At 39.5% G+C, this 57,671-nt stretch carries 56 protein-coding genes and 1 riboswitch (1 of these 57 running past the window's edge); of the genes, 35 read left to right on the plus strand and 21 right to left on the minus strand.

Features of this window, described 5'->3' with window-relative positions; all coding sequences use genetic code 11:
• Positions 1-170 precede the first annotated feature (170 nt).
• From ruvX to I6F10_RS08270, 6 genes are all read right to left on the minus strand, one after another.
• Positions 171-620, minus strand: coding sequence for a Holliday junction resolvase RuvX (ruvX, locus tag I6F10_RS08245; protein WP_002961947.1), 450 nt, complete (start codon positions 618-620; stop codon positions 171-173).
• A gap of 37 nt (positions 621-657) precedes the next feature.
• Positions 658-1,215 (minus strand): YqgE/AlgH family protein, encoded by a 558-nt coding sequence (locus I6F10_RS08250; RefSeq protein ID WP_149593913.1) that lies wholly within the window; start codon positions 1,213-1,215, stop codon positions 658-660.
• Between the two features lie 115 nt (positions 1,216-1,330).
• Positions 1,331-2,281, minus strand: a complete 951-nt coding sequence (gene gshB, locus I6F10_RS08255) for a glutathione synthase (protein WP_154903711.1) — start codon at positions 2,279-2,281, stop codon at positions 1,331-1,333.
• Positions 2,282-2,335: 54 nt separating this feature from the next.
• Complete coding sequence (gene rsmE / locus I6F10_RS08260) at positions 2,336-3,070, minus strand: 16S rRNA (uracil(1498)-N(3))-methyltransferase (RefSeq protein WP_002961950.1); 735 nt, start codon at positions 3,068-3,070, stop codon at positions 2,336-2,338.
• Positions 3,071-3,138: 68 nt separating this feature from the next.
• Entirely contained in the window at positions 3,139-3,639 is a 501-nt protein-coding gene (locus tag I6F10_RS08265; protein WP_002961951.1) for a hypothetical protein, read from the minus strand.
• A gap of 65 nt (positions 3,640-3,704) precedes the next feature.
• A complete protein-coding gene (locus tag I6F10_RS08270) occupies positions 3,705-4,598 on the minus strand; it encodes a DUF350 domain-containing protein (protein ID WP_002961952.1) in 894 nt (297 codons plus the stop codon).
• A gap of 77 nt (positions 4,599-4,675) precedes the next feature.
• On the opposite strand from I6F10_RS08270, the gene glnE reads away from it, so the two are divergent.
• Positions 4,676-7,471, plus strand: a complete 2,796-nt coding sequence (gene glnE / locus I6F10_RS08275) for a bifunctional [glutamate--ammonia ligase]-adenylyl-L-tyrosine phosphorylase/[glutamate--ammonia-ligase] adenylyltransferase (RefSeq protein WP_197098719.1) — start codon at positions 4,676-4,678, stop codon at positions 7,469-7,471.
• 86 nt (positions 7,472-7,557) lie between these two features.
• Here the strand turns inward: glnE and I6F10_RS08280 are convergent, their stop codons facing one another.
• The 3 genes from I6F10_RS08280 to tolC form a co-directional block, all read right to left on the minus strand.
• On the minus strand, positions 7,558-8,130 hold the full coding sequence (locus I6F10_RS08280) for a toxin co-regulated pilus biosynthesis Q family protein (RefSeq protein WP_024596226.1): 573 nt from the start codon (positions 8,128-8,130) through the stop codon (positions 7,558-7,560).
• Positions 8,131-8,171: 41 nt separating this feature from the next.
• Positions 8,172-9,101, minus strand: coding sequence for an LpxL/LpxP family Kdo(2)-lipid IV(A) lauroyl/palmitoleoyl acyltransferase (lpxL, locus tag I6F10_RS08285; protein WP_149593920.1), 930 nt, complete (start codon positions 9,099-9,101; stop codon positions 8,172-8,174).
• 111 nt (positions 9,102-9,212) lie between these two features.
• Positions 9,213-10,568, minus strand: a complete 1,356-nt coding sequence (gene tolC / locus I6F10_RS08290) for an outer membrane channel protein TolC (RefSeq protein WP_002961956.1) — start codon at positions 10,566-10,568, stop codon at positions 9,213-9,215.
• Between the two features lie 151 nt (positions 10,569-10,719).
• Here tolC and I6F10_RS08295 point away from each other — a divergent pair, with 151 nt between their 5' ends.
• The 10 genes from I6F10_RS08295 to I6F10_RS08340 all read left to right on the plus strand — a co-directional run bounded on the left by I6F10_RS08295 (position 10,720) and on the right by I6F10_RS08340 (position 21,568).
• Positions 10,720-11,346 (plus strand): NUDIX domain-containing protein, encoded by a 627-nt coding sequence (locus I6F10_RS08295; protein ID WP_002961957.1) that lies wholly within the window; start codon positions 10,720-10,722, stop codon positions 11,344-11,346.
• Positions 11,347-11,372: 26 nt separating this feature from the next.
• A complete protein-coding gene (locus I6F10_RS08300; RefSeq protein ID WP_002961958.1) occupies positions 11,373-11,831 on the plus strand; it encodes a DUF1249 domain-containing protein in 459 nt (152 codons plus the stop codon).
• Positions 11,818-12,603 carry a metallophosphoesterase gene (locus I6F10_RS08305; protein ID WP_197098720.1) on the plus strand — a complete coding sequence of 262 codons (786 nt, stop codon included), beginning with the start codon at positions 11,818-11,820 and terminating at the stop codon, positions 12,601-12,603. Before I6F10_RS08300 ends, I6F10_RS08305 begins: the two co-directional genes overlap by 14 nt.
• Positions 12,588-13,148: a YqiA/YcfP family alpha/beta fold hydrolase gene (locus I6F10_RS08310; RefSeq protein WP_165743893.1), complete on the plus strand. Its 561-nt coding sequence runs from the start codon at positions 12,588-12,590 to the stop codon at positions 13,146-13,148. The genes I6F10_RS08305 and I6F10_RS08310 overlap by 16 nt, the downstream gene beginning before the upstream one ends.
• A 107-nt stretch (positions 13,149-13,255) precedes the next feature.
• Complete coding sequence (parE, locus tag I6F10_RS08315) at positions 13,256-15,145, plus strand: DNA topoisomerase IV subunit B (RefSeq protein ID WP_165743894.1); 1,890 nt, start codon at positions 13,256-13,258, stop codon at positions 15,143-15,145.
• A 29-nt stretch (positions 15,146-15,174) separates the two neighbouring features.
• Entirely contained in the window at positions 15,175-16,269 is a 1,095-nt protein-coding gene (locus I6F10_RS08320; RefSeq protein ID WP_182196780.1) for a PQQ-dependent sugar dehydrogenase, read from the plus strand.
• A gap of 10 nt (positions 16,270-16,279) precedes the next feature.
• Positions 16,280-18,574 (plus strand): DNA topoisomerase IV subunit A, encoded by a 2,295-nt coding sequence (parC, locus tag I6F10_RS08325; RefSeq protein ID WP_002961963.1) that lies wholly within the window; start codon positions 16,280-16,282, stop codon positions 18,572-18,574.
• 162 nt (positions 18,575-18,736) lie between these two features.
• Positions 18,737-19,450, plus strand: coding sequence for a 1-acylglycerol-3-phosphate O-acyltransferase (locus I6F10_RS08330; protein ID WP_002961966.1), 714 nt, complete (start codon positions 18,737-18,739; stop codon positions 19,448-19,450).
• Positions 19,450-19,785 (plus strand): ribonuclease E inhibitor RraB, encoded by a 336-nt coding sequence (rraB, locus tag I6F10_RS08335; RefSeq protein WP_002961968.1) that lies wholly within the window; start codon positions 19,450-19,452, stop codon positions 19,783-19,785. The genes I6F10_RS08330 and rraB overlap by 1 nt, the downstream gene beginning before the upstream one ends.
• A 610-nt stretch (positions 19,786-20,395) precedes the next feature.
• Positions 20,396-21,568, plus strand: a complete 1,173-nt coding sequence (locus I6F10_RS08340; protein WP_197098721.1) for a polysaccharide lyase family 7 protein — start codon at positions 20,396-20,398, stop codon at positions 21,566-21,568.
• Between the two features lie 57 nt (positions 21,569-21,625).
• On the opposite strand, the gene I6F10_RS08345 is transcribed toward I6F10_RS08340, so the two are convergent.
• Positions 21,626-22,597: a zinc transporter ZntB gene (locus tag I6F10_RS08345; RefSeq protein WP_197098722.1), complete on the minus strand. Its 972-nt coding sequence runs from the start codon at positions 22,595-22,597 to the stop codon at positions 21,626-21,628.
• 284 nt (positions 22,598-22,881) lie between these two features.
• Here I6F10_RS08345 and I6F10_RS08350 point away from each other — a divergent pair, with 284 nt between their 5' ends.
• The 3 genes from I6F10_RS08350 to I6F10_RS08360 are packed head-to-tail and all read left to right on the plus strand — an operon-like array spanning position 22,882 to position 25,269.
• On the plus strand, positions 22,882-23,316 hold the full coding sequence (locus I6F10_RS08350) for an ATP-dependent zinc protease family protein (RefSeq protein WP_007585784.1): 435 nt from the start codon (positions 22,882-22,884) through the stop codon (positions 23,314-23,316).
• 2 nt (positions 23,317-23,318) lie between these two features.
• Positions 23,319-24,224 carry a 30S ribosomal protein S6--L-glutamate ligase gene (gene rimK, locus I6F10_RS08355; protein ID WP_002961977.1) on the plus strand — a complete coding sequence of 302 codons (906 nt, stop codon included), beginning with the start codon at positions 23,319-23,321 and terminating at the stop codon, positions 24,222-24,224.
• Positions 24,211-25,269 (plus strand): succinylglutamate desuccinylase/aspartoacylase family protein, encoded by a 1,059-nt coding sequence (locus I6F10_RS08360; RefSeq protein WP_165743897.1) that lies wholly within the window; start codon positions 24,211-24,213, stop codon positions 25,267-25,269. The genes rimK and I6F10_RS08360 overlap by 14 nt, the downstream gene beginning before the upstream one ends.
• 88 nt (positions 25,270-25,357) lie before the next feature.
• On the opposite strand, the gene I6F10_RS08365 is transcribed toward I6F10_RS08360, so the two are convergent.
• The 4 genes from I6F10_RS08365 to recQ all read right to left on the minus strand — a co-directional run bounded on the left by I6F10_RS08365 (position 25,358) and on the right by recQ (position 29,989).
• Positions 25,358-25,930 (minus strand): mechanosensitive ion channel domain-containing protein, encoded by a 573-nt coding sequence (locus I6F10_RS08365; RefSeq protein ID WP_165743898.1) that lies wholly within the window; start codon positions 25,928-25,930, stop codon positions 25,358-25,360.
• Positions 25,931-25,994: 64 nt separating this feature from the next.
• Positions 25,995-27,704 (minus strand): ShlB/FhaC/HecB family hemolysin secretion/activation protein, encoded by a 1,710-nt coding sequence (locus I6F10_RS08370; RefSeq protein ID WP_165743899.1) that lies wholly within the window; start codon positions 27,702-27,704, stop codon positions 25,995-25,997.
• Positions 27,705-27,873: 169 nt separating this feature from the next.
• Positions 27,874-28,158: a DUF3630 family protein gene (locus I6F10_RS08375; protein ID WP_002961372.1), complete on the minus strand. Its 285-nt coding sequence runs from the start codon at positions 28,156-28,158 to the stop codon at positions 27,874-27,876.
• Between the two features lie 7 nt (positions 28,159-28,165).
• Positions 28,166-29,989: a DNA helicase RecQ gene (recQ, locus tag I6F10_RS08380; RefSeq protein ID WP_165743900.1), complete on the minus strand. Its 1,824-nt coding sequence runs from the start codon at positions 29,987-29,989 to the stop codon at positions 28,166-28,168.
• A gap of 133 nt (positions 29,990-30,122) precedes the next feature.
• On the opposite strand from recQ, the gene I6F10_RS08385 reads away from it, so the two are divergent.
• Complete coding sequence (locus tag I6F10_RS08385) at positions 30,123-30,578, plus strand: thioesterase family protein (protein WP_024596241.1); 456 nt, start codon at positions 30,123-30,125, stop codon at positions 30,576-30,578.
• 51 nt (positions 30,579-30,629) lie between these two features.
• Positions 30,630-31,547: an EamA family transporter RarD gene (gene rarD / locus I6F10_RS08390; protein WP_039488332.1), complete on the plus strand. Its 918-nt coding sequence runs from the start codon at positions 30,630-30,632 to the stop codon at positions 31,545-31,547.
• Positions 31,548-31,563: 16 nt separating this feature from the next.
• On the opposite strand, the gene I6F10_RS08395 is transcribed toward rarD, so the two are convergent.
• Together I6F10_RS08395 and I6F10_RS08400 are read right to left on the minus strand one after the other, a co-directional pair.
• Positions 31,564-32,799 carry a diguanylate cyclase gene (locus I6F10_RS08395; RefSeq protein WP_165743901.1) on the minus strand — a complete coding sequence of 412 codons (1,236 nt, stop codon included), beginning with the start codon at positions 32,797-32,799 and terminating at the stop codon, positions 31,564-31,566.
• 86 nt (positions 32,800-32,885) lie between these two features.
• Positions 32,886-33,260, minus strand: a complete 375-nt coding sequence (locus tag I6F10_RS08400; RefSeq protein WP_024596244.1) for a DUF413 domain-containing protein — start codon at positions 33,258-33,260, stop codon at positions 32,886-32,888.
• Between the two features lie 91 nt (positions 33,261-33,351).
• On the opposite strand from I6F10_RS08400, the gene I6F10_RS08405 reads away from it, so the two are divergent.
• The 8 genes from I6F10_RS08405 to ung all read left to right on the plus strand — a co-directional run bounded on the left by I6F10_RS08405 (position 33,352) and on the right by ung (position 41,497).
• Positions 33,352-34,221, plus strand: coding sequence for a LysR family transcriptional regulator (locus tag I6F10_RS08405; RefSeq protein WP_165743902.1), 870 nt, complete (start codon positions 33,352-33,354; stop codon positions 34,219-34,221).
• 170 nt (positions 34,222-34,391) lie between these two features.
• Positions 34,392-35,324, plus strand: coding sequence for a porin (locus tag I6F10_RS08410; protein ID WP_165743903.1), 933 nt, complete (start codon positions 34,392-34,394; stop codon positions 35,322-35,324).
• A gap of 54 nt (positions 35,325-35,378) precedes the next feature.
• Positions 35,379-35,518, plus strand: a riboswitch (cobalamin riboswitch).
• Positions 35,519-36,078: 560 nt separating this feature from the next.
• The gene (locus I6F10_RS08415) at positions 36,079-36,891 is read left to right on the plus strand and encodes an ABC transporter ATP-binding protein (RefSeq protein ID WP_165743904.1); all 813 of its coding nucleotides are present in this window, start codon (positions 36,079-36,081) and stop codon (positions 36,889-36,891) included.
• Position 36,892: 1 nt separating this feature from the next.
• Positions 36,893-37,897, plus strand: a complete 1,005-nt coding sequence (locus tag I6F10_RS08420; RefSeq protein ID WP_024604204.1) for a FecCD family ABC transporter permease — start codon at positions 36,893-36,895, stop codon at positions 37,895-37,897.
• Positions 37,898-37,901: 4 nt separating this feature from the next.
• Positions 37,902-39,386: a cobyric acid synthase gene (locus tag I6F10_RS08425; protein WP_165743905.1), complete on the plus strand. Its 1,485-nt coding sequence runs from the start codon at positions 37,902-37,904 to the stop codon at positions 39,384-39,386.
• On the plus strand, positions 39,379-39,978 hold the full coding sequence (gene cobO, locus I6F10_RS08430) for a cob(I)yrinic acid a,c-diamide adenosyltransferase (RefSeq protein ID WP_024604202.1): 600 nt from the start codon (positions 39,379-39,381) through the stop codon (positions 39,976-39,978). Before I6F10_RS08425 ends, cobO begins: the two co-directional genes overlap by 8 nt.
• Positions 39,978-40,838 (plus strand): cobalamin-binding protein, encoded by an 861-nt coding sequence (locus I6F10_RS08435; protein ID WP_165743906.1) that lies wholly within the window; start codon positions 39,978-39,980, stop codon positions 40,836-40,838. The genes cobO and I6F10_RS08435 overlap by 1 nt, the downstream gene beginning before the upstream one ends.
• A complete protein-coding gene (ung, locus tag I6F10_RS08440; RefSeq protein WP_165743907.1) occupies positions 40,835-41,497 on the plus strand; it encodes a uracil-DNA glycosylase in 663 nt (220 codons plus the stop codon). The genes I6F10_RS08435 and ung overlap by 4 nt, the downstream gene beginning before the upstream one ends.
• Positions 41,498-41,584: 87 nt before the next feature.
• Here the strand turns inward: ung and I6F10_RS08445 are convergent, their stop codons facing one another.
• Positions 41,585-41,764: a DUF3545 family protein gene (locus I6F10_RS08445; RefSeq protein WP_165743908.1), complete on the minus strand. Its 180-nt coding sequence runs from the start codon at positions 41,762-41,764 to the stop codon at positions 41,585-41,587.
• Between the two features lie 190 nt (positions 41,765-41,954).
• Positions 41,955-42,905, minus strand: a complete 951-nt coding sequence (gene tal, locus I6F10_RS08450; RefSeq protein WP_165743909.1) for a transaldolase — start codon at positions 42,903-42,905, stop codon at positions 41,955-41,957.
• A 225-nt stretch (positions 42,906-43,130) separates the two neighbouring features.
• Here tal and yaaA point away from each other — a divergent pair, with 225 nt between their 5' ends.
• Entirely contained in the window at positions 43,131-43,910 is a 780-nt protein-coding gene (gene yaaA, locus I6F10_RS08455; RefSeq protein WP_039488339.1) for a peroxide stress protein YaaA, read from the plus strand.
• 120 nt (positions 43,911-44,030) lie between these two features.
• On the plus strand, positions 44,031-44,987 hold the full coding sequence (locus I6F10_RS08460) for a mechanosensitive ion channel family protein (protein WP_024604199.1): 957 nt from the start codon (positions 44,031-44,033) through the stop codon (positions 44,985-44,987).
• A 571-nt stretch (positions 44,988-45,558) separates the two neighbouring features.
• Here the strand turns inward: I6F10_RS08460 and I6F10_RS08465 are convergent.
• Entirely contained in the window at positions 45,559-45,879 is a 321-nt protein-coding gene (locus tag I6F10_RS08465; RefSeq protein WP_002961403.1) for a BON domain-containing protein, read from the minus strand.
• Between the two features lie 273 nt (positions 45,880-46,152).
• Entirely contained in the window at positions 46,153-47,379 is a 1,227-nt protein-coding gene (srmB, locus tag I6F10_RS08470) for an ATP-dependent RNA helicase SrmB (RefSeq protein ID WP_002961405.1), read from the minus strand.
• 75 nt (positions 47,380-47,454) lie between these two features.
• Here srmB and I6F10_RS08475 point away from each other — a divergent pair, with 75 nt between their 5' ends.
• From I6F10_RS08475 to I6F10_RS08490, 4 genes are all read left to right on the plus strand, one after another.
• Positions 47,455-48,153: a tRNA1(Val) (adenine(37)-N6)-methyltransferase gene (locus I6F10_RS08475; protein WP_138489641.1), complete on the plus strand. Its 699-nt coding sequence runs from the start codon at positions 47,455-47,457 to the stop codon at positions 48,151-48,153.
• Positions 48,154-48,214: 61 nt separating this feature from the next.
• Positions 48,215-49,924 (plus strand): DUF4153 domain-containing protein, encoded by a 1,710-nt coding sequence (locus I6F10_RS08480; protein WP_197098723.1) that lies wholly within the window; start codon positions 48,215-48,217, stop codon positions 49,922-49,924.
• Positions 49,925-50,087: 163 nt separating this feature from the next.
• The gene (locus tag I6F10_RS08485; RefSeq protein WP_154903693.1) at positions 50,088-50,534 is read left to right on the plus strand and encodes a DUF2147 domain-containing protein; all 447 of its coding nucleotides are present in this window, start codon (positions 50,088-50,090) and stop codon (positions 50,532-50,534) included.
• Between the two features lie 137 nt (positions 50,535-50,671).
• Positions 50,672-51,139 carry a YHS domain-containing (seleno)protein gene (locus tag I6F10_RS08490; RefSeq protein ID WP_165743911.1) on the plus strand — a complete coding sequence of 156 codons (468 nt, stop codon included), beginning with the start codon at positions 50,672-50,674 and terminating at the stop codon, positions 51,137-51,139.
• A 77-nt stretch (positions 51,140-51,216) separates the two neighbouring features.
• On the opposite strand, the gene fldB is transcribed toward I6F10_RS08490, so the two are convergent.
• On the minus strand, positions 51,217-51,738 hold the full coding sequence (gene fldB, locus I6F10_RS08495) for a flavodoxin FldB (protein WP_007583764.1): 522 nt from the start codon (positions 51,736-51,738) through the stop codon (positions 51,217-51,219).
• 94 nt (positions 51,739-51,832) lie between these two features.
• On the opposite strand from fldB, the gene xerD reads away from it, so the two are divergent.
• The 5 genes from xerD to lysS all read left to right on the plus strand — a co-directional run.
• Entirely contained in the window at positions 51,833-52,759 is a 927-nt protein-coding gene (gene xerD, locus I6F10_RS08500; RefSeq protein ID WP_002961416.1) for a site-specific tyrosine recombinase XerD, read from the plus strand.
• A gap of 63 nt (positions 52,760-52,822) precedes the next feature.
• Complete coding sequence (gene dsbC / locus I6F10_RS08505; protein WP_002961417.1) at positions 52,823-53,551, plus strand: bifunctional protein-disulfide isomerase/oxidoreductase DsbC; 729 nt, start codon at positions 52,823-52,825, stop codon at positions 53,549-53,551.
• Between the two features lie 78 nt (positions 53,552-53,629).
• Entirely contained in the window at positions 53,630-55,351 is a 1,722-nt protein-coding gene (gene recJ, locus I6F10_RS08510) for a single-stranded-DNA-specific exonuclease RecJ (protein WP_165743912.1), read from the plus strand.
• A gap of 144 nt (positions 55,352-55,495) precedes the next feature.
• Positions 55,496-56,594, plus strand: a protein-coding gene (gene prfB / locus I6F10_RS08515; protein WP_100218355.1) for a peptide chain release factor 2 whose coding sequence is annotated in 2 segments (ribosomal slippage) — positions 55,496-55,570 and positions 55,572-56,594 — 1,098 coding nt in all. Because the reading frame shifts where the segments join, the coding sequence is not laid out codon by codon here.
• A gap of 26 nt (positions 56,595-56,620) precedes the next feature.
• Positions 56,621-57,671 carry the 5' portion of a lysine--tRNA ligase gene (gene lysS / locus I6F10_RS08520; RefSeq protein ID WP_002961420.1) on the plus strand. It continues 485 nt past the right edge of the window, so 1,051 of the gene's 1,536 nt are visible here — the first part of the coding sequence; its start codon is at positions 56,621-56,623; the stop codon falls past the right edge of the window.

Consider the following 57,671-nt stretch of genomic DNA (forward strand, 5'->3'; position numbering starts at 1 on the left):
GTGTTGCTTGCAGTGCTTGTTCTATATTCACAAAAAAATCCGTAGTTAGTTTCCTAACTACGGATTTTGCATGATCGTTTGGATCGGTCAACCGGTCATTTTCTTAACTGATCGGCATTAGCCAATTGGCGCTTTTTTTATTTGTATAAAGGGTTATTTATATAGCCAGTTTATTCACCGTAACTAGATTCAAAAAAGCTTTCTAAAATAATAACCGCAGACATATTATCTACGTTACCTTTACCTAAGTTTTTATAGCCGCCACTTTCAAAAAGTCGCGCTTTAGCGTCCGCTGTCGTTAAGCGCTCATCCTGTGTTTGCACAGGAATGCCATAATGATTATGCAATCTGTTGGCAAACTTTTTTGCTTTAAAGGTAACCTCTTGTGATGTTCCATCCATATTTAGTGGTAAACCAACAACCATTAAGTCAGGCTGCCACTCGGCTACTTGTACGGCGATATGGTCCCAATTAGGAATACCATCTTGTGCTTTTACAGCCTTAAGGCTAGACGCACTGCCGGTTAACTCTTGCCCAATAGCAATACCAATACTTTTGGTGCCAAAGTCAAAGCCCATTACAGTGCGTTCGCCTTGCGGCTTAAGCGATTTTTTTGTCATGTGTATCTTGTTTAAGTTTGCTAAGGTTAAGTTACTATTATGCGTGACCAGCTTCAGGGCTAAGTTGGCTAATATCAAAGCCCAACATTGAAACTGCTTTTTCCCATCGTTTTTCAACGGGGGTATCAAAAATGATCTTCGGATCGGCTTCTATGATCAACCAGCTGTTATCAAGTAACTCTTGTTCGAGTTGTCCTTGCTCCCATCCTGAATAACCAAGTGTAATAATAAATTGATCAGGTGCTTGTGCAGTGGTTAAGTTTGCTAAAACGTCTTTTGAGGTAGTGATCATAATATCGCTACTGAGTTTTTGACTTGCTGAATAACCCGATTGGGGAGAGTGCAGTACAAAACCACGGTCAGTTTTAACGGGTCCACCTGCAAACACAGTTACTTTTGCTGCGTTTTGAGTTTTGTCGTTATCAATTTCTATTTTATCTAAAAGTTCGCCAACAGTAACATCAATAGGTTGGTTTATTACCAAGCCCATAGCCCCATCTTCGTTGTGCTCACAAATATAGGTAACAGCACGTTTAAAAAAAGGGTCTTGCATCGACGGCATCGCGATTAAAAAATGATTTTCTAATGACTGCATAGATTTCACCCTTTTTAGTTAATGAACTTTGAGTATGGCATAGTTATTTAAATTGACATAAAAAGCCCATTAATTGCATGAAAGGCTTAAACTAATGGGCTTTTTATTGTGGTAATTACTTACCTAATTTACGCTCAATTGCATCAAATAAAATACCTGTGATAGAAATATCATAAGCAGCTTCAATTTCGCGTACGCACGTTGGTGCAGTTACGTTAATTTCAGTTAATTTATCGCCAATAATATCTAAACCTACAAATATTAAGCCTTTTTCTTTGAGCGTTGGTGCAACAGCTTGCGCTATTTTTAAATCTGATTCGCTAAGTGGACGGGCTTCACCTCGACCGCCTGCAGCCAAATTACCGCGTGTTTCACCATTTTGTGGTATACGCGCTAAACAATATGGAATAACTTCGCCATCAACTACTAGTACGCGCTTATCGCCTTGTTTGATCTCTGGAATGTAATTTTGCACCATTGCGAAGCGGCTGCCATGCTCGGTTAACGTTTCACAAATTACACCAATGTTGGCATCGTCTTCTCTGATGCGAAAAATCGATGCGCCACCCATGCCATCAAGCGGCTTTAAAATAATGTCTTTATGCTGTGCTAAAAATTCACGAATTTGTTTTTGGCTACGTGTAACAAGTGTGTCTGGCGTATGCTCGCTAAACCATGCTGTAAACAGCTTTTCGTTAGCATCGCGAAGGCTTTGTGGCTTGTTAATTATTAACGTACCTTCTTGTTCAGCACGCTCTAAAATATACGTCGCGTAAATGTATTCAGTATCAAAAGGAGGGTCTTTACGCATCAAAATTACGTCAAGATCGGCAAGGGCTATAGTGGCTTTTTCTTCAAGCTCATACCATTTTTCTGCATTATTAAACACTTGCGCTTTAGACGCTGTAGCGTACGACTTGCCTTTACGAAGAGATAAATCGTCCATCTCCATATAATAAATTTCGTAGCCACGTTCTTGCGCTTGCATCATCATTGCAAAACCGGTGTCTTTTTTGATGTTAAATCCACTAATAGGATCTGAAATAATACCTAACTTAATTGCCATGCGCTGTGCCTTACTATAAATGTTACTGTTTATATGAGGGTGCTTTTAGTTATTTCAATTAGCTAAATCGCCAAATTGAAGTTGTAATGCACTTAAGACCGTTAAAGCGGCTGTTTCCGTTCGTAAAACGCGCGGGCCTAAGCGAATATCTACAAACTCTAGTTGTTTGGTTAGTGCCATTTCATCGTCGGTAAAGCCACCTTCGGGGCCTACTAAAAAGCGTACGCCATCTTTAGGTACCGTAATGGTTTTAATGCTGTGCTCAGCACGAGGGTGAAGAGTGAGCTTAATTGCATCGGTTTGTTGTGCAAGCCATTGTTTTAAATCTATAGGTGGGTGAATAATTGGCACAAAATTACGCCCTGACTGCTCAGCCGCAGCAATTGCAATTTTTTGCCATTGTTGGTGTTTTTTCTCAAGACGATCGCCCATTAGTTTCACACCACAGCGTTGACTAAAAATAGGGGTGATTTCGGTAATACCTAGTTCAACTGACTTTTGAATTGTAAAATCCATTTTATCACCACGGGATACACACTGACCTAAATGAATTTTAAGTGGAGATTCTACATCGTGAGGGTTAAGTTCTAATGGCATTACGACGACTGTTTTTTTTGTTACCTCAATTATTTCACTAAGGTATTCGCCACCTTCGCCATTAAAAATAGATACATGCTCGCCTACTTTCATGCGCAGCACTCTGCCAATATGCCCTGCAGCATCGTCATCTAAAGTTACAGGGGTGTTTAGGGCAATACTCGATGTTTGATAAATATGAGGAACTCGCATAGGGCGTCACTTACTACATAGCGTAAAATATATATTGCTATGGTAAGTAAGCTGGGGGCTGTGCGCAATTATTTATTTTTATTAAGTTGTTCGGCGAGATCTATTAAATCTTGTGGGGTATGCGCTATATCGTGGTGATTTTGCGAAGGTTCCGTTAACGTCTCATCGGTAACCCGGCTTAGTGTATAGCCTGTATCATCAAGATTTATTAAAAAGCGTTCTTTATGCAATGAGTTATAAATAAAGCGTTGCTTATCACTTGCGAGTAAATAATCGGTGCTATTGAAAAGGACCCCGTGTAAATCGTGATGATCTTTTAAGTAATTAATTAACTCAGAAACGCTTATTTCGTTTTCAAGATCGCAATAACTATAGTCTTTAATAAGCTCGTCAAACATCATTTTTACTAATTGGCGGGTATTACTCCCTGCAGCAATAAGTGTACTCGCTTTTGTTATGCCATTACTATTTACATAGTATTCGGCAAATGCGCGGCTAAATTCGTTGTCTATGTCAATTAACAAATAGTTCGTTATTTCAGGCGGCATAGAGCTAGGACCTTGTTGCATCTAAGTAATTACCATTATTACTTAAATGCAGACGTTTTAATTGCTGTATTTTCAGTAAAAAAGATCTAAAGAGAAAACATACTAATAAGTAAATAACCTATAGCACAAAAAACAGCAAATTCTATGCATGCTACCCCAATATTATCTTGATGGTCTATTTCAAGAGCCGTATCAATATTTGGTAAAGAGATAACTTTTATCACATACGTTAAGCCGTAAAGTAGTATCCACATTACACCGCAATGCATTACAAGTGTAAATATGTTTTCAACCATTTTACCGTTTTGAAATGCTGCGCTAGATAAACCAGCATATACAGCCAACGCTAAGCCAATTGATTTTCCAGCATATCTTATACCAATAGATGTATTTTCTAGGTTAAAGTTACTTTGTAGTGACGCACCTTGGTTTGCTTTTGCAAAACGGTGTTCTCGTATTTTGCTATCAAGTGCAAACATCCCCTGAAGTGTAAAAAAGCTAACGCAAGCAATAAGTAAGTTGCTAAACCCTTGGGTGTGCGTCCACGTGTACAAGCCCAGAGCAATAATACAGTTAGCGATTAACATTCCTGAGTCTACCAATGCAGCACATACATTTTGTTTTAGTATGGCAGCTTCTTCATTAAATCTGTGGAGTATCCATTTTCTGTGAATTAAATGGCCCACTTTTATAAAAGTGAATAAGAGAACAATAATAATTAACACTTTTAACGGGTTTGACTGTGCAGTGCTTACGCTTATTTCGTCAAATAAAAAGGCTATAGTGGCTATAACAACCGATATTTCAGATGCAAAACTAATACCCATGGCAAAGTTGTCGTGTTGCGCTAACTCATCTTTAAGCGCTTGTTTTGCTTTGATTTGAGTGACAACTCGTAAACAAAAAATAGTTATGCAAATAACCGCAAAACTAATGGCAATCGCAATAAAACTAGTGTTAGATAAAGACAAATATGACATGGTGATCCTAATTAAGTTAACCTTTCTAGGTTTTAATCATTCTAGTACGGTTATTGATGATATAAAAGAGAGGATTGATGAGTAACGTAAAGCAACTTCCTATTCAATTACAAAAACTTGGCTTGATGCGCTTTGAACAGTTATACCCGCAGCAAAGTAAACAAAGTGAAGTTGTAAGGTTATTAGCATTAAGCGACTTTGCTTGGCGCAGTTTAGAGTCACAACCTGATTTAAATACCTGGCTATTATGCAAAGACGAAATACAAAATAGAGTAATAGATTCTCCTTTTAAAAACCTGAATTTAGCTGACCTTGATGAAGCACAGTGTCATAAAGTACTTCGTCAATATCGTGAAAAGTACTGGCTTAAAGTCGCCTTTTTAGATTTATGCTGTAATAACCCCATTGCCGATAGTATTAATTATATAAGCCAACTGGCTGACATGCTAATTAATAGCGCCAACCAATGGGCGCATGCACAGGTGGCAAAAGTAAATGGTGAACCGCTTGATGAGCAAAACCAAGCAATGCCGCTAATGGTATTGGGGATGGGGAAGCTTGGCGGACAGGAGCTAAATTATTCCTCTGATATTGATCTTATTTTTGCGTATCCGCGCAGCACAAAAACCCAAGGTGGCCGCAGAAGCCTTGAGGCCCAAGTGTTTTATACCAAAGTTGCACAAAAACTGATTGCAGCACTTAACCAAGCCACCGGTGATGGGCAAGTATTTAGAGTTGATATGCGCCTACGCCCGTTTGGCGAAAGCGGCCCTTTGGTTATGAGCTTTAATGCCATTGAAGATTACTACCAAGAACAAGGGCGCGACTGGGAACGCTACGCCATGTTAAAAGGGCGCTTAATTGGCACTCCTAATAAGTATTGGGATGAATTTATTAAGCTTTTAAAGCCGTTTGTTTACCGCCGGTATATAGATTTTTCGGTGATTGAATCCTTGCGTAAAATGAAGTTAATGATTGCACAAGAGGTTCGCCGTAAACGCTTAACTAATAATATAAAACTAGGCGCTGGTGGTATTCGTGAAGTTGAATTTATAGTGCAAGCCCTGCAAATGGTAAGAGGTGGGCGAGAGGCTAATTTACAAACCCAATCTTTACTCAAAGCATTAAATGAGTTGGCACTTAACCAAGTTATAGATGAGCAAGAAGCAAGCGATCTGAGGCGCAATTACCTTTATTTACGTAAAGTTGAGCAGTACCTTCAAATATTTGACGATCAGCAAACGCAAACACTCCCTGATGATGAATTGAATCAGCAGCGCTTAAATTTATTATTAGAACAAGCTGATTTTTCTGCCACTTTAAACACTATAGAAAAGGTGATGAAACAAGTTAACGGTGAGTTTGCACTTGTGATTGGCGAGGAAACCGTGCCACTTGATACCTGTGAAGGCGCATTTATTAGTGCTTGGGATCATGGTGATGTGAGCTTTTTAAAAGAGGCCAGAGATGAATGGCAAGCACCCCTTAACGATTTTAAATTAAGGCTGTCTAAGGTAAATATAGGTAACCGAGGGCGTGACACTCTTGATAAGTTAATGCCTGTTTTACTAAATCAATTAAATGACTTTAATGCCGGTGCAGCAGCTTTCACAATGGTTTGCCAAATTTTTAATAAGATAATTTCGCGTACTGCCTATTTAGAATTGCTTTACGAAAACCAAGGTGCATTAAAGCAACTTGTTTTACTGTGTTGTCATAGCAAATGGATAGGGGAGCATATTTCTCGCTACCCTATATTGCTTGATGAGCTAATAGATCCGGCGGTTCTTTATAAACCGACACCATTAACGGCTTATAAAGATGAAATAAGACAGTATTTTTTACGAATAGAGCATGACGATTTAGAACTGCAAATGGAGTCGCTTAGGCAATTTAAGCAAACGCATCAATTACGAATTGCTGCCGCCGATGCAACCGGTGTTCTTGACGTAATGAAAGTAAGCGATCACTTAACCGTACTAGCAGAGGCGATTGTTGACCAAGCTGTTAATATTGCATGGCATAACACTGTTAAGCGCTTTGGTATGCCCCCTGGCACAGATGATGAGAATAAAGGTTTTGCTGTTATTGCATATGGTAAAACAGGTGGCTTAGAAGTCGGGTACGACTCAGATCTAGATTTGGTGTTTGTGCATAATCATGATGGCTCAAGCCTAACTAATGGTGAAAAACCGATAGATTCTCGGCAGTTTTATTTAAAGCTCGCTCAGCGCTTAATGCATTTATTTAATACCCGTACTGCATCGGGCATTTTATACGAGCTTGATACGCGATTACGTCCTGAAGGAGCCTCTGGTTTATTGGCTATCAATTTAGAGAGCTTTAATCACTATCAGCAAACTCAAGCATGGACGTGGGAGCATCAAGCACTTGTTCGGGCTCGATTAATTTTAGGTCAAAACGATCTGATAGATCGTTTTTCACAAATTCGTAAAAATATACTTTGCCAGCAGCGCGATGATACCGTGCTAAAAGCTGATGTAATAAAAATGCGCGAAAAAATGCGCGACCATCTAGCGAAGGGAAATATTGATCAATTTGATTTAAAACAAGATGTTGGTGGCATGGCTGATATTGAGTTTATTACGCAATATTTAGTACTTAAACACGCAAACGAGTTTGAACAGCTTACAGTTTACTCAGACAACGTAAGAATATTAACGGATGCGGCAAATATAGGTTGTATTACTAAAGAGCAAAAGCAGCAGTTGATAAAAGCGTATATTGATTACCGCTCGTGTTATCACGTATTGAGCTTGGAGCAAAAAGGCAAATTGATCCCGCGAGAAACGTTTTTACAAGATATTACTAACGTAACTAATATTTGGAATAGTATTTTTGAATTGAATTGAATTGAATTGAATTGAATTGAATTGAATTGAATTGAATTGAATTGAAAAACCCAAGCGCTTGCTTGGGTTTTTGTATGTGTAAACCCTTAAACCTTTAGTTTTAAACAGTTTGTACGTACAAATTCTGATGGTAACTCGGTAATAACCGCTGCTCTTTGTTTATGGCAAAAGTAAGTATAAACCTCATGCTCAAAGTCATCATTTATAGCGCGTCCAATTTGGTACAGTGCTGAAGTAAAGTTACTGTCTACTCTAAAATGATCTTTAACTACGTAATCTTTACTTAAGTACCAGTAGAGCTCAATTCCCTCGTTTTTAGCATATTGATTAAGTACATCTTTAAGGGTTGTGCCATTTTCAAAGCGCCTAGGTTCAACCTCTCCAGTCCAAGTGGTCGGCATTGGATCTACTGTTCGCGCACGTTCAGCCAATACTCTATCCAAGGTTTGTTCTGGTGTTTTAAGTTTTAAAACAAATTGATCTCGTTCTTTATTACTTTTTACTTGGTTACGAATGGAGGAGTAAAAGCGTGATAGTCCTTCGGCGGCTGCATTTTTAGATTTTTTAATATCAAATACAGAACCATCACCCACTAAAAAGTATACGGCGAGTGCTATTAGCACGGCTGCAAATGATAAATGTCTAATCCAAAACCACATGATTATTACCCACCTTATTTGTTCCTATTATTGTTATACCATTACTTTTTATAAAAAGAAGGGGTATTTTTATCAGGTCGAGTTTTAAAGCGACGGTGCAGCCACATGTATTGCTCTGGAGCTGCATTTATACATAGCTCTACGCGTTGATTAACCCGTGTTACATCAGCCTTGTCATCACCACTTGGGAAGTTTTCAAGCTCAGGTACTACCTCTAAATGGTACTTACCATTTTCGTCACGGCGCGAGATTAAACTCATAGTTTCGCAGTTTTTACTGCCAGCAAACATAAGAGTACCTGTTGTCGTTGCAGTGTCGGGAACTGCGTAAAATGGGACAAATTCACAGCGGTTACGGCCGTAATCTTGATCGGGTAAGTAATAGCATACTTTTTTATTTTTTAATGATTTAAGCAAACCTTTTACATCTTTTCGGCCAATTAAGTATTCGTTAGAACGAAGGCGGCCATTAGTTGTAAAGTATTCCATTAGAGCGTTGTTATGAGGGCGATAAAAGCCTAAACCTTGGCATTTTAATCCCATTACACGACTTGCCATTTCAAGATGCAAAATGTGGGGAACAAGTAATAAAACACCTTTACCAGATGCCTGTACGCGCTCAAAATGCTCCAAACCTTTGATTGAGCCATATACACTTTTTACTCGCCACTGCGGCCACCACCAAGCCATGCCTGTTTCAACCATTGCAATGCCGGTGTTTTCCATATTTTTTAGTACAAGTTTTTTTTGATCTGCTTCGCTCATATCAGGAAAACACAGTTTAATGTTTACTTCTGCAATATGGCGGCGGCGTTTCATAAATTTATGGACTAAGCGGCCAAGTTGTTTACCCATTGCCAGCTGTAGTTTTTGTGGCAACCAAGAAATCAAATATAGAAATAAAACGCCAACCCACGTTAACCAGTATCGAGGGCCTAAAAAAGATGCTTTAAAAGGAGATGAGGTGACCACAAAAATCTCTCTGAGAATAAAAACGATAGTTTAACGCTAAGCGCTATAAAATACAAAAAGCCAGCTACATGCTGGCTTTGAATAAATCTATATTATGTTTAGCTGTAAAAGTTAAGCTGATTTTAAACCTTGGTTTATAGCAACTAAATCTTCACTTGTTAGTGTACCCGCAGCTTGTTTTAAGCGAAGGGTAGATAACACATAACGGTAGCGTACATCAGCAAGGTTACGCTTTGCATCGTATAAGTTTTGTGTACTTACTAGTACGTCAACAATGGTACGAGTACCTACTTCAAAACCAGCTTCAGTTGCTTTAAGGGCACTTTGAGCTGAAACAACGGCTTGCTCTAGCGCTTTGTAAGTCGCAATGTCAGAAACAACTTGATTATAAGATGTAATTACTGTGCGAGTGACTGCGCGGTAATTTGTTTCATAATCTTGGCTCGCTGATACGTAAAACGCACGCGCTTGGTTTGTTGCAGCAACCGTTGCGCCACCTGAGTATAAAGGTACGCTAAAGTTAAGCCCAACAGAACTTGAGTCTGAACGCGGTTGGTCATCAAAATTAGCGCCATTTATTTGAGTGTCTGTAAGAGAGTCACCATAACTTGCGCTTAGAGTTAGTTTTGGATAATGACCTGCTTTTGCTAATTCAATTTGATCTTTTGCAATATCAACCGTTACTTTAGACACCTGCAGGTTGATATTTTTATCTTCAGCTACTTTAACAAAGTCGCTTGAGCGCTTAGTTGGTTTAGTTGTTGAGAAAGTATCTGTATTTAAAAAGTCTAATTTTTCGTGATATTTACCAGTTATCTCACGAAGTTGCTCGCGTGCAGTTTCTACAGCATTACTGGCAATAATTTCTTGGGCTACTGAGTTATCAAACTGAGCTTGTGCTTCGTGTACGTCTGTTATAGCTGTTAAACCTACTGCATAACGTTGTTTTGTTTGCTCAAGTTGACGTGCAATGGCACGTTTTTCAGCTTCGACAAATTCAAGGTTATCACTGGCACTTAATACGTTAAAATAACCTTCAGCAACGCGTACAATTAAATTTTGTTTAGCTGCATCATATAGGCCGCTTGCTTGTAGAGCTTGCTTATCGGCAATATCTAAAGTGTTCCAAGCACCTAGATCAAATAATGTTTGGCTTAAACTTACACCACGAGAGAATTGGTCTGTGTCACTTTCAACTTTAACTTGGTTAGATAAGTCGCCAACGCTTTGGTACGACGTTGCATCGCTTTTTGTATAACCCATAGTTAAACCAATTTGAGGTAATAGTGCACTCATCGCCAAATCGCTTTGGTAAGACTGCGCATCGGCTTGGGCTTTTGCTTTTAAAACAGTAGGATCGTTAGCTGTTGCTATTTCAAAAACTTGTAGTAAATCTTCAGCTTTCACTGCTGTTGCACCTAGTGCGCATGATAAACTAACTAGCGCCGCAAGAATGTTCTTTTTCATGTGGGGTTCGGTCCTTAGACAATTTTTGTACTAAAAGCATGTTAACCTGTTTTACTGCATAACAAAAAAAATAATTAGTAAAACAGTATGTTCAAGTGTAACAGAATATATTAACGCATTTTAAAGCTTTAGATAAGTAGGAGGTAGGCACGTGGTTGATAAAAAGCTCGTTCAGTTTACACATAAAGATGTAAATCTAAAGCCAATAAAAAACCTTTATAAAGGTTTTTTTCAGGTTGATTTATACCAGTTTGAACATGCTCTTTTTGCGGGTGGAAAATCAGAGCTAATTAGCCGAGAAATATTAGAACGTGGCGATGCAATTGCAGTACTGCCTTACGACCCAATATCAGATACTGTTCTTTTGATAGAGCAAATACGTATTGGCGCTATTAAAAGTAAGCATTCGCCGTGGCTACTAGAATGTATAGCCGGAATGACTGACGGCAGTACGGATTACGAATCAGTTGTAAAAAAAGAAGCGTATGAAGAAGCAGGGCTTGAATTAACCGAGCTTGAATTTATGCTCTCATACCTATCAAGCCCAGGTGGAACAACTGAGCGCTTACACTTATATTTAGCACGTGCTGATTTAAGCCAAGTGAAATCAGGTGTATATGGCCTTGAAACTGAAGGCGAGGATATAAAAACTCATATTTTATCGGTTGATGATGCGCTAATGCGCCTCAATAACGGTGAAATGGATAATGCGGCAACGGTTATTTGTATGCAGTGGCTTGCGCTAAATCGCGAAAAAATGGCAAGCAAATGGGCATAAACTCTTACTAATATTATGGCGGAACTTTGACAGCACAATTAGCAACAAATCGATATATTCAAAGCCTCCCAAAGTATTTAACACTTTGTGAGCATAACTATGTGCGACTATTAAAGTTGTTACCGAGCGAGCGCAATATAGGAAGCATTCGTGAAGTAAAACTTGGCAACAGTGAATTTGCTACAAAAATTGATGGCAGCGCAAAATACACTATGGATATTTCAATTAAGCAGCTAACAGGAATGGTTAAAGGGATAGCGCCGCTGTATTTAACGGCTCGCTTGTATCACGATGCGAAAGTAGCTGAAATTATTCATCACGATTATCATCAACGCATAAAACCATCGTACGGATACCCCAACCCTAAAATGCATCAAAAAGATGAAAAGTATCAACTTAATGCTTTTTTATACGACTGGTTAGTGGCCTGTGTAGAGCACGGGCAAGCAACATTAAATTGGGATGTAAATAATGGCTTGGTTTGATGATGCATATACATTTGATAAATCATCTTTGTGCATTGCGCATATTACCGACAGCCATTTATTTGCAGATAAAAATGGTGAATATTTTAATGTAAATACTGCAGCCCATTTTGAACAAGCTTTGGCACACATCGCTGAGCAGCCTGTAGATTGCGTAATTTTTGGTGGTGATTTAACACAAGACCATAGTTTCGAATCGTACTTATTATTTAGTGAACTTGTAAATGCTAGTGACATCACTTGCCCTGTATTTTGGGTGCCAGGTAATCATGATGAACTAGCAATGCTTAGCCGAATAAGTGGCGGGCAAATAAATTCGGCTAAACATATTATTGCTAACGGGGTTGAGCTACTTCTTATTAATTCTAAAGGGCCTACACCCGCAGGATGGGTTACTGGCGCGCATTTAGATGAAATAACTGATGCTTTAGTCAACTCGAATAATAGTAAAGTTATCTTTTGTCATCATAATCCACTGCCAATAAATGGCTATCTTGATAAGCACTTATTAGAAAATGGTCCACAGCTTTTAAATATTTTAGTTAATAGTAATAATGTATCTGCGCTTTTTCATGGTCATGTACACAACGACTATGAACAAAATTTTAGAGGCTTGCCTATATATGCAAGTCCTGCCAGTTCAGTACAGTTTGTAAAATACACTCCAAAGTGGGAGCAAAAAAATGCGGGGCCTGCTTACAGAATGCTAAATCTAAAGAGTACAAAAGATAAAGTTGAAGTAAAAACGGAAGTGGTATGGCTAAGCGCGTAATTTATATTCACGGCTTTAATAGTTCACAAAAATCATATAAAGCTGTGCGCTTTGGTGAGCTTATGGCAAACTATGACGTTGATTATTGTGTACCGAACTTAAACCACGAGCCCCTACAAGCTATAATTGAGCTTGAACAATTGCTAACGCCAGATACCGTTTTATTAGGTAGCTCGTTAGGTGGTTTTTTTGCCACGTATTTATCGCAGCGTTATCAAATTCCTGCAGTGGTTATTAATCCCGCGGTCGCACCCTATAATTTATTACAGTCGTTACTTGGGCCTAATTATAATCCGTATCAAGATTATCATTACGATTTAAATAACAGTCATATTGAGGCGCTGAAATTACTCACTGTAGATAAATTAGCACATCCTGAGTTACTGTATTTATTACAGCAAACAGGCGATGAAGTGTTGAACTTTCAACACGCAGTAAAATATTATTCGCAATGCAAGCAATTGATAGAGTTTGGTGGCGATCATAGCTACGTTAAATTTGAACGCACCTTTGCAAGTATTGTAGATTTTCTTAAAATCACGTAAAACTAGTTAGCCTGAACTGAGGTTAGTTACTATATTAACGCTTTAGCGCATATAACAATAAAACTAGTAAACGTATTAGAGCCTTAGCGGATATAAAGACAAAAACTATGAGTGATCAAAATTATAACGCCGAAGCCATTGAAGTACTTAATGGATTAGATCCGGTAAAACGACGCCCAGGGATGTACACCGATACCGTACGCCCAAACCATTTAGGCCAAGAGGTTATCGATAACAGTGTCGATGAAGCTATGGCGGGTCATGCCACTCGTATCGACGTAATACTCCACGAAGATAACTCGCTCGAAGTGAGCGATGACGGACGTGGTATGCCTATTGATATTCACCCAGAGGAAGGTATCCCAGGGGTTGAACTAATCTTCACTAAGTTACACGCCGGTGGTAAGTTTTCTAATAAAAACTACCAATTTTCGGGTGGTTTACACGGTGTAGGTATTTCTGTAGTAAATGCGTTATCTACACGTGTAGAAGTAACGGTAAGGCGCGACGCTCAACAATTTAGAATGGCCTTTGAAAACGGCGACAAGGTAGAAGACTTGAGCGTAATTGGTACTGTTGGTAAGCGCAATACAGGTACCACCGTTCGTTTTTGGGCTGACGTTAGCTATTTTGATTCTCCAAACTACTCAATTACCAAGCTTAATCATTTATTAAAAGCCAAAGCGGTTTTATGCCCAGGACTGCGTATTAAGTTTGTTAATAAGCAAACGAAAGAAACCAAAGAATGGTTTTACGAAACTGGCTTAAAAGACTACCTAATTGAAGCCGTTAAAGGGTTTGAAACATTACCGCAAGACCCATTTGTAGGTGAATTTAAAAGCTCAATTGAAGGCGCTGATTGGGCTGTTGTATGGCTACCTGAAGGTGGCGAATCAATAGCGGAAAGCTACGTAAACTTAATTCCTACCGCGCAAGGTGGTACACATGTAAATGGTCTGCGCCAAGGCTTGCTTGAAGCAATGCGAGAGTTTTGTGAGTTTAGAAATTTACTACCTCGTGGCGTAAAGCTAACACCAGATGATATTTGGGAGCGTTGTAGTTACGTATTGTCGGTTAAAATGCAAGACCCACAATTTGCAGGGCAAACCAAAGAAAAACTTTCATCGCGCTCATGTGCCGCATTTGTATCGGGAGTTGTAAAAGATTCGTTTAGTTTATGGCTAAATGAACATACCGATACCGCAGAATTATTAGCTGAACTATGCATTTCAAACGCGCAAAGCCGGTTGCGCGCAGCTAAAAAAGTCGTACGTAAACGAGTTACTGCAGGTCCTGCATTACCAGGTAAATTGACCGATTGTAGTGCTGCCGATAATGACCGAACCGAGCTGTTCTTAGTGGAAGGTGATTCTGCTGGTGGTTCTGCTAAACAAGCGCGAGACCGTGAATTTCAGGCAATTATGCCGCTACGTGGTAAAATTTTAAATACTTGGGAAGTAGAGTCGGGGCAAATACTAGCATCACAAGAAGTACACGATATTTCAGTGGCATTGGGTATTGACCCAGAATCAACAGATATGTCGGGACTGCGTTACAATAAGATTTGTATACTGGCCGATGCTGACTCGGATGGACTACACATCGCAACATTGTTATGTGCACTGTTTGTTCGTCATTTTCCAGAGTTAGTAAAAACAGGGCATGTGTATGTTGCAATGCCGCCATTATTTAGAATAGATATTGGCAAAGAAGTTTATTACGCCCTAGATGAAGAAGAGAAAACCGCTATTTTGGCGCGCATAGAAGCCGAGAAAAAACGCGGAAAAGTAAACGTACAACGATTCAAAGGTCTGGGTGAAATGAATCCGTTACAGCTTCGTGAAACCACGATGGATCCAAATACCAGGCGCTTAGTGCAGCTTACGCTTGATGAAGAAGTAGAAACCATGGAAATGATGGATATGCTACTTGCTAAAAAACGATCGCCTGATCGTCGTCAATGGTTAGAAGATCATGGCAATAAGGCGCTCGTTTAATTGCTTGTGCCTAACACTAGGAGAGAAAAATGAAAAAATTACTAGGAAGTTTGCTGTTACTTGGGCTGACTAGCGCTCCTGCAATAGCCAAAAATATACTCGATAAGCTCACCGTAGCACCGGGATTTGAAATTAGCTTATTTGCAAATGATGTAGAAAATGCACGTCAAATAGCCGTTTCAAAAAAAGGTATTGTATATGTAGGTTCTCGTAAAGCGGGCAACGTATATGCGCTTATTGATCACAATAGCGACGGCGTAGCAGATAAAAAAATTGTTGTGGCTAAAGGCTTAAACATGCCCTCTGGCATTGCAATTAAAGATGGCGATTTATATGTAGGCGAAGTGCATCGTATTATTCGCTTTAAAAATATTGATACCCAATTAAAAGATCCAAAGTTTGATGTGGTCTATAACAAACTACCGAGTGAGCGTCATCATGGTTGGAAATTTTTACGTTTTGCACCAACGGGAGAATTAATCATTCCGGTGGGTGTACCGTGTAATATTTGTGCTGAGGATGAACGTTTTGGTCGTATTTTTGCCCTTAATGTAGAAACAAAACAAATAAAAACAATAGCTAAAGGCGTTAGAAACACAGTGGGTTTTGATTTTCATCCTGCTACTCAAGCTTTATGGTTTAGTGATAACGGTCGCGACATGATGGGCGATGATATTCCGCCTGATGAGTTAAACCGTGCAACGCAAGAAGGTGAGCATTTTGGTTTTCCGTATGTTCATGCCGGCGCAATTATTGACCCTGAGTTTGGGGAAGGTAAAAACATTGCCGATTACACATCGCCAGCACTTGCACTTCCAGCGCACGTAGCGCCACTAGGTATTCATTTTTATAACGGTAAGCAATTTCCAGCAAGTTATAAGCAACAATTATTTGTTGCTGAACATGGCTCATGGAACCGTTCTAAAAAGTCAGGCTATAAAGTAGGCCTTGCAACAATCGAAGTAGGTCGCGTAACTAAATATACGCCATTTATTACTGGCTTTATGAAAGACGAAACAACATTTGGACGCCCTGTTGCATTTGCAGAATTAGGTGACGGCAGTCTGTTAGTAAGCGATGATTACGCCAATGTAATCTACCGTGTAAGCTATAAGAAAAACTAGGTAAGCTTTAATGAGTGATACAGATACCTTGCTAATGCAAGGAATTGAGCAACAAACAATGGGGCGTTTTACCGAAGACGCCTATTTAAATTATTCCATGTACGTAATCATGGATCGTGCCCTACCGCATGTAGGTGATGGCTTAAAACCAGTGCAGCGTCGTATTATTTATGCGATGAGCGAATTGGGCTTGTCGGCTAACGCTAAGTACAAAAAATCAGCCCGTACAGTGGGTGACGTACTCGGTAAGTACCATCCACACGGCGACAGTGCCTGTTACGAAGCTATGGTATTAATGGCGCAGCCGTTTTCTTATCGCTACCCTTTGGTAGATGGACAAGGAAACTGGGGTGCGGCAGATGACCCTAAATCGTTTGCAGCAATGCGTTATACCGAAGCGCGTTTATCTAAGTTTTCAGAAGTACTGCTCAAAGAGCTTGGCCAAGGCACTGTTGATTGGACACCAAACTTTGATGGCACCATGGATGAACCTGTAGTATTGCCTTCTCGTTTACCGCATATTTTACTCAATGGTATAACGGGTATCGCCGTAGGTATGGCAACAGATATTCCGCCACATAACGTACGTGAAGTGGCTAGCGCATGTTGTTTATTACTTGATAAACCAAAAACAGAGCTTGAAGAATTACTTGAGCTTGTACATGCACCAGATTACCCAACAGATGCTGAAATAATTACCCCAAAAGCCGATATTCATAAAATATATAAAACCGGTCGTGGGTCTATCAAAATGCGTGCGGTTTACACCGAAGAGCATGGCGATATTGTTATTACAGCGCTGCCGCATCAATGTTCAGGTGGTAAAGTACTTGAGCAAATTGCAGCGCAAATGAACGCTAAAAAATTACCTATGATTGCTGATTTACGTGACGAGTCAGATCACGAAAATCCAACGCGTATTGTAATTATTCCGCGCTCAAACCGCATTAAAGCTGAGCCATTAATGGCGCACTTATTTGCAACCACCGATCTTGAAAAAAATTACCGCGTAAACTTAAACATGCTAGGCCTAGATGGTCGCCCGCAAGTTAAAGACTTGCGCTGTATTTTAAGTGAGTGGCTAACATTTAGACGCGAAACAGTGCGTCGTCGTTTGCAGTATCGTTTAGATAAAGTATTAGCACGTTTGCATATTTTAGAAGGTTTATTAGCCGCCTTTTTAAATATCGATGAAGTGATTGAAATCATCCGCAGCGAAGACAAACCAAAGCCTGTCTTAATGGAGCGCTTTGATTTAACTGATACGCAAGCAGAAGCTATTTTAGAATTAAAACTTCGTCATTTAGCAAAACTTGAAGAGTTTAAAATTCGCGGTGAGCAAGATGAACTAGCCAAAGAGCGTGATAAATTAGCGCAAATTTTGGGCTCAGAACGTCGTATGTCGACACTGCTTAAAAAAGAAATTCAAGAAGCCGCTGAAATGTACGGTGACGATCGTCGCTCGCCAGTGATTGAGCGCTCAGAAGCGAAAGCACTTAACGAAAAAGATTTAATTCCATCAGAGTCAGTCACTGTTGTGCTATCTGATAAAGGCTGGGCACGCGTTGGTAAAGGCCATGATTTAGATGTACAAGGCTTAAATTACCGTTCAGGTGATGGCTTTAGAGCCTCGGCTCGGGGTAAGAGCAATCAACCTGCTGTATTTTTAGATTCAGCAGGACGGGCATTTGCAACCGATGCGCACAGTCTGCCTTCGGCGCGTAGCCAAGGTGAACCAATGACAGGTCGTTTTAACTTAACACCAGGTGCTAATTTTGAGCACGTGGTAATGAGTGAAGACGAGCAAGTATTGCTTATGGCGTCAGATGCAGGTTACGGCTTTATTACTGACTTTAAAGACTTAGTGAGTAAAAATAAAAATGGTAAAGCGCTGGTAAGTGTCCCTAAGGGTGGAATATTACTTTCTCCTATTAGGGTGAACGATGTTGCTAGTGATTACTGTATGGCTATTTCTAACGAAGGTCGCATGCTTTTATTCCCGCTACGTGACTTACCAAAACTTAGCAAAGGTAAAGGGAATAAGATTATTTCTATTCCTGGAGCTAAAGTACAAGCCCGTGAAGAGTTTGTAAAAGTGCTTGCTGTTGTGCCACAAGGAAGCAGTGTTACGCTTCATGCTGGTAAGCGTAAACTAACGCTTAAACCATCTGATTTAGAGCATTATCATGGTGAGAGAGGGCGTAGGGGTAATAAACTACCGCGCGGCTTACAGCGTGTTGACGAAGCCGTTGTTGAGCTAACCCCACAAGATGATGAACCAATAGAAGCCATTAACGAAGAGTAACCAATTACTTTTTTGTATAAATAAAAACGGTCTGCATTTGCAGGCCGTTTTTGTTTTAAAGTAAAGAGCTTGCATATTTCAGCGTACACTTGTGCGCTATTGACTCGTCTGTGTCACAAAATAACGCTATAATAATCATAATTGATCTTTGGAGAAACTCATTTGCTAGCTGTTATACGCGTTTTTATTATGCTGATGTTTATATTATTCAGTTGTATTTTTGGTTTATTACTTTCGATTGTAAGACCATTTCATCCCAATAATGTACATATTATAGCGGGCTGGTTTGGCTCAATGGCTAAAATGATTGGCGTTAAATTAGTTTTAATACGTCATAAAGATGCAATTGATGCAGGCCCTGCTGTTTATGTTGCTAATCATCAAAATAGCTACGACTTATTTACAGTGCCTGCAATGGTGCCTAAAAACTGCGTAAGTTTGGGGAAAAAGAGCTTAAAGTGGATCCCATTTTTCGGTCAGCTTTATTGGTTGTCGGGTAATATATTAATAGACAGATCGAATCGCTCCAAAGCAGCGGGAACTATCTCCAAAGCAGCCGAAAAAATTAAAAATAATGGCTTATCTGTATGGATGTTTCCAGAAGGCACACGAAGCTATGGAAGAGGGTTGCTACCGTTCAAAACAGGTGCTTTTCACACCGCAATGAGCGCAGATGTACCCATAATTCCGGTATGTATGAATACAACACATAAAACCATTAAGCTAAATCGTTGGGATAATGGTACAATTTACATCGAAATGTTAGCGCCTATACCGCTTGATAAAGAAATTAGCGCGCGTGAGCATGCTAAAAGCGTGCATAGCATTATGGCTGCTAAAATAACTGAATTAGATGCTCAAGTGAGAGAAAAATAATGGAAAACTGGCGTGAAATAAGTGAAGACATCGTAAGTTCACTACTAGAAGATGGATCAGATCCTGAAATACTTTATGAAGTAGAACACCATTTTGTGTGTGAAGACTTCCCTAAACTAGAGCAAGCTGCATTGGCTGCTTTTAAATTAGGCTACGATGTTGAAGAGCCAGCAGAGCTTGAGCTTGAAGATGGCAGTAAAATTTGGAGCTTTGACATTGTAGTTGAAGCTGAGCTAGACGTAGACGTTATTATGGAAGACGTTGATAAGCTAGCGCAACTAGCCGTTGAGTGCGATGTTGAATACGACGGTTGGGGCACTTACTTTCAAGAGTAATTAATTACCCAGCATTAGAAAAATAGTAAAGGCGAGCATTTAACAATGCTCGCCTTTTTTTAGTTTTACTCCCTGTTTAAGCTTTAAATACACTCATTAGCCTCTATATAAATCAAAAATGTACATTACCAATTTAAACCTGGTTATTACCAATTTGAAATTAGTCTTTAATTTATCTCTATTTTTATTTTTTATTCATACTAAATTAATATTGTCCATAATTATTGGTAAGCAGTGTTATTTATTTTTTAGTACTTATGTCTGAAATTAAAATTTATTTTTAAAAATTAATTCGTTACTTAATAAAATCTAATATGTTGATTAAATTGAAAATTAAATTTGTTTTTAAGTAGTAATAAAGATGTAAGTAATACTTATTTGCTGTATCACACTATGTTGACATATTGGTAACAATAAGCATAACCTTTATCCCGCCTTCGGGCATACTTTTTGGTAATGTTAATTGGTAAGTTTTATTTGCCATTTAAATTACCATTACTATTCATACACAATTAAAAACCTGTATAGCGGTAAGATCTAAGTGTTAGTGAATTTCACTAACCTAAGTAGTTAGGTTGTTTTTATGTTCAGGTTTAAAGGAATAAAGATAATGATTAACCACGAGAAATTGTTTATTTGCACTGCAATTACTGCAACCTCAGCGTTATCTCACGCTGCAACTATTAATAACCCTGGCTTTGAAAGCGGTTTTAGTAGTTGGAACGAAACTGAGCCAGCGGCTATTTCATCTGATGCATATAGCGGATCTAAATCGTTAAAAATTCAGGGAAGTCCTGCACGTGTTTATCAATTAGTAAATATTCAGCCAAACACTGAATATACGTTAAGTGCTTATGTACTTGGTAAAGGGCAGATTGGGGTTAACGACTTAAACGGTTTATTTAAAAACAAAACCTTTGATGTATCGTCTTGGACTAAGGTAACTAAAACGTTTACTTCAGCGAATACCAATTCACTGCAAGTATTTGCTAAGCATTACAATAGCTCAAGTGATGTACGCTTTGATAATTTTACATTAGTTGAGGGCAGTAATAATGGTGGTGGCACTGATGATGGTGCAGGATCTGGAGACGGTACAACGATTCCAAGCAGCATTACAAGTGGTAGTGTTTTTGATTTAGAAGGGGATAGCCCTAACCCGTTAGTTAACGATAGTACGTTAGTGTTTGTACCTTTGGAGGCACAGCATATTACGCCTAACGGGAATGGCTGGCGTCATGAGTACAAGGTAAAAGAAAGCTTGCGTGTTGCCATGACACAGTCTTACGAAGTATTTGAAGCAACTGTAAAAGTTGAAATGTCTGATGGCGGTAAAACAATTATTTCACAGCACCACGCCAGCGATACTGGGACTATTTCTAAAGTGTATGTTTCAGATACTGATGAATCAGGTTTTAACGACAGCGTAGCGGGTAATGGCATTTTTGATGTCTATGTTCGTTTGCGTAATACCAGTGGCAATGAAGAAAAATTTGCGCTAGGTACTATTACAAGCGGTGAGTCATTTAACTTGCGAGTGGTAAATAATTACGGCGATGTAGATGTAAGTGCACTAGGTAATTCGTTTGGTATTCCTGTAGAAGATGATTCTGAATCTTACTTTAAGTTTGGTAACTATTTACAGTCTCAAGACCCAAATACTCTAGATAAATGCGGTGAAGCAGGTAACTCTAATTCATTCAAAAATTGCTTTGAAGATTTAGGTATTACTCAATCAAAAGTAACAATGACTAATGTTACTTATACCCGTCAAACAAACTAAGTAGTCACTTAATTATGGCCACTCAATTGAGTGGCCATAATAAATATGCGTTTTAATTTACAGCCATTTTTTATTTTTAAAATACACACCAATACTGCCAGTGAGCACAATTAAAAATATGACAAAAGCACTAAACGCATAAGGGCTCTCTGTACCAGGAATGCCTCCTACGTTTACACCTAAAAGCCCCGTTAAAAAGCCCAGTGGTAAAAAAAGTGCTGCCACTACAGACATAACATACATTCGCTGGTTTAACTGCTCAGAAACTTGGTTAGTGATTGTTTGCTGAATAATTTGCGCACGCTCAATCGAACTATCTAGCTCTTCAAGATAACGAATTAATAAGTTGGTGGTTTCATTAAGTTTTGCTTTATCGTCATCTAATAACCATAGGTAGTGGTTATTTACCATTGAGCTAAGGGCTTCTTTTTGCGGTTTTAAATAACGTTTTAAGGCAATAGTTTGGCGTCGCAATTGTGATAAGCCTTGGTTGTCAAACTTTTTACTTGGTTCATCTATTTCTTCTTCAAACTCGTCGAGTGTTTCATCTAGTGAGTCAATAACGCTTTGCATACGTGAGGTTAATTTTTGTGTAATAGAGCACACTAATTCAGAAATATTGCATGGGCCTTTATTTTTATTTAAACAGGCGAGCGTATCTTGCACCGATAATAAACGACGTTTGCGGGTAGTAATAAGAATGTCTTCGCTAATAAATAAACGAATTGAAACCATGTCTTCAGGGCTTTGTGCTGGATTTAAATTTACACCACGTAAAAATAACATATGTCCGTTAGTCGTTGATGTAATACGCGGGCGTGTTTCATCAGCAATTAAGGACTCTAATTCGTAGTCGTTTAAATGAGGTTGTGCCTTGAGCCATTCAACAGCCTCGCTTTGGCTATAGTCCATGTGCACCCAAAGTTTTCCGTGGCTTGGTTGCCAGCTATTTAGCTCATTAGTGCTTTCAATAGGGCGAGCGCCGCCTTGTCCATCAAGTACAAGTGCATGTAGTAAACCATTAATCATAATTATTTCTCATAATAGTGTATTTTTAATACCGTTAACTATAGTGTATCTACTTAAGTATTTTAAACTTACCTTTATTTTTAATAAGTTAAGCTTAAATAGCAAAATATATGCAGAGCTTTGGGCTGAGTAAAGTGGCATAAAGTACTATTCAGCAAGGCGTGCATTGTGTGACCAGTTGTTTAAAAAGATCAATTTAATTTACTAATCGACTAGATAAATTTATTTCGTTGGTGTTTTTTTACCTGTAGCGTATAAGTCACTTTTTTATTAAGGGCACATTTATGACAGCAAAGATCACAGTTGGTTGGCGTGAGTGGTTAAGTTTACCTGGGCTTGGTATTAACGAGATAAAAGCAAAAATTGATACTGGCGCTCGCACTTCATGTATTCATGCAATTAACATTGAAGAATACGAAGTTGACTCAGAAAAATGGGTTAAATTTACGGCCCAGCCACTGCAAGATGATGAGCAAACGCAAGTCACTTGCAATGCAAAAGTTAAAAAAATGAAGTACGTAACCAGCTCAAGTGGGCAAAAAGAACTACGTTACTTTATAGAAACTACATTGCATGCAGGCGAGCATAGCTGGCCTATCGAGCTTACTTTAACAAGCCGTGCAACAATGAAGTTTAGAATGTTATTAGGGCGTACAGCCATGGAAAATCGTATAGTCGTTGACCCGGCTTTATCTCAACTATTAGGTCGTAAGGTTTAACTATGAAAATCGGTATTTTATCTCGCAACAGAAAATTATATTCAACGCGTCGCTTAATTGAGGCGGCAGAGGCACGCGGTCACGAAGTTAAAGTGATTGATGCATTGCGCTGTTATATGAATATAAACTCTGAGCAACCAGAAATTCACTATCGCGGTGAAAACTTAAAAGAATTTGACGCAATCGTCCCGCGTATTGGTGCATCGGTTACATTTTATGGCTGTTCGGTACTTCGTCAGTTTGAAATGATGGGTGTTTACCCTGTAAATGAATCAGTCGCTATTTCTCGTTCGCGCGATAAATTACGCTCTCTTCAGTTACTTTCGCGCAAAGGCGTTGGTATGCCAGTAACAGGTTTTGCCAGCAAACCCGATGACGTAAAAGACTTACTAGAAATGGTAGGCGGTGCACCTGTTGTAATTAAATTACTTGAAGGCACACAAGGCATTGGTGTTGTACTTGCTGAAACACGCAAAGCAGCTGAAAGTGTTATTGAAGCATTTATGGGCTTAAAAGCTAATATTATGGTTCAGGAATACATTAAAGAAGCGGGTGGTGCCGATATACGTTGTTTCGTATTAGGCGATAAAGTAATAGCAGCAATGAAGCGCCAAGCACAAGAAGGTGAGTTCCGCTCTAACCTTCACCGTGGTGGTAGCGCTACATTAGTTCGCATTACTCCAGAGGAACGTAAAACGGCAGTAGCAGCGGCTAAATCAATGGGCTTAAATGTAGCGGGAGTTGATTTACTTCGCTCATCTCGTGGACCACTTGTGATGGAAGTTAACTCATCACCGGGTTTAGAGGGCATTGAAATAGCAACAGGTAAAGATATTGCAGGTATGGTGATTGATTTCATCGAAAAAAATGCCTCAAGTAAAGGAACAGCAACACGTGGCAAAGGTTAAAATTAACCGTCCTTTTTTCTTATTAGGAGAAAATGTAGGCGTAGGCGAGCGTAAAACGCTTGCCTTAGAAGCAGCTAAGCTTTACACCCATTCACCACTTAATATTCCTATTGAAGTGGTTAATGGTGTAATGGAAGGCCCTGTGCTTATGGTGTGTGCGGCTATTCATGGTGATGAGCTAAATGGTGTAGAAGTTGTGCGTCAGTTACTTGCTAAAATAGATCCAAGCCAACTGCGCGGAACAATAATCGCTGTGCCTATTGTGAATGTGTTTGGCTTTATTCACAAATCGCGTTATTTACCAGATAGACGCGATATGAATCGCAGTTTCCCAGGTTCTGAACGTGGTTCATTAGCTGGGCGTATGGCTTATATGTTTTTTAATCAAGTGGCAGTACATTGTACTCACATTATTGATTTGCATACTGGCGCTATTCATCGTACTAATTTACCGCAAATTCGCGCTAATTTAGAAGATGAAGCAACCGCTGAAATGGCTAAAGCATTTGGTACGCCGGCGGTTATAGATGCATCATTGCGTAATGGCTCATTACGAAGTGAAGCTGCAAACCTAGGTATCCCGGTTATAACCTATGAAGCTGGTGAAGCACTGCGTTTTGATCCAATCGCAATTGCGGCCGGTGTACAGGGTGTTGATTATGTTATGCGTCATTTAAAAATGATCCGTGGCAAGCGTCCTAAAAAGTTACCAGATCCTATTATTGCAGGTTCAACTAGTTGGATACGTGCCGAAGTTGATGGCATTGTGCGTGCACAAGTATCACTAGGGGAGCATGTAACTAAAGGGCAAGTGCTTGCATATATAAGTAGCCCTCTAGGGGATTCTGAGCTTGAGCTATTAGCGCCTAAAGGCGGTATTGTTATTGGTCAGCAAACTATGCCATTGGTAAATGAAGGTGATGCGGTATTCCACCTTGCTTACTTTGCAAATGATAATAGCCTAGTAGAGCAGCAACTAGAGAACTTTATTGATGAGATAAATGATTTAGATGACGAGCTTAAAACAGCTGAATTAAATAACTAGTAGCCAACCTGAACTCTATTTAGTTAAAGCATTAAAAAGCCGCAGTAGGTAATTACCTACTGCGGCTTTTTTGTGTGTTTATTTTAATTTAGGATTTTTTAGGTCCAATAATACGCTTTATAACGGGAGCTTTTGTTGGCTTTGGTTCTTTATTTAAAACCATGACAGGACGGGTCACAAATAAATTGTTAGGGTAAATTACACGGTGCCCATCAATATGTTCAAGTACTACATTCATTAAGCCCATTTCAACAATGCGCCCTTCAACATGATTCGCACCATCAATAATTCGTACCCAATAACCAACGCGGCAATCGTTTTGAATAAACATCAGTAAAAATGCGGTGAGGTTACTCAATAATGACCAGGCGGCAAAAAGTGCTACCCCTAACATGGCAAATAAAGAAGAGCCTAAAACCAATAAACCACGCAGCTCTATACCCCAAAATACTAAAACCAAACACAGTACTACAAAGGCGAGTATAATTTTTAGTAAAAGCTCTGCACGGTATTTTCGGTGTAAATCTACTTTGCCTTTAATCGCTTTTTCGAGTAGTTTTTTGGTTATTTTTAATAGAAGAGGGAAAACCAAAATAGCGATTATAGTTACAACTAACTTATATTGTGATGCAAACAATTCTAAAACTTCTATTATTTCCACATTAGGTCCTGAACTTTCATAACAATTTAATGCAATTGGTATTAGTTTAACGTGTTTGTATTATTTAAAAAGTGTTTTTAACGCTTACTAGCCACTGGACTGAGTCTACATCGTCGTAGCTATCAACAGGGGCGGCAATATCAATGTGGATCATGGTTCCTGAGTTTGCGCGACTTGGTGCTAAACGAAGACCAACGCCTACATTTTTCAATACATGTGCATTTTCACCGTTATCTTCATCGTTAAACCATGCTCTGCCTACATCTACAAAAGCTGCGCCACCCACTTTAAATAGTTGTAGTAAATCGTACTCCCAGTAATAGCGCTTTTCTAGATTAACTAAAAAGCTGCGATCGCCATGTTGATAATCCATCGGGTAACCACGCAGGCCTGTTTCGCCACCTAAAGTAAGCTGTTGATCAGCAGTCAGGTTTTTGGCGTATTGCACGCGGGCTTTAACATACCAAGATTGGTCTTCACTGGTATTTAAATAATATTGTACTTGGCTGGTGGCCATAAAGTTTTCGAGTTTTTTCTGTTCTTTATTCCAATAGCCATCAATATCAGCACTAAAACGCCATAAGGTATTATCGTTAGTAAAGTGGGCTTTTTTAAAGTTAAAAGAATACACCGCGCGGCTGTCGTCATTACTTAATGACTCATCTGAATAGCCAATTAAGCTTTTAATATTCCAACCTAAGTTTAAATCCTCAGTGCGAGATATACTGTCAAAATTGCGTACTTTTATGTAGTTATCTTCAAACCAATGGCCGCTTATAAAGGGATAACTTAAACTTCTGTCATCGGCAAGTGGTGCAAATGTAGTGTCTATAGCTTCAAAGGTATGCTGCTCGTCGGTATAACCTAAGGTTAAGCGTTGGGTCCAATTATTATTAAGCGCTTTAGAGTGTCCTATAAATGCACGGTTTAAATCAGTAGTTTGATCAAATTCGCTAAACTCTTCGCCGCGTTTATATAGTGACTCTTCGCGCTGCTCAGAATAGCTTAAAATACCGTAACTAAAAGGGGTGTCAATTGCGTAAAATGGATAGGTTAGCTCAAGCAAATGGCGCTTGCCGTCGCTGTTATCGGCGTACTCTAAACGGCCTCGGTAGCGAGTAGATAAAATATTAGGATCGTCGTAAACAAATAAGTAACCGCTGCGATCGCTGTCAGTCGTGCGCGAAAAAGAAAGGCGCTTACCCCAGCCAAGCAGGTTAGATTCTCTAAAACCTATACTCGATTTGTTTTCTCCACCGCTCCGACTAAAGTTCACTTCAGGTAAAAGTGTCCATAAATCACGGGTAACCACTTCTACATTAACGTCGCCGTCGCAGTTTTCGGTAGCACTAATTTGTGCATCATATAAGTAGCTTTCTTTGCGAAGTAAACGCTCAGATTCTGCGAGCTTTTTAGCGTCGTACTTGTCACCTGGGGAGAATAATAAAAGGTTATTAATGACATCGGGCTCTGTTTGAATGTGAGCGCGGTTAGCAAATCGGAATAGGGCATTATTTTCCTCTTCAAGCTCAGTATTAAATACATTAAGTTGCTTGAGCTTTATTGAGGCTATTTTAGCGTTACTATTACTGTGCGTGAGGGTTGTTTTGTCTTGAACTTCTCGGCGTAGGTTTTTATTTGTGCTTAAATCTGTCTGTTTTACAAGGCAGTTATCAGTTTTCATTGAAGATTGTTGTGCGAACGTATTAGGCACATAAAAGCTTAAAACCGTTAAACTAATACAACATTGTGCTATCCATTTCTTGCTCACCATTAAACCTCTTACTGCTACGTAGCAAATGACTATCGTAATATCAGCTTACATCATTGTTATTATAATGTAAGTAAAAGGTATGGATTTTGAAATTAATTAATTGTTACTCATATTCACTTTTGTTAATAGCCAGCTGGTTTGCAGCGACCTATGCGCTAGGCATTAAAAGCTAGCTTAAATAAAATGCTAAAGCGGCGAGTAAGTGTTCAGCTTCATGACCTTCGGCATTAATCCAGATGCTTTGGCTGTAATGCTCATAGTTTAAATTAAAGGTTTGATGATTATAGGTAAAGCGAACTTGATGTCGATCGGCGCCAGCAGAGTACTCATTGAGTGTTACTTCGTCTGAGTGTAAAAATAATGTACTCCACAGCTCAAAGTCTTCATCGTTTGGTAGCTCAATGGGATTAATCAAAATACATTTGTGTGTATGGTCATATTCTATTTGGGTCATAATGCTCTTAATTAGTAGCTAGGTAATGTCGAATTGCCGTTAAAAATTCGCCGCCGTATTTATTTAACTTAGTAAAACCAACACCTGAGACCTTTAAAAACTCACTGTCGTTTGTTGGCATAAGCTGCGCCATTTCGGCTAACGTTTTATCATTAAATACTACATAAGGTGGCACATCGTCGGCATCAGCAAGTTCTTTACGAAGTGCGCGCAGGCGAGCAAATAGCTTTTTGTCGTAATTAAATTGCGCTAACTTATCTTGATAAACGTGTTTGGCTTGCAGGCGTGGCTCGGCTAATTGCAGTGCGTATTCACCTTTTAAAATTACACGCGCGGCTTCTGTTAATCTAAGTGACGCACCTTGTGTTATATCTTGGCTAAGTAAGCCTTGATGAATAAGTTGGCGTAAAATACTAAGCCAAAACTCACTGCTTTTATCTTTACCTATGCCGTAGGTACTTAACTCATGATGATTATTATCGCGGATGCGGCTCGTATTTGCACCGCGAAGTAATTCAACAATATAACCAAGTCCAAAACGTTGTCCCGCTCTGTACACACACGAAAGTGCTTGCTGGGCGACTAACGTACCATCAAAGCTTTTTGGCGGATTTAAGCAAATATCGCAGTTGCCACAAGGTTCGCGTTGATATTCACTAAAGTAGTTAAGTAATATTTGACGACGACATGTTTGCGCTTCGGCAAAGCTTGCCATTGCGTTAAAGCGTTGTTCTTCTACGCGGCGGCGTTGTTCATCGTCTATGTCTTCAAAAAAGCGCCTTACGCGACCTATATCAGCTGGATCAAAATACATTATAGCTTCTGCGGCAAGTCCATCTCGCCCAGCTCGACCAGTTTCTTGATAGTACGACTCTATACTTTTTGGAATATCGTAATGCAGTACAAAACGCACATTAGGCTTGTTTATACCCATACCAAAAGCAACGGTTGCGACCACTATCTGTATATCGTCACGGGCAAACCCGGTTTGTACAAATTGTCGTTGCTCGTTACTCATACCAGCATGATAAGCGGCAGCGTTTAGTCCTGCATCTGCAAGCTTTTCAGCAATGTCGTCTACGCGTTTACGGCTGGTGCAATAAATGATACCGCTTTGGCTTTTTTGCTCCTTTAGGTAGCGAAGCAATTGCACCATAGGTTTAAATTTTTCTTCTATGGTGTAACGAATATTGGGGCGATCAAAGCTGCCAGTATGAATATAAGGCTGTTGTAGTTTTAATTGCTCAACTATATCAAACCGTGTGGCTTTATCGGCGGTGGCGGTTAATGCCATCATTGGGACATGTGCAAAACGTTGCTTTAATTCGTTTAAGCGAAAGTAATGAGGTCTAAAGTCATGACCCCAATGCGACACACAGTGCGCTTCGTCAATAGCAAATAAATTCACATTTAAATGCGATAAACGCTCTAAAAATTCGTGTTGTAATACTTTTTCAGGCGCCACATATAAGAGCTTAATTTGCCCCTGATGAAGCTGTTGATACACCAATTGCTGTTCTTCTCGTGCTAAGCTGTTATTAACGTAAGCGGCTTTTACCCCAAGAGCTTGCAGTTGCGTTACCTGATCTTGCATTAGCGATATAAGCGGAGATATAACAATGGTTACGCCTTCGAGTACTAAAGCAGGGATTTGGTAGCACACCGATTTTCCGCCGCCAGTAGGAAGCAATACAAGCGAGTCTTGACCGTTAATAGCGGCATCAATAACTGCTTTTTGACCGTCGCGAAATTCACTGTAGCCAAACACTTGTTTGAGGACAGTTTCGGGTTTACGCACAAGGGTGCTAGAAGGTGGAGTTGATGTATTCATTGGCGGGTATTTTAGTGGTTTTTTAGTGAGATGTCTTTAGCTGAGTTACTTGATAAATTATTTAAGTGGAGTCTCGTAGTTTTACACTATGTATGTTTTACTCATCTTACCTGTTTTGACATAGAGAATAATAATGAATAAAGAAATGTTAATTGAACAAGTGGGCGCGTTATTTGTAAATGGCATGCCGTTTAACCAGTTTTTACAAATATCGGTTGAGTCGTTAAGCCCTGAACAGGCCAAAATTACGTTCCCGTGGCAGGATGTACTAATTGGTAACCCTGCGCAAAAAATACTCCATGGTGGTGTTATTTCAGCCGTACTTGATAATGTAGGCGGTATGCTCGCTGCAGCAAGTGTAATTGATAAACTCACCGATTTAGATATTACAAGCGTGCAAACAAAATTAGCCACGCTTGGGACTATCGACTTACGTACTGATTATTTGCGCCCTGGTAAAGGAGAGAGCTTTACTGCCAGCGCAACACTTATTCGTTCAGGTAATAAAGTATGTGTATGCAGAATGGAATTACATAACGAACAGTCTGTTCAAATTGCTTTTGGAACCGGCACGTATTTAGTTGGATAAAACGCGTATGGCAAGTAAACTAGCGGCCTTTTAAATCACTAAGTGTTTATTATGTCGATTGATACTGAGCAGCGTAAAGGTGCTATTTTTGCTTGTCTTGCTTTTTTAATGTGGGGCCTTGCGCCAATATACTTTAAGTTAATTCAGCATGTTTCTGCTTTTGAAATTTTAATGCATCGGGTTATTTGGTCGGTTGTGTTTTTAGTATTGGTAGTAAGTGTTTTACGGTATTGGGGTAAAATTAAACGCATTATCGTTCAACCTAAGCTTTTGCTTATGCTTGTTATAACCTCTGCACTGCTTGGGTTTAATTGGGGTTTATTTATATGGGCTATAAATAATAACCACATGCTTGATGCAAGCTTGGGCTATTACATAAATCCTCTTTTAAATGTATTACTGGGTATGCTTTTTTTAGGCGAACGCCTGCGTAAATTCCAAGGCGTAGCAGTAGCCCTTGCCTTTAGCGGTGTAGTGCTGCAGCTAATTAGTTTTGGCTCGTTTCCGGTAGTTGCCTTTTCACTGGCTATATCATTTGCACTTTATGGTTTATTACGTAAAAAGTTACCGGTTGAAGCCTTGCCTGGCATTTTACTCGAAGCACTTATATTACTGCCTGTCGCACTTATTTACTGGTGGTTAATGGTGCCTACAGCAACATCAAGCCTGCCAGCTAATGATTGGCATACTAATGTACTACTGATTAGTGCAGGTATTGTAACTACATTACCACTGCTGTGTTTTACCGGTGCAGCTAAGCGTTTGCAATATACTACACTTGGCTTTTTTCAATACATTGGGCCAAGCTTAATGTTTATACTAGCTGTGGTGTTTTATGGTGAAGTGTTTGATGCAGAGCGTGTAGTAACATTTGCATGTATTTGGAGTGCACTGGCTATTTTTAGTTGGGACTCTTACCATCAATCACGCAAACGTAAAAAAGCGGCTATTACAGCCGCAGAAGTATAATTAACTAATAAAATGGTTAACTAACTACTTTATTACGACCAGATTCTTTAGCGTCGTAAAGCTTTAAGTCGGCCTGTTTTAAAAGTTCATCAATTTGATAAACAGGCCCGTTTGCAAAGCCAATAGAAATGGTGAATTTTATTTTAGCTTTACTAAACTCTTGGCTATTCATTTCTATAAAATACCTAAAGCCTTCAAGGCGTTTAAGGGCTTCTTGTTTATCTACATCTATAAAATAAACTGCAAACTCTTCACCACCTAAGCGCGCTACTAAGTGCTTTTTAAAGTATTTACTGAAGCAAATAGAGAGCCCTTTTAATACTTCGTCGCCAACATCGTGCCCGTATGTATCGTTAATTGATTTAAAGTGATCAATATCAAGCATAGCTAAAGCACCGTCACCTTTAGTATGTTTTATTTGCTTTAATGATTTTTCAGCTTCTTCAAAAAAGTAACGACGATTTGGTAAATTAGTTAAATAATCCGTGTTGGCTTGTCGCCTTATGGTGGCTATAAGTTCTAACATATCGACGTTTTGACTAAGCCTGCAGTAAAACTCTTCGCTATTAAAAGGTTTGTGCAAATAATCGTTTGCGCCATTTTTTAAAAATAAGCTAGAAAGCCCTACAGAGTCAGAACCCGAAATACCAATAATAGCCTTTTCATCATTGCTATATAAGCGGCGAATCTCGCTACATAGCTCATCGCCATTCATGTTGGGCATTTCATTATCAGTAATAATAACTGAAATATCAGGTGAAGCTTCAAGCAGATTTAACGCTTCTTGTCCGTCTTGCGCTTCAATAATTTGATACTTATGGCGCACTAATAAACTACAAATGTATCGTCGGGTCGATTTAGAGTCGTCAACAACGAGTACTTTTACATTTTCGTTACGAGGCAGGCGCTGTAACTGTTTTCCGAGGTACTGATAAGCTTGTTTATTTTCTTTAATGATGTAATCGATGATTGGGTATTTTTCTACAGTGTCGCGAGTTTTTTTATCAATATTGCCCGTCATTACAATAGTTGGAATGTCTGCATTAATAGTACAAGGTACAGCCTCACCAGATGGGGCATCAGGTAATATGAAGTCAACTACAGCGCAAAAATAGCTATTTTTACTTATAAGCTCTTTTGTTTGCGCTAATGACTCAGCTATATCAACTTCATAACCAGCCTTAAGCGCGATGTGCTTTTGCACTCGCGCCATGGCAGGTGTATCTTCAACTATTAGAATTTTTCGCGTCACGGAACAACCCTATATATATTTTGCAAAAATATTTGCTTATACAAGTTGTAACTGTTAAAACGCAAAAAAGCAAATAACTTAAGTACTTACAGATTATCCGCTTCTGAATAATACTCTTGGCTAATCGGTGCCGGGCTCGACATTTTTGAACGGCCAAATAAAGTATGAAACTTAGTTTTGCAGGTCGTTAGTTTTAAGTATTTTACCCAAGCTCGTTCGATTGGGTTGGTAGGTTCTTGTGAGCCAGTTACGACTGCTACAAACTGTTCCTGGTGTTCGTTTTGCGGCTCAATTGTTTTACTGTATAAGCCTTTTAAAACAACTCCGTGTTGTTCAAGTATGCTGGCTTCTAATAAGGTGAAGTTTCCGCTGCGGCTAAAGCCTCGTGGAAAGTTTTGATCATCATAAAATTGACGTTGGCTAACAAATGCTTGGCGTAGTAATGAAATGTTATTGCTCATAGCTTTATCCTCATACCTTAGTAATTAGCTGGAGTATGATGCAAGTTTGGCAATTTATTAAACAAATTATTTTTATCGTGAGGATAAAAAATTGGATATCGATTTATTAAAAACATTCGTTGAGGTAGTACGTACGCGTCACTTTGGTAAAGCGGCCGAAAACCTTTATATTACGCAGTCTGCAGTGAGCTTTAGAATTCGCCAATTAGAGCAAGGGCTTGGTGTTAATTTGTTTATTCGCCAGCGTAATAACATTCAACTTACAGCACCTGGCGAGCGCTTATTACCCCATGCACAAATGATTATTACGGGCATGCAACGCGCCAAAGTGGATGTTGCGCTTGCCGATAATATGCATAAGCAAATTAGCTTAGCAGGAACGCCCAATATTTGGGATGCTTTTTTACAGTTTGGTATAACAAATATTGTCTCGGCGATGCCGGGGGTGTCATTAGTCGCAGAAGTTAAAGCACAACAAGAAAGCACTCGGCTGTTATTAGAACGCACGCTTGATTTGGCAATATTGTTTGATCCACCAAAAGTAGACGAGTTAGTGGTAGAGCGAATCTGTGAGTTGCCAATCATTCCCGTAAGCGGATACGACACTGCAACGAACGAAAACTTTTTTGATAATCAGTATGTATATGTTGATTGGGGAACTACTTTCTCACTTTGGCATGCACGCCAGTTTACTGGAAAAACCCCTCCTTATTTTAGAACTAGCACAGGACGTATTGCACTTGATTTAATACTGCAATGTGGCGGCAGTGCGTTTATACCTCAAGTATTGGTAGAAGGACATTTAGAAAAAGGTGAACTGTTTCATGTTAAAGATGTAGAAAATACCTCGCGAGACGTGTTTATAGCGTATCACAGAGACAACGAGCAAAAAGAGTTAATAGAAACCTTAGTTAATTTACTATCGCAAATGACCCCCAAGCTTGTCATTAAAGAAAAGTAAGTAAGTTCGGCCGTTTATTAGGCTTTCATGTTATTTTGATTTCAAATTTAATGCATTTTTATTAATAAAAAAAGACATTAATATTTCCATTGTAATATTACTGTCATTTAGCGGTGACAAAATGCAGCAGTTTTAAAAATTAGTCTTTTGTGATTATCCAAGGAAATAACATGAAATTTGTAAAATCGAGCTTATGCTTAGCACTATTAAGTGGTTTATCTTTTAATGCACTTGCCGATGTAGACATTTACGGTAAAGCGAATGTAACAGTGCAATCATCTGATGACGGCGAAGGGTCTTTTACTGAGATAAAAAGTAATGCATCTCGTCTTGGTGTTAAAGGTTCTGAAAAAATAAATGATAGTTTAGAAGCGGTATATAAGTTTGAGTTTCAAGTTGATGTGTCTGATGCTGATTCAAAAGGCGATAACGACGACAATATTTCTGCGCGTAACCAATACGTTGGTTTAAAAGGTGCGTTTGGCCAAGTGGTTATTGGTCGTAACGATACTGCGCTTAAACAATCTCAAGGTAAGTTAGACTTGTTTAACGACCTTGAAGGCGATATTAAAAATGTATTTAAAGGTGAAAACCGTTTAGGGAATACTGTTAGTTATTCATCAAACTCATACGAAGGTTTTAAAGTACTTGCTACTTTTGTAGCTGAAGATGATGTAGACGCTGATAACGGTTACTCAATGGCGGTTACTTACGGTGACGTGGCACTTAAAAAGAGCGCAGTATATGCCTCTATCGCAGCCGATAGTGAAGTAAATGGCTACGATGTAGTACGCGCGTCAATCCAAGGTAAAGTTGAAAACTTTAAGTTAGGTGCAATGTACCAAACACAAGAAAAAGTTGACGGCAGCGCAGAAGCGGATGGTTATCTATTAAATGCAGCTTACAGCATGGGTAACAACACATTTAAAGTACAATACCAAGACATGGACTTTGACGACAGCGACGATAAGTCAGCAATATCAGTTGGTCTTGAACACAAATTAAATAAAAACATTAAAGTATTTGGCTTTTACTCAAGCTTCGACATGGACAACAACGTTGACCAAGACTACGTAGGCTTAGGTATGGAATACAAGTTTTAACTATTCGCTAAATTAGTTAAAACACTCCCTTTTAATCGCGCTCTTTTGAGTGCTGTTTTTTTTGCTTTAAATTATTTACTTAGCCGCCCATAATAGAGCTTCATTTGGAATGAGGTGCGAGTCCTCGACTGTTCCCGCAACTGTAATTAGCGCAAAGCTTTAAGTCAGATACAAATGGTATAATACCAATTTTATTAAAAACATGATCTTTCTAGCGAATTATATAACTTACTAACTTCGTTAAAAATTATTTATATAGAAAAAGTATATGTCATAATTTCCGCCTTGTTATTAAGCTATTTATTTGTCGCTATAATAAATCACTAATTTAATACAATTGGTATGAATTCTTTTAACGAGAGGGTTTACTCATTTTTTCTTGTAGTGCATTAGTATTTTTATCGCATTTTTAGTGAGTTTAACCTAGGGTCTGTTGAACTTTGCGGATTAAAATTTGTTCAAACTAGGGGCTATTTAATCGCGGCTCGAGGTTTGTAACCTAGTGGGCTCGATAACTGCTCCTGCGTTATTCTAATGGCTTACATCCATGTAAGAATAAGTAAAAACCGAGCAACAAAGAGTAAATAGCCCCTAGGAAGAACCCTTTGGGCAGCGCCTGTTTGGCATTAATGCTACGTTATCGCCCATTTATGGGGAATAACCACACTACATAGGCTCTGCTTTGCCTAAATACCAAACAGACTGTTGCAAATTTAACCTTGAAAGATCAACAGACCCTATCTAGGACTGACTATTGTACACTCAAACGCCATTAAATATACCATTACTAAACGTTAAAAACGTATCGTGGGGTATTGGCAATAAAACGATCCTCAAAAAAATAAACCTTAAAATAACCACAGGTAAATTTGTTGGCTTAATTGGACCTAATGGCGCAGGTAAATCGAGCTTATTGCGTTGTTTATATCGTTTTAATAAACCCAGTAATGGCGTTGTAGAGTTTAACAACACCGATATTTGGCAGCTAAAAAGCGATGAGTACGCAAAAAAAGTAGCGGTTGTTTTACAAGAAACCCCGTCGCAATTTAACTTAAGCGTATTTGATGTTATTGCACTTGGGCTAACGCCTCATAAATCGCTATTTAGCTCAGTAACTAACATTGATAAACACAAAATTACCCAAGCTATCAACACTGTAGGGTTGGCAGATCATAGCGATCAAAGCTTTGAGTCACTTTCGGGTGGAGAAAAGCAACGTGCCTTGATAGCCCGCGCCATAGTTCAGCAACCTCAGTTGTTAATAATGGACGAACCAACTAGCCATTTAGATGTTAAATACCAAATACAGGTAATGGAGCTTGCTAAATCGTTGGGTGTAACGGTGTTTGCATCGTTTCACGATTTAAACTTAGCTTCTGCAATGTGCGATGAACTAGTGGTTATTAAAAATGGTGAAATTACACATACAGGCACGCCAAGTGAGGTATTAACCGAAAACATGCTAAGCGACGTTTTTGGTGTCTGCGCTCAAGTAAATAACCACCCGCAAATATCGGAGTCGGGAAATAGCATCCCTCATATCACTTACTTTTATGGTTACGAATAATATGAGCGCAGTTAATACTCGCCAATCACTTGCGCTATTTATCAGTGCTGCAGCTGCTTTATTTAGCTTATTTGCAGCACTTAGTTTTGGCGCAGCAGAGACCTCACTTCAAGATGTATTTAATAGCTTTTTACTCTCAAATGATGCGTCTTTTAATTCGCGTATTATTTTTGAACTAAGAATGCCACGCACATTACTCGCCTTTTTAGCCGGCTCTGGCTTAGCAATTGCGGGGCTTATTTTACAAACGGTAACGCGCAACCCTTTAGCCGATCCTTACTTATTTGGTATATCGTCGGGTGCTTCATTTGGGGTGGTGTTACTTATGGCATTAGCAGGTATTAGCGCAGGTTTTATGTTATCGGCAGCAGCATTGCTGGGTAGCTTACTCGCCATGAGTTTATTAATACTTATTGCAGGTAGGCAGCAAAGTGCACAGGTAGAATCAATGTTATTAGCTGGTGTTGCTCTGTCGTTTTTATTTAGTGCATTTACCAGCTTGCTGCTTTATTGGAGCGACCCTCAGGCGGTAGCCGCTATTTTATTTTGGACACTGGGCAGCTTTTCGCGTGCGCAGTGGGTTACGCTTTGGTTGCCTTTATTGGTAATTACATTGTGTACGTTTGTAATGCTGAGCTTTAGAAGGCAGCTAAATGCTATGTTACTGGGCGATGAAAGCGCAATTACATTAGGTGTGAGGGTTCAGCGCTTTAGAATACTTATGCTGGTTTTAAGCTCATTAATTACCGCTGTGCTGGTGGCTATGTGTGGTGGTATTGGGTTTGTAGGATTAATGGTGCCGCATATTGTGCGCTTTTTTATATCCCAAGGCACCATCGCTGGCTTACTGGTAACCAGCTTGGTGGGCGGTACATTTATGGTGTGGGTTGATGTACTTTCGCGCTCATTGCTGAAAAACCAAGAACTGCCCGTAGGTGTTATTACTGCAGCTATTGGTAGCGTGTTCTTTTTGAGTTTATTGTTTTTTAGAAAGCGAAGGGTGTAATTCCATGAAAACCTTAATGGTGCAAGGCACTACATCAGATGCTGGTAAAAGCACTTTAGTTGCTGCCCTTTGCAGGGTGTTTGCTAAGCGAGAGGTAAAGGTTGCGCCTTTTAAACCACAAAATATGGCACTTAATAGCGCAGTAACAAAAGATGGCGGCGAAATTGGTCGTGCGCAAGCTTTGCAAGCAATAGCAGCTAAAGTAGAGTCCGAAATAGACTTTAATCCTATTTTACTTAAACCTAATAGCGATACTGGCGCACAAGTGATTATTCACGGAAGAGCCATTAGTAATATGGAAGCGGGCAAATATCACGACTATAAAAAAGTGGCGATGGATGCAGTAATTACCTCACATAACCGCTTAGCTAAACGCTTTGATTTACTCCTCGTTGAAGGGGCAGGTAGCCCTGCTGAAATAAACCTGCGTGAAAACGATATTGCCAATATGGGTTACGCCGAAGAGGTAGATTGCCCAGTAATTATAATTGCTGATATTGATAAAGGTGGTGTGTTTGCACATTTGGTAGGTACGCTTGCGTTGTTAAGCGAGTCAGAACAGGCGCGCGTAAAAGGCTTTGTTATAAACCGCTTTAGAGGCGATATAGGTTTGCTGCAAGGCGGGCTTGATTGGCTTGAAGAATACACAAACAAACCCGTACTTGGCGTATTACCTTATTTACACGACCTTGCGCTTGATGCTGAAGACGCCGTCGCAATTGATAATAACGTAACCAACGCCTCAATTAATATTGCAGTGCTACTTGTTCCCCACATTAGTAACCACACCGATTTTGATGCACTGCGTTTGCACCCAAACATTAATATAAATTACGTGCGCCATACGCAAACGATCCCAGACGTTGATCTGATAATTCTCCCAGGCAGTAAAAACGTGCTGGGCGATTTAACCTTTTTGAAAAATGAAGGCTGGGACACTCAAATTAAACGCCACTTACGCTATGGTGGTAAAGTACTTGGCATTTGTGGCGGCATGCAAATGCTGGGCAATACGCTCAACGATCCCGAGGGTATTGAGTCATCATTAAAGCAAGTAAATGGGCTTGCTCTGTGCGATTTTGAAACCACGCTAACAACACAAAAAGTATTAACTAAAATAACCGCTACACTGCTTTTAAATAACCAATCAACACCCTGTAGTGGTTACGAAATACATGCAGGGATTAGCCAAGGTGCAGCGCTTAATAAGCCATTTTTAACCTTTGATAAAAGCCACCCACATGGTTTTGTGTTCGATGGCTTTATTAGCGATGATAACGCCATTGCGGGCACTTATTTACATGGCTTATTTGATGAAGCTGATGCTACATCGCAAATTTTAAAATGGGTAAAACCAAGCGCCTCAATTAACCCAATTAGTATTGCCACTCATCGCGAGCAGCAGTTAGAACGATTAGCAACCATGTGCGAAACGCATTTAAACATACAGCAAATTATCTCGATTTATGAAGGGCACAATAATGACTGAACAAAACAACGATAAGCACAAGCAGCGCCAACAAAAAGTAAAAGAACAAGTGGATGCACGTGTTGCCGCCGCACAAGATGTAAAAGGTATTTTTCAGGTAATTACCGGTAACGGTAAAGGTAAATCAACCTCAGGCTTTGGCGTTGTAGCACGCTGCGTAGGGCATGGTAAAAAAGCAGCCGTTTGCCAATATATTAAAGGTACGTGGGAGTGTGGCGAGCGTAATTTATTACAAAGTGCAGGCGTTGAGTTTGTTGTAATGAACACCGGTTTTACCTGGGATACACAAAATAAAGAAGCCGATACCGCAGCCGCCCAAGCAACATGGCAAGAGTCAAAACGCATGCTTGCTGATAGCAGTATTGATTTAGTATTACTCGATGAGCTTACGTATATGGTGACATACGGCTATGTTGATTTAGATGAAGTAGTAACAGCCCTTAATAACCGCCCGCCAATGCAGTCAGTTATTATCACAGGGCGTGCAGCACATCGTACTTTAACCGACCTTGCCGACACGGTAAGCGAAGTGCGTAATGTAAAACATGCATTCGACTCAGGCATAAAAGCGCTAGAAGGATTTGATTACTAATGTTTAAAGCGTTTTTTATTGGGGGGCTGCTTTTTTGTGTATCGGGCAGTGCACTTGCAGAGCAGGCTAATGATTCTAAAAAACTGCGAATAATCGCGCTTGCACCACATATAGTCGAAAACCTATTTGCCATAGGTGCGGGCGATAATATTGTGGGCACGGTTGATTACGCCGACTACCCAAGTGAAGCCCAAAGTATTGAGCGCATAGGGGGTTATTACGGTATCTCACTTGAAAAAGTGTTAGCGCTTAAACCTGATTTAGTAATTGCGTGGAAAAGCGGAAACCAAAGCGAAGATTTAGCCCAAATAGAGCGTTTAGGTATAAAAGTATATTTGAGTAATCCCACCACAATCGCTGGTGTAGCCGACGAGTTACTTACTTTTGGTGAATTTACAGGGAATATTGAGCAAAGCCAGCAAGCGGCAAATGCATTTACACAAAAACTAAACGCGATTGTTAAAAGCCAGCAAGATAAAAAAAATATTACCGGATTTTATCAGTTATGGGCTGAGCCCATGATGACAGTAAGTAAAAATACGTGGATAAGCCAACTGATTGAAACATGCCATGTAAGTAATGTATTTGCACAAAGCATTACAGATTACCCGCAAATTAGTATCGAAAATGTCATTGTTACTAAGCCACAAGTTATTATTATCCCTGATGAAAAATCAAAAACACCACAGCCGATTGTTAATTGGCAAAAGTGGCCAGAAGTACCAGCAGTTAAAAATGATCAATTTATTAGCGTAAATGCCGATTTATTACATCGTTTTACCCCGCGCATGCTAGATGGACTCGCGGATATGTGTGATAAAATAGACGCATCACGTAAACAGATTAAGAGTACACAATGAGCAATTGGGCTACATTTTTAGAAAGTGAATTACAGCAAACTTACATGCAGCAAACGTTAGAGTATGTGGCTAATCGCCGCAATGAAGGTGTTGCTGTTTACCCGCCTGAAGCTCAAGTATTTAGTGCTTTTGATGCCACCGCACTTAATGACATCCGCGTTGTAATTTTAGGACAAGACCCATATCACGGAGAGGGGCAAGCGCATGGCTTGTGTTTTTCGGTATTGCCTGATGTAAAAAAGCTGCCGCCGTCGCTTAAAAATATGTACAAAGAGTTAGCTGTCGACATCAGCGGGTTTATTATTCCTGAGCATGGTTACCTGCAAAGCTGGGCAGATCAGGGCGTGTTTTTACTCAATACAGTATTGACCGTGGAGCAAGGACAAGCGCATTCACATAAGCATTTAGGATGGGAGCAATTTACCGATAATGTAATTGCCCATATTAATAAGCACTGCGAAGGTGTGGTATTTATTTTATGGGGTGCACATGCACAAAAAAAGGGTAAAGGCATAGATAGCGCTCGCCATCATGTTTTAAAAGGGCCGCACCCATCGCCGCTTTCGGCGCATAGAGGCTTTTTTGGTTGTAAGCATTTTTCACAAACGAATGAGTTATTGCAAGCCCAAAAAGATAAGCCAATTAACTGGCAAATCTAATTTATTCTAAAGAACTCAAATTGTTTAAACCATTAAAAAAGGCTTCCAGATTCTGGAAGCCTTTTTGTTTAGTTGGGGCGTATTGAATTAAAAATCGAGCTCATCAATTGCAATACTGTCTGTAAAGTAGTCTAGTTCTTGTAGTTCTTTACATAGGCGCTGTTTGTCTTTTATTGCTTCTATTTCACGCCATTTTCTTTTTTTATTTTTTTGAGAGGTTTTTCTTGTTGTATCTGGTCCTTCTAATATCTCGTTTAGGCTATCCATGAACTTCTCCTATTGATTTTATTGACCTCAAGAATACCTATACCACAGGCCTAGTTAAAATAGAATAAAAAAGTGTCAGTTATGTTACATAAGTGTGATTGATTGATGAAGGTTAAATAGAGAAGTAGCCTATTTTAGGCATAAAAAAACGCCGCTATTGCGACGTTTTCTAAAACACGATTATAACAAATTACATTGCTTTAAAACGCGCTTCTAGTTGTTCTTGTGCATCAGCAAAAGAGCGAATACCTTCAGCTAGTTTTTCAGTAGCCATAGCATCTTGGTTATGTAACCAACGGAACTGCGCTTCTGTAAGTGGCTCTGGTTTTGGCTCTTTAGGAATATCTGTTTCTAGCAAGTATTCCTGTGCGCCTTCAAGGTTACCTAAATCTTCTAAAAGATTAGGGCTAATTGTTAGCTTGTCGCAACCAGTAAGAGCAATAATTTCGCCTGTATTACGGAAACTTGCACCCATCACAACTGTTTTGTAGTCATGGCGTTTGTAAAATTCAAAAATGCTGCGTACAGACTGAACACCTGGATCTTGTAGCGGATCGGTTGGTTTTTCCATACCGTTAGCAACGTGCCAATCTAAAATACGCCCTACAAATGGCGAAATTAGAAATACGTTTGCATCGGCACATGCGCGGGCTTGGGCATCGCTAAATAATAAAGTAAGGTTACATTTAGTCCCTTCTTTTTCTAGCTGCTCAGCGGCTTTAATACCTTCCCATGTAGATGCTACTTTAATTAAAATTTTGTCTTTGCTTACACCTTCTTTTTCGTAAAGGCTAAGTAGGGTATGTGCTTTATCAATCGTAGCTTGCGTATTAAACGAAAGGCGTGCATCTACTTCAGTAGAAATATAACCAGGTACAATAGCGCTAATTTCTTTACCTAGTAATACGGCAAAGTAATCACATGCTAGTTCAAGTTGTTTAGCTGGCTCTTGCTCGGTTTCTTTTGCATAGCTCCAAGCTTTATCTAGGTAAGGCTTATATGCTTCAATCTCGCTCGCTTTTAATAAAAGCGACGGGTTTGTAGTTGCATCTTCTGGTTGATGCTTTTTAATAGCTTCAATATCACCAGTATCGGCTACGATAGATGAATGTTGTTTTAGCCTTTGTAGAGCTGAAGTCATTTGCTTTCCTCATTCCAAGCAAGTTAAAAGAAAAATCTAATCACTCTTAATATATACAATCCATACTGCAACAGTGTGACAATGCTTGATAGGTCTTATGTCCTTATCAATAGAAAAACGGCAATGCATGGGTTATTAAGAGAGGATTTATTTAAACAAAACGTGCTTTTCGTTTCATTTAATGTTGAAATTGACACTAAATAAATTACAAGTCAATAGCTAACTATGATCACTGTTATTTCACCTGCAAAAAATCTTGATTACGAAACGCCACCCGCAACAGACAAGTTCACTCAACCTGAATTACTAGAGCACAGCGAAGAGCTCATGAAAGTATGCCGTGAACTAACACCAGCGCAAATTGGCAGTTTAATGAAAATTAGCGATAAGCTATCTGGGCTTAACGCTGCACGCTTTAGCGAGTGGGCGCAGCCGTTTACACAAAGTAATGCTAAACAAGCAGTGCTTGCCTTTAATGGCGATGTATACGGCGGTTTAGATGCAAGTACGCTTAAAGCTAGCGAGCTTGATTACGCACAAAATCATTTGCGTATCCTTTCTGGCTTATACGGCTTATTAAAACCACTTGATTTAATGCAAGCTTACCGTCTTGAAATGGGCACCAAGCTTGAAAACTCGCGTGGCAAAAACTTATACGAGTTTTGGGGCAGCGTAATAGCGAACAAACTAAACGAAGTATTAAAAGCACAAGACGCACAATACCTCGTTAACCTTGCTTCAAACGAATACTTTAAAGCGGTAGATAAAAAAGCGCTTAATGCACAAATTATTACCCCACACTTTAAAGACTGTAAAAACGGTCAATACAAGGTAATTAGCTTTTACGCTAAAAAAGCACGCGGCATGATGGCGCGATACATTATCGAAAATAAAGTAACGCAATTAAGCCAACTTAAAGAGTTTACTGTGGCGGGTTATTACTTTAGCCCTGAGGCAACAGTTAAAGAGCTTGAGCCGGTATTTATGCGCGACGAACAAAATTAGGTCATAAGCCTAAATAAACAATTGAAAAGCCATGCATTGCATGGCTTTTTTGATACTGGCGTTATATTTGCAATCTCATCTAATATTAATGAGATTATTAATTAAAGAGGTGCAAACAAAATGATCAGTATTCCGTCAGTTGGCGAAGCCGAAAAACTAATAGAAGAAAAGCTCGGAGGGTGGTTTGATGTTGTCATCAGCCATATCCCTAATTTTATAGTGGCAATTGTAATTGCCATAGTATTTTCAATATTGGCACGCTTTGCTGGCAAGCTGATGAAAAACGTATTACGCCGCTCACTCGACTCAACGCAAATTGCCGATTTAATGGCGTCAATATTTAAAGTTATTGTGTTGTGCATAGGTTTATTTATAGCGCTCGATTTTGTTGGCTTAAAAGGCACCGTTACTTCGCTACTTGCTGGTGCGGGTATTGTGGGTTTAGCCATTGGTTTTGCGTTTCAAGACATGACCGAAAATCTAATTGCTGGTATAGCAATGGGTGTACGTAAGCCATTTAAAACAGGTGATGTAATAGAAACCGATGATGTGTTTGGTTCGATACATTCTATAAACCTACGTAACACGCTAATAGAGAGCTTTTACGGGCAACTAATACTTGTACCAAACAAAGTCTTATTTAGAAATGTACTAAAAAATTACACCACGCTAGGTATAAGACGTATAGAAGTACCTGTAGGTATTTCGTACGGCGATGACATAGAAAAAGCAAAAGACGTTATAGTCGAAAAAATTAACGAATTTGACTTTGTAATACGTAAAGACGAAACCGCTGTATACGCTGAAGGTTTTGGCGACAGCAGCATTAACTTACTGGTGTGGTTTTGGATTAAATACCCAGGCGAGCCTGACTTTATGACGGTACGCCACAAAGGTGTTGTTGCCGTTAAGCAAGCATTAGACGAAGCTGATATTAGTATTCCTTTCCCAATTCGTACGCTCGATTTTGGCATTAAAGGGGGTGAAAAACTCGATGCCATGATAAGCGATAAAATAAGCCAGCAATCATCAAATAAAGACAGTAGCGACGGTGCTGACTCTAGCCAAAGTGAGTAATTTAGTTAAAGCTCATTAGGCAAAAGCATTGGGAAATAGTTACTTACCAACAGCGCATTTTTACAGAGTAAAAATGCGCTTTTTTTATAAACGGATTATTAGCTAAAAGTTTAAATACCTAGTTTTGTGTTTATTGAATATCAATTCTAATTAGTTGCGTTTGGCCATGGGAGTATTAACAAGTAAAAGTAGTGTTTACCCAACGATTTTCTCACTGCCTTTGCTGCACACTCTGAAATAACGCCCTCATCTATTTCAATAACTAAATCATCCTTTTAAGCCCGTTAGGTCGGCTAAAGAATCAGTGTAAGTTTTTACAATATTAATTGAGTTAACTTAAGGGCTAAAAAACAAAGACAAACACGCCAGCATCAATTCTAAATCACTCTTCTTCAGTATAAGTGTGAGCTATCGATTTTAGGGGGAGGGATAATTGGATTGCCTGGGCTTTATTTTATCTTTTTCACAGCAGCAATGCTTGCCTTAAACAGAATATAAAAAAGCGCAGCTTGTGTTGGAGTAACAAGCCGCGCTTATGAATTAGTTATACAAATAGGTTTTGTGGTGCGTATTAAATAACGCTAATTTTGTTACGAATGATTTTAACCCCATCTATATTTTCTAAAAACTTTTGAGCTAGTGCGCGCTGAAAACCAGTTTGTGCTTCACCGTATAAATCTACTTCACCATTTTTTACCTGCACACGAATATCACTTAACGCCAGGTTAGGGTTAGTTCGTAGGGTGTTGGTGATAGTTTGTTGTAGGTTAGGTTGAGTGGCTACACTGCTTACTACGGCCATGTTGGTTGCTGCACTTACCTTTGTAGCGCAAGCTAATAAAAATAAACAACAAAATGATACTAAAGCGATAGTTAACTTGAAGCGGTTCATAACTTAATCCTTACATTACGGTGAATAGTGCAGCCACAAAATGGAAATTCCATCGGCTAGGTTATCTTTGTAGTTACAATTTCGGTGCCAATATTAACGCTATGAAATATAAGGTGATTTTATTAAGTGGGAATTAAGGTGGGCAAAAATTACATTTAAATGAGTATGAGTTACATGCTTGGGTTACATATGTAACAGGTACAAACACCAGAGCCTGTAAGGCTTGCATTAAAAAAGCCGACAAAAGTCGGCTTAGAATAAAAATATGTTAGGTTACTTTTTCTTTTTAACCTTGGCCTTTTTCTTGGCTTTCATTTTTACTGGATCTTTACGCTTTTTAGCCGGCGGCTTAGCTTCTTTATGCTGTGGCTCAACACCTTTAATTACACGGCGTTTTAGTTTTTGTTCAACGTAGCGCTCTACTTTATACAAAATACCAATGTCGTGTGCTTCAACTAATGATATTGCAATCCCTTTTTTACCAGCACGGCCAGTACGACCAATACGGTGTACGTATACGTCGGCAGTGCGCGGCATATCAAAGTTAATAACGTGGCTAATGTCAGATACGTCAATACCACGTGCGGCTACATCGGTCGCAATTAATATACGTGTTTTGCCACTGTGGAAGTTTTCCATGGCTTTCATACGTTTGTCTTGTGGCATTTCGCCGCGTAACCAAGCTGCTTTAACGCCGTTATTGGTTAGCTCGCCAATCAGTGTTTCTAAACGCTCACGGGTTTTAACAAACACAATTGCTTTAGTCACATCTGGACCATTTAAGGTATTTACTAAAAGCTCTAGTTTATGATGATAGTCATCGGCTAAATGTACCCACTGGTGAATTTTAGCTTTTTCTTTACGTGACGATTCAGCTTCTAATAGAGCAGGGTCGTTTAATGTTTTTTCAGCAAACCTTTCTACGCTGTCACCTTCGAGTGTTGCTGAGAATAAAAAACATTGGCGACGATTTTTAGCTTCGTCACAAATACGGCTCATTTCTTTTTTGAAACCCATGTCTAACATGCGATCTGCTTCATCAATAATAAGCATTTCTACGTGTTCAGCATGAAAGTTTTCGGTTTCTAGGTATTCCATTAATCGACCTGGTGTGGCGATTAAAATATCATTATTTTTTTCGAAAATTTCTTTATGCGTGCCGTAGTTAATACCGCCTGTTACTACACCAATTTTTAGGTGTGTGCGTTTAGCTAGCAGTTCACATTGTTCATGAATTTGATAAGCCAACTCACGAGTCGGGGTCATAACGAGGACGCGCGCAAAACCAGGATCACGACGTGGGAAATCCAGTAAGTACTGAATAGCCGGAATTAAAAATGCCGCTGTTTTACCTGTACCAGTAGGCGCAGATGCTAAAATATCGCGCCCCTGAAGTGCTTCAGGAATAGCTTGTTGTTGAATGCTGGTTGGCGTCTCGTAGCCCATTTTATTAATGGCATCGAGTAGCTTGTTATCAAGATCAAATTCAGAAAATTGCATAGAGTGTCTAAAATAAGGGACAATTACCCTGATTATACGCGCTATGCTGCGCTTGGTGAATGAAAAGGTGAAAAAATGTCTGGTTTTGTATTTAAACAATTTAAAGTTGAACACGACCACTGTGCAATGAAAGTTTCTACCGATGGCATTTTGCTTGGCGCATGGGCTAATTTAAGCGGTGCAAAGTCATTACTTGATATAGGCACTGGCACCGGCTTACTAGCATTAATGTGTAAGCAGCGCAGTAATGAGCTTGATATAACTGCGGTAGAAATTGACGAAAGCGCCTATACCCAAGCATTACAAAATGTAGCTAATAGTCCGTGGCCAACAATAAGTATTAAGCACCAAACTATTCAAAGCTTTAGTAGCGAAGTTAAGTTTGATGTTGTTATCTCTAATCCACCGTATTTTAATCACAGTTTAAAAGGCGATAATGCTGCGCGTAATACCGCACGCCATACCGACGGCTTAAGTTTTGAAGAGTTAATAAATGCCTTTAAACGCTTAAGCCATAGTCGCTCTCGCTTTAGCTTAATACTCCCAAGCGTTGAAGGTGCATTATTTATAGAGCTTGCTACTCAAAATGGGCTTTATTTAAATGCTCATTGCCAAGTAAAAGCCACGCCTAATAAAGATATTAGCCGCAGTTTAATGGCATTTAGCTACGTAAAAAGCGATTTAGAATCATCAACCCTGTGTATTAGAAACTTAGATAATACCTACACCGCTGATTATATAGCCCTGTGCAAAGCATTTTATTTGAAAATGTAAAGCAATTGTAAAATAGGAACGAATAACGCAAACTGACTAAAACCTATTGTTGAGAACAGATATGGATAGTCAGTTACCAAAATCTTTTATAATTATACTTGCCGTATTACAGGCTATTGCTCTTACCCTTTTGTATAGCAGTATAGAAAATAATGTGTGGCCAGCAACAAGCCCTACATGGTTAGTCTCACTTATTACATTTTCTATGAGCTTTCCTTTATTAATGCTAATGACCGTTAATAAAAATAATATAAAAACGTCGTTGCTTTTAATCCTTCCTTTTTCCTTGTTGTTATCTTTATTGGGGGCGTATGTTGGCTTTCAGCAAGAGCCTCAAGAGTACGTAAGTAATAACACTTTAATGTCAGTTTTTATTTTTACTAGTTTAATAGCTGGCTTTAAAGGCCTTATGTACATACAACAATTTGGTAGCTCAGAAAATGTTAGTTACAGTCGTTTATTTAAGCTCTCTTGGCGTAATTTTATAATATTTGGAGAATGCTGGCTGTTTGTACTTATTTTTTGGGGAATTCTAAATTTAGGTGCGGCTTTATTTGATATTTTAGATATAGAATTTTTCTCTGAGCTACTAAGAAATGAATGGTTTTGGATCCCAACCTTAACGCTCGCATTTGCCTTAGCGAGTGTCATATTTAGAAAGCTTTTGAACATTGAAGATAATATCGCTTTTTTACTACAAACTTTAATTAAGTTTTTATTGCCTGTTTTATCAGTTATTTCTCTCGGTTTTTTAGCAACACTTCCTTTTACCGGACTCAATAAATTATGGGAGACCGGAAGTGGCAGTTTATTAGTAATGTGGCTGCAGGTGCTCACGTTGTTTTTTGTTAACACTGTTTATAAAGATGACTCATCAGTTCGCCCTTATCACATGCTCTTGCACCGACTCGTTTTTATAAGCGTTGCGTTACTTCCAGTTTATAGTGTTATTTCTGCCTATGGAATTTACTTACGGGTAGAGCAGCATGGGCTAACAGTAAATCGTTGTTGGGGCATTTTAATTTGGTTTTTATTGGCGTGTTTTTCGTTTAGTTATCTTGTTGGAATTATAACAAAGCGAGACAATTGGCTAGAGCCGCTTAGCAAAATAAATATTGTGATGGGGTGGGTGGTGCTCGTTAGTATGCTTGCTGTTAACTCCCCTTTATTAAATTTTCAAAGCTTATCTACAAACAGCCAAATAGCGCGTTTAGATGCAGATAAAGTAACAATAGAAAAGTTTGACTATTACTATTTTGAGCACAGCTTAGGTCGCCAAGGTTATTTAGCTATGCAGTTATTAAAACAGAAAATTGAAACGAGTCACCCAGAGCAATACGCTATCATCGATAGGATGTATGTAAATAATGAGTTTGCTTTAACGCTTGAACACACAGTCGATGATTTTATTGAGCGCAGTGTATTTTGGCCATCACAAGTGCTAATACCTCAAGGTTTAATAGAGGCAGTATTTTCTGAACAACATTTTTACGATCGTAACTCTTTAAAAGAACATACTTACTATTTCATTGGCATGGATTTAAACAAAGATGATGAACTCGATTTTATAGTGATTGACGAAAGTAATGAAAATATATCCGCATATTTCTGGTTATTCGACATGGGTAAGTGGCGCTCAAGGTATATGAATGTCGAAAATCCTGAAGAGATTAGATACCTTAAAAGCATGATTGATAATAACGAATTATCTTTAGTTGAGCCTGAATATTCAAATCTAAAAATAGGGGATGTTGTTTTTAAAGTGAGGTAATACGTAACTTTTTTTATGCTACTGCCCCTTAAACCTAAACTAATGATTATTAGTTTAGGTTTTTTCTTTTAGTTTTTTATTTTATGTACAGCGCTTTAATAGTGTGTTTATAAATCACCTGATATGATTTAGCCATTGGCCACTTAATTTAAAAGGCAACACAATGAAAAAGTTAAATAAATTAGCATTACTTAGCACGTTAACAACCACCATTTTTGCAAGCCAAGGTGTGTTTGCTGCTATTACGCCAGTAGGCCTTTGGAAAACAATTGACGAGGATACAAACCAAGCTAAGTCGTATGTACGTATTAGCCAAACCAACGGTACTTTAAGCGGTAAAGTTGAAACTATTCTAGACCCTGCAAAACAAAACGATATATGCAGTAAGTGTGATGATGAGCTAAAAAATCAGCCTATTTTAGGAATGACCATAATCACTGATGTAAAAGCACAAGATGATGGCACCTGGGGAGACGGTGAAATACTCGACCCAACAAATGGTAAAACCTACACCTTACAATTAACCCCGCAAGATGAAGGTAAAAAGCTCGAAGTGCGCGGTTACATTGGCTTTTTTTACCGAAACCAATATTGGCTAAGAGTAGAGTAAGTTTTACTACTTACTTAATTACTAAACGTTAAATAATTAAGCATTAACTGAAATCATTTTTGCGCTTTGCCTTTCTTACTCATTAAGCCTGCCATATTTAATTGGCATAAAATTTTGAGTAAATAAAAGGGTAAAATATGATTAAGTACATAGTTGCTTTAATAATGCTTAGCGCACTGTTAATAAGCGGTGGGGCAAACGCAACGGATGATGCGGTAAACACTGGCTGGTTTAATAACACGGCTATTAAAGGGTACGACAGTGTTGCTTATTTTACCCAAAATAAAGCCATTAAAGGCAATGACAAATATACGTTTAGTTATTTAGGTGCCGACTGGCATTTTTCGAGTGAAGAAAACAAAACGGCATTTGCAGAAAACCCAAAGCGTTATGCACCGCAATACGGTGGTTGGTGTGCTTATGCAATGGCTGATGAGGGTAATGCTGTAGGGATAGACCCAGAAGCATTTTATATTCACGAAGGTAAGCTTTACTTAAATTACAGCCAAAGCGTACAACAAAAATGGTTAAGTAATTTATTGCCGTACATTGTAATGGCTGATGGATATTACCCACAAACGACCAATGTTATGACGTTTCAATAAATTACTCATATTGCTAATCAAAAGCCCGCAACTAAACTAGTTGCGGGCTTTTTTCTTTTTATTTATTAGCTTATTAATTAAAGCGTTTCGCCGTATTCAGTCATTACCTGTTCAACCCATGTTGCAATGCGGTCGTCGCTTAGCTCGTATTGACTGTCTTCGTCGAGCGCGAGTCCTACAAACTGTTTACCATCAGGCGTTAATGCTTTTGAAGCTTCAAACTCGTAACTACTGTCGTTTGGCCAAAAACCAAGTTGAGTAAATGTTTGCGTATTTATTTCGTCGTGTAGCATGCCTAGCGCATCTTGAAACCACTGCCCGTAACCTTGTTGATCGCCCATGCCAAATAAAGCAATGGTTTTACCGTTTAGGTTTACGTCGGCTATGTCGTCCCACTTTGACTCCCAGTCTTCTTGTATTTCACCAAAATCCCATGTTGAAATACCAAAGATGATAAAGTCGTACTGCTCTGCATTTTTTAGTGGCTCGTCTTTAATATTGTGCAGGGTAACTATATCGGCACCAATAATGTCGCGAATCTTTTCTGCTGCCATTTCGGTGTAGCACGTAGTAGAACCAAAAAATAAACCAATTTGCATCGTATTTATCACTGTGTAATTGCCTGATATGATAGGCTCAAGTTTACCGTAAGGTATTTTTAATTGATACCTTAGCAAAGCATGAGAGCATAATGTGACAACGCTATCTGACGATTCTTTTGAAAATAACAGCAGTATGAGCAGTAATAGCGACTACCTAGAAACCTTTTTAGATAGCCTGTACTTAGAACAAGGCGTAAGCGAAAATACATTAAGCGCTTATCGCAGTGATTTAGATAAGTTTTGCCTATTTTTAAAGGGCGAAAATTTAATGACGGTAACGGGGCTAGACATAGAAAGCTACTTAGCCCATCGAGTTGATTTAGGTTTAAAACCACGCAGTACAGCACGTAGCATTAGTGCGCTAAAGCGTTTTTATCAGTACTTTGTGCGCGAAAAAATAATTAGTGATTCGCCCATGCTAAACATTGCTCAACCAAAAGCCGGACAGTCGTTACCTAAAACACTCTCAGAAGCTGAAGTTGAGGCATTGTTAAATGCGCCCAACACAGAAGAAGCGATGGGGCTGCGCGACAAAGCCATGCTAGAGCTACTTTATGCAACGGGGTTGCGTGTAAGTGAGCTTGTTGGGCTTCGTATGGAGCAAATTAATTTGCGCCAAGCGGTGGTGTTTGTAAAAGGCAAGGGTAACAAAGAGCGCTTAGTGCCACTGGGTGAAGAAGCCATGTATTGGCTGGAGCAATTTTTAAAGGGTGGGCGTGCACAAATGATAAAACACGCCACTGATTTTGTGTTCCCATCTAAGCGTGGAGTAGGCATGACGCGACAAACCTTTTGGCATAGAATTAAACACTATGCTATTTTGGCATCAGTTGAGTCTCCATTATCGCCCCATACCATGCGCCATGCTTTTGCTACGCACTTATTAAATCATGGGGCAGATTTACGTGTGGTACAAATGATGTTGGGCCATAGCGATTTATCAACGACGCAAATTTATACCCATGTTGCCAATGAACGGTTAAAGTCGGTACACGCAGAGCATCATCCGCGAGCGTAAGTTTGAAAGTAAATATTATTAAGCCGGTCAATATATTAAGTATTTTTAGGATAGAGAGAAGTTATGAAAAAATTAATGTTAGCGGGTGCCATGTTGTGCACAAGTATTAGTGCATTTGCAAATGGCGTTGCTGTAACACCAGATGCTAATGATCCTATTATTACTAAATTTGCCGAGCTTGGTGTAACTGTAAAGCAAATTAACCCAAGCCCAGTAGCGGGTTTAAAAGAGTTGATCACTAATAAGGGCGTGCTTTACGCAAGTCCAGATGGTCAATTTTTAATGCAAGGTACGTTAATCGATTTAAATAATCGTAACAACTTAACAGAGCAAGCATTAAACGGCGTGCGTGTTGAGGGCATTAAAGAATACGAAGATTCGATGATTGTGTACAAAGCACCAAACGAAAAACACAGTATTACCGTATTTACCGATATTAGCTGTGGTTACTGTCGTAAATTACATCGCGAGTTAGACGATTTACTTGATGCGGGTATTACCGTTAAGTACCTTGCGTTTCCACGTGGTGGCTTACAAGGTTCAGGCTACGCCGATTTAATGAACGTATGGTGTGCACGCGATCAGCAAGAAGCACTAACAGAAGCTAAGTCGGGTACAAGCACTAAAGTAGTTGCAGGCTGTAGCGCACCGGTTGCAGAGCATTATCAGCTTGGTCAAAGCTTTGGTATTAGCGGCACACCTGCCATTATTTTAGAAGATGGTACGATGATCCCAGGTTACCAGCCAGCAGCAGCACTAAAAGCAGCATTAGATGCTAACAAAGCGTCGTAATACGTTTTATAGCTAATAAAAAGGCCTTAATGGCCTTTTTTTGTCTTTTTAATACGACCCAATAAGTTAAAACTCTGCATGAAAAAACTAATCATTGCGCGTGAAAACGTTGACGACTCGCATCTACCGAGTAATTTACACCCTGTAATTAAACAAATTTATGCTAACCGCAATGTATTTAATGCCGACGAGCTAAATAACAGCGTAGCTACGCTTCACGACTTTAAATTGTTTAAAGATATCGACAAAGCCAGCGATTTACTAATTGAGGCATTAAAGACGCAAAGCCAAATATTAATAGTCGGCGATTTTGATGCTGATGGCGCAACAAGCACTGCAACATTAATGCAAGGCCTTGAGATGTTTGGCTTTAAGCATTTAGATTACTTAATTCCTGACCGGTTTAGCTTAGGTTATGGTTTAAGCCCCGCACTTGCAGAGCAAATAGTACAAATAAAGCCTGATTTAGTGATCACCGTAGATAACGGCATATCGTGTATTGCTGGTATTGATATTTTAAAAGCGGTTGGTATAAAAGTGCTGGTAACAGATCACCACTTACAAGGTGAGCAGCTGCCAAATGCAGATGCAATAGTAAACCCAAACAGGCATGAATGTGATTTTCCGTCTAAATCCATTGCTGGCGTTGGCGTTGCTTTTTACTTATTAATAGCACTGAGAAGCGTAATGCGAGACTTAGGTTATTTTGAGCAGCAACCGCCGCCTAATTTAGCTAACTTGCTCGACATTGTAGCGCTTGGTACGGTTGCTGACGTGGTCGCACTTGATGCAAATAACCGCACCTTAGTACATCAAGGTTTAGCACGTATTCGCAGTGGTAAAACACGCCCAGGCATTACCGCGCTTATTGAGGTGGCTAACCGCAATGCTGCGCGCTTAAGCGCAAGCGACTTTGGCTTTTCACTTGCCCCGCGTTTAAATGCAGCAGGGCGATTAGACGACATGAGTTTGGGTATAGCATGCTTACTTAGCACCGATATAAACCAAGCACGTAGTATTGCCAGCGAGCTTGATAGCTTAAACTTTGCAAGGCGCGAAATAGAACAAGGCATGCAAGCCGAGGCGCAAGCCGTGCTTGATAGACTCGCATTTAGCGACGATAACGTCCCTGATGCAATCTGCTTGTTTCAAGACGATTGGCACCAAGGTGTTATTGGTATTTTGGCTGGTCGCTTAAAAGAAAAGTACCACCGACCAACCGTTATATTTGCTGGTGGCGAAAATGGTGAAATAAAAGGTTCGTGCCGCTCTATAGAAGGGTTGCACATGCGCGACTTACTCGAAGGGCTTAATACTGCTGAGCCACACTTAATTAATAAATTTGGTGGCCACGCAATGGCCGCTGGTTTAAGTATTAATGAGCAACACTTTAACGACTTTAAAAAGGCATTTGATGCTGCAGTGAGTGCGCAACTGAGTGAAGAAAGTAAGCGCTGTATTGTATTTACCGACGGTGAGCTGCCAAACGACTGCTTTACGATGGAGTTTGCTCAGCTATTAAAGCAATCGGGCCCTTGGGGGCAACAATTTCCTGAGCCGGTGTTTGAGCACACATTTGAAGTAATACAGCAGCGCATAGTCGGCGAAAAGCACTTAAAACTTGTATTAAAGCATCAATCAGGGCGATTAGTTGACGCCATTGCCTTTGGTATTGATGTAAAAGAATGGCCCGACACAGAAGCGAAGTTTGTAAAAGTAGCCTATCAACTCGATATAAATGAGTTTAGAGGTAAATTTACGCTGCAATTAATAGTTAGAGAGCTTGAAAAAGTGCACTAAAAAATATGCACAAATCATGCATAAAAGGCTAATAAAGCGCGCGGTTTTTTGTTAAAATCGGGCGTTTTTATCATTTGACGATAATTTGTTGCGAAAATCCCATGTAAAGGGGCGCAATTACCTAGCCATTTTGGAGTGATGTACATGTTTGAAGTGAATCCTGTGATTAACCAAATCAAGGAAATTCGCGAACGTACTGAATTGCTTCGGGGGTACCTTTGACTACGCTCTTAAACAAGAACGCCTAGAAGAAGTTAACGCCGAACTTGAAGATTCAGCCGTATGGAATGAGCCTGAACGAGCACAAGCGCTTGGCCGTGAAAAATCAGCATTAGAGGCTGTTGTTGAAACAATCGACAACCTTGTAGCCGGTACTGACGACGTTGAAGGTCTACTTGAACTTGCTGTAGAAGCCGAAGATCAAGATACCTTTGATGAAGCACAAAGCGAACTTAGCGATCTAAACGAGCAGTTAGAAGGTTTAGAGTTTCGTCGTATGTTTTCAGGTCCTCATGACTCAAACGATGCGTACCTTGATTTACAATCGGGTTCTGGCGGCACTGAAGCACAAGACTGGTGTAACATTCTACTTCGTATGTATTTACGTTGGGGCGAGGCTAAAGGCTTTAAAGTTGAGCTAGTTGAAGCAACCGACGGTGATGTTGCCGGTATTAAAGGCGCAACAGTTCGCTTTGTTGGCGAATACGCTTACGGTTGGTTACGTACAGAAACAGGCGTTCACCGTTTAGTGCGTAAAAGCCCGTTTGACTCAAGTGGTCGTCGTCATACCTCATTTGCTTCTGCGTTTGTATACCCAGAGATTGACGATAATATTGAAATTGATATTAATCCGTCAGACCTACGTATAGACGTTTACCGTGCATCAGGCGCGGGTGGTCAGCACGTTAACACCACCGAATCGGCGGTTCGTATTACTCACGTACCAACAAATACCGTAGTGCAGTGTCAAAACGAGCGTTCACAGCATAAAAATAAAGCCCAAGCGATGAAGCAGTTAAAAGCTAAATTATTTGAGCTTGAGCTACAGCAGCAAAATGCTGAAAAACAAACGCAAGAAGACGCTAAATCTGATATAGGTTGGGGTAGCCAAATACGTTCATACGTACTTGATGACGCACGTATTAAAGATTTACGTACAGGCGTTGAAAACCGCAATACCCAATCGGTACTTGACGGTAACTTAGATAAATTTATTGAAGCCAGCCTTAAATCTGGCCTATAACCACCAAGCTAATAAAGAGCTAAAAAATGACTGATAAAATCCAAGACGAAAACAAGTTAATCGCTGAGCGTCGCGGCAAGTTAGACGCGATACGCGAAAATTGCCCAGCCAACGGTCATCCAAACCAATTCCGTCGTGAGCATTACACGGCTGATTTGCAAGCCCAGTTTGGTGATAAGAGCAAAGAAGAATTAGTTGAACTACAAGAAGTTGTGTCTATTGCTGGACGTATTTTAGCAAAGCGTGGACCGTTTTTTGTAATTCAAGACATGAAAGGTCGCGTACAAGCGTATGCATCTAAAGATGTTCAAAAAGACCTTAAAGAAAAATATGGTCAGCTAGACACTGGCGATATTATAGGTGTTAAAGGCGCGCTAAATAAATCGGGCAAAGGCGATTTATACGTAGAAATGACTGAGTATCAATTACTAACTAAGTCACTTCGTCCGTTACCTGAAAAATTCCATGGCTTATCAGATCAAGAAACAAAGTACCGCCAACGTTATGTTGACTTAATTACTAACGAAGCAACGCGCGAAACATTCCGCATTCGCTCACAAGTAGTTGAAGGTATTCGTCGCTTTTTAGCAGACCGTGACTTTATGGAAGTAGAAACACCTATGCTACAGGTTATACCAGGTGGTGCATCTGCGCGTCCGTTTGTAACTCACCATAACGCGCTTGATATCGACATGTACCTACGTATAGCGCCAGAGCTTTACTTAAAGCGCTTAGTGGTAGGTGGTTTTGATCGTGTATTTGAAATTAACCGTAACTTCCGTAACGAAGGGTTATCTACACGTCACAACCCAGAGTTTACAATGATTGAATTTTACCAAGCATACGCTGATTACATCGACCTGATGAACATCACCGAAGATATGCTACGTACTGTTGCAGAAAACGTACTAGGTAGTGCAATTGTAGTTAATACAACTAAAGACGAAAACGGCGAAGTTATCGATTCAGTTGAATACGACTTTGGCCAACCGTTTACACGTTTAAGCATGGCAGATGCTATCTTAAAATATAACCCTGAGTTTGATGCTGCGGTATTTAACGACCCAGAAAACCACT

This window comes from Pseudoalteromonas sp. SWYJZ98 (genome assembly GCF_015864495.1).
In the GTDB taxonomy this organism is placed as follows: Bacteria; Pseudomonadota; Gammaproteobacteria; order Enterobacterales; family Alteromonadaceae; genus Pseudoalteromonas; species Pseudoalteromonas distincta.

What these genes read in the sequence shown, in the direction of transcription:
- ruvX (WP_002961947.1), bottom strand. Translation starts at nt 620, where the DNA reads ATGACAAAAAAATCGCTTAAGCCGCAAGGCGAACGCACTGTAATGGGC.
- I6F10_RS08250 (WP_149593913.1), bottom strand. Translation starts at nt 1,215, where the DNA reads ATGCAGTCATTAGAAAATCATTTTTTAATCGCGATGCCGTCGATGCAA.
- gshB (WP_154903711.1), bottom strand. Translation starts at nt 2,281, where the DNA reads ATGGCAATTAAGTTAGGTATTATTTCAGATCCTATTAGTGGATTTAAC.
- rsmE (WP_002961950.1), bottom strand. Translation starts at nt 3,070, where the DNA reads ATGCGAGTTCCTCATATTTATCAAACATCGAGTATTGCCCTAAACACC.
- I6F10_RS08265 (WP_002961951.1), bottom strand. Translation starts at nt 3,639, where the DNA reads ATGCAACAAGGTCCTAGCTCTATGCCGCCTGAAATAACGAACTATTTG.
- I6F10_RS08270 (WP_002961952.1), bottom strand. Translation starts at nt 4,598, where the DNA reads ATGTCATATTTGTCTTTATCTAACACTAGTTTTATTGCGATTGCCATT.
- glnE (WP_197098719.1), top strand. Translation starts at nt 4,676, where the DNA reads ATGAGTAACGTAAAGCAACTTCCTATTCAATTACAAAAACTTGGCTTG.
- I6F10_RS08280 (WP_024596226.1), bottom strand. Translation starts at nt 8,130, where the DNA reads ATGTGGTTTTGGATTAGACATTTATCATTTGCAGCCGTGCTAATAGCA.
- tolC (WP_002961956.1), bottom strand. Translation starts at nt 10,568, where the DNA reads ATGAAAAAGAACATTCTTGCGGCGCTAGTTAGTTTATCATGCGCACTA.
- I6F10_RS08305 (WP_197098720.1), top strand. Translation starts at nt 11,818, where the DNA reads ATGGCTTGGTTTGATGATGCATATACATTTGATAAATCATCTTTGTGC.
- I6F10_RS08310 (WP_165743893.1), top strand. Translation starts at nt 12,588, where the DNA reads ATGGCTAAGCGCGTAATTTATATTCACGGCTTTAATAGTTCACAAAAA.
- parE (WP_165743894.1), top strand. Translation starts at nt 13,256, where the DNA reads ATGAGTGATCAAAATTATAACGCCGAAGCCATTGAAGTACTTAATGGA.
- I6F10_RS08320 (WP_182196780.1), top strand. Translation starts at nt 15,175, where the DNA reads ATGAAAAAATTACTAGGAAGTTTGCTGTTACTTGGGCTGACTAGCGCT.
- parC (WP_002961963.1), top strand. Translation starts at nt 16,280, where the DNA reads ATGAGTGATACAGATACCTTGCTAATGCAAGGAATTGAGCAACAAACA.
- rraB (WP_002961968.1), top strand. Translation starts at nt 19,450, where the DNA reads ATGGAAAACTGGCGTGAAATAAGTGAAGACATCGTAAGTTCACTACTA.
- I6F10_RS08340 (WP_197098721.1), top strand. Translation starts at nt 20,396, where the DNA reads ATGATTAACCACGAGAAATTGTTTATTTGCACTGCAATTACTGCAACC.
- I6F10_RS08345 (WP_197098722.1), bottom strand. Translation starts at nt 22,597, where the DNA reads ATGATTAATGGTTTACTACATGCACTTGTACTTGATGGACAAGGCGGC.
- I6F10_RS08350 (WP_007585784.1), top strand. Translation starts at nt 22,882, where the DNA reads ATGACAGCAAAGATCACAGTTGGTTGGCGTGAGTGGTTAAGTTTACCT.
- rimK (WP_002961977.1), top strand. Translation starts at nt 23,319, where the DNA reads ATGAAAATCGGTATTTTATCTCGCAACAGAAAATTATATTCAACGCGT.
- I6F10_RS08370 (WP_165743899.1), bottom strand. Translation starts at nt 27,704, where the DNA reads ATGGTGAGCAAGAAATGGATAGCACAATGTTGTATTAGTTTAACGGTT.
- I6F10_RS08375 (WP_002961372.1), bottom strand. Translation starts at nt 28,158, where the DNA reads ATGACCCAAATAGAATATGACCATACACACAAATGTATTTTGATTAAT.
- recQ (WP_165743900.1), bottom strand. Translation starts at nt 29,989, where the DNA reads ATGAATACATCAACTCCACCTTCTAGCACCCTTGTGCGTAAACCCGAA.
- I6F10_RS08385 (WP_024596241.1), top strand. Translation starts at nt 30,123, where the DNA reads ATGAATAAAGAAATGTTAATTGAACAAGTGGGCGCGTTATTTGTAAAT.
- rarD (WP_039488332.1), top strand. Translation starts at nt 30,630, where the DNA reads ATGTCGATTGATACTGAGCAGCGTAAAGGTGCTATTTTTGCTTGTCTT.
- I6F10_RS08400 (WP_024596244.1), bottom strand. Translation starts at nt 33,260, where the DNA reads ATGAGCAATAACATTTCATTACTACGCCAAGCATTTGTTAGCCAACGT.
- I6F10_RS08410 (WP_165743903.1), top strand. Translation starts at nt 34,392, where the DNA reads ATGAAATTTGTAAAATCGAGCTTATGCTTAGCACTATTAAGTGGTTTA.
- I6F10_RS08420 (WP_024604204.1), top strand. Translation starts at nt 36,893, where the DNA reads ATGAGCGCAGTTAATACTCGCCAATCACTTGCGCTATTTATCAGTGCT.
- I6F10_RS08425 (WP_165743905.1), top strand. Translation starts at nt 37,902, where the DNA reads ATGAAAACCTTAATGGTGCAAGGCACTACATCAGATGCTGGTAAAAGC.
- cobO (WP_024604202.1), top strand. Translation starts at nt 39,379, where the DNA reads ATGACTGAACAAAACAACGATAAGCACAAGCAGCGCCAACAAAAAGTA.
- I6F10_RS08435 (WP_165743906.1), top strand. Translation starts at nt 39,978, where the DNA reads ATGTTTAAAGCGTTTTTTATTGGGGGGCTGCTTTTTTGTGTATCGGGC.
- ung (WP_165743907.1), top strand. Translation starts at nt 40,835, where the DNA reads ATGAGCAATTGGGCTACATTTTTAGAAAGTGAATTACAGCAAACTTAC.
- I6F10_RS08445 (WP_165743908.1), bottom strand. Translation starts at nt 41,764, where the DNA reads ATGGATAGCCTAAACGAGATATTAGAAGGACCAGATACAACAAGAAAA.
- tal (WP_165743909.1), bottom strand. Translation starts at nt 42,905, where the DNA reads ATGACTTCAGCTCTACAAAGGCTAAAACAACATTCATCTATCGTAGCC.
- yaaA (WP_039488339.1), top strand. Translation starts at nt 43,131, where the DNA reads ATGATCACTGTTATTTCACCTGCAAAAAATCTTGATTACGAAACGCCA.
- I6F10_RS08460 (WP_024604199.1), top strand. Translation starts at nt 44,031, where the DNA reads ATGATCAGTATTCCGTCAGTTGGCGAAGCCGAAAAACTAATAGAAGAA.
- I6F10_RS08465 (WP_002961403.1), bottom strand. Translation starts at nt 45,879, where the DNA reads ATGAACCGCTTCAAGTTAACTATCGCTTTAGTATCATTTTGTTGTTTA.
- srmB (WP_002961405.1), bottom strand. Translation starts at nt 47,379, where the DNA reads ATGCAATTTTCTGAATTTGATCTTGATAACAAGCTACTCGATGCCATT.
- I6F10_RS08475 (WP_138489641.1), top strand. Translation starts at nt 47,455, where the DNA reads ATGTCTGGTTTTGTATTTAAACAATTTAAAGTTGAACACGACCACTGT.
- I6F10_RS08480 (WP_197098723.1), top strand. Translation starts at nt 48,215, where the DNA reads ATGGATAGTCAGTTACCAAAATCTTTTATAATTATACTTGCCGTATTA.
- I6F10_RS08485 (WP_154903693.1), top strand. Translation starts at nt 50,088, where the DNA reads ATGAAAAAGTTAAATAAATTAGCATTACTTAGCACGTTAACAACCACC.
- I6F10_RS08490 (WP_165743911.1), top strand. Translation starts at nt 50,672, where the DNA reads ATGATTAAGTACATAGTTGCTTTAATAATGCTTAGCGCACTGTTAATA.
- fldB (WP_007583764.1), bottom strand. Translation starts at nt 51,738, where the DNA reads ATGCAAATTGGTTTATTTTTTGGTTCTACTACGTGCTACACCGAAATG.
- dsbC (WP_002961417.1), top strand. Translation starts at nt 52,823, where the DNA reads ATGAAAAAATTAATGTTAGCGGGTGCCATGTTGTGCACAAGTATTAGT.
- recJ (WP_165743912.1), top strand. Translation starts at nt 53,630, where the DNA reads ATGAAAAAACTAATCATTGCGCGTGAAAACGTTGACGACTCGCATCTA.